Here is a 57,671-nt window from a genome sequence, read left to right on the forward strand (position 1 = left end):
AGTTGGCAAAGCAAGACAGTGATGTTGTCATTGCCACCTTTTTCGTTTGCTGCATTCACCAGCGCTTCGGTGCGTTCGCGTAGCGTAGTGTGGATGACGCAAATGTCAGCAATTTCCTGGTGATTTAGCATATCCGTTAGTCCATCCGAGCAAAGCAAAAAGCAGTCGCCAGCTTGCCACGGGGCGCTGAGGATGTCGGTCTGAAATTTGTCGCCTTGGCCTACCGCGCGATTGATGGCATTGCGCAGCCAATGGGTTTTGGCCTCCTCAGGACTGAGCAGACCTTTATCCATCTGATCCTGGATGTAGGAGTGATCTCTGGTGAGCTGCGAGAGCTGATTGTTCCGAATAAGGTAGGTACGGCTGTCACCTACGTGACCGATGAAATAGCGGTCGCCCTCAATGGTAAATAACTCTGCAGTGCAGCCCATGCCTTTGGTCTTGGGATTGGAATGGCTGTGACTGGTGATGGCCAGGTTGGCCGTCAGGTAGGCTTTGTGGACCTTGTCCGGCGCACTGAGGTGGTCATCATGCTGAAAAACATCGATGCAGGACTCGACAAACAGTGCGCTGGCTACTTCTCCAGCCGCAGCGCCACCTATACCGTCGGCAACTGCAAACAGTTTTCGCTCGTGGTCGATGATGAAGGCGTCTTCGTTGTGACGACGCCTTCTCCCGACATCGGTAATCCCAAAGGCTTGGCAATGCATCATGGATATGAATCGACCAAAAGGCGATTAGCTTGAAATCCTGGGGTCAACGAGCTGCATTTTGTCTCCATTGACCACCAGGTAGCTTGGGCGGTCAGTCCAGTCGCCAAGCACAATGCGTCGAGCGGGCTGGCCGTCCAGCTCAAAGGTGTGGGTGGCCGGCCGGTGGGTGTGTCCATGGATCACCTGGGAAACGCCGTGCTGGCGCATGGTGTCGATGACCGTCTGTTGGTTGACGTCCATGATGTACTCGGCTTTGTGACTGGTTTGTTCCTTGCTCGCCGCCCGGGCTTGTTTGGCCATTTCCATGCGATTGGGGATGGGGAGGCTGAGAAACTGTTTTTGCCACTGGGGATTGCGGACCTGTTGGCGAAAGCTTTGGTAGCCAACGTCGTCGGTACACAATTGGTCGCCATGCATTAGCAGTGTAGGCTGACCTTGCAGTTGGATGACATGGGCCTCGGGCAGCAGTGTGGCGCCGCAAAGTCGGGCGAATTCCTCGCCCATCAAAAAATCCCGGTTCCCCTGCATCAGAAATACGCGACAACCGCGCTTGCTTAACGCACTGAGTTGGGAGATCAGCGGCTTGATTGCCTCTGGCATTGCGTCATCGCCCAGCCAGGCTTCAAACATATCACCGAGGATGTAGACCTCATCGGCATCCTGCGCCTGGGTGTTCAGCAGCATGACCAGTTGTTGAGCGATCTGCATCGTTTCGGGGGAAAGATGCAGATCAGAGATAAATAGCGATTTCATGATGCGTTTTGCAGGCCCGGTTACTGAACGATTTCGGCTTTAATGATGACGACAGCTGTTTGTGGTACGTCGCGACCAAACGGACCGCCGGAGCCGGTAGCGGTATTGCGGATGCGATCAACCACATCCATGCCTTCGACGACTTTACCGAAAACGGTGTATCCCCAGCCTCGAGTGGTTTGCGAGCGGAAATCCAGAAAGGGATTGTCGACGACGTTGATAAAAAACTGCGCAGTCGCTGAGTGTGGCTCAGAGGTGCGTGCCATGGCCAGTGTGCCCCGAACATTCTGCAAGCCATTGTTGGCTTCATTACGAACAGGGGCGCGGGTGGGTTTCTGCTGATATTTTTCGGTATAGCCACCACCCTGGATCATGAAGTTGGAGATGACCCGGTGGAAAATGGTGCCGTTATAGTGGCCGCTCTTAACGTATTCAAGAAAATTTTTGACGCTGCCAGGGGCTTTTTCGCTGTTGAGTTCGACCAGAATGTCGCCCATGTTGGTTTGCAGTTTGACACGGGTTTCGGCGGCGTTGACGTTTCCAGCCAGCATCAAGGTGGCGAGCAGCGCAAAGAAAATCCGGTTATGCCAAGTTTTGATCATATGTATGACTCCTGAATTTCGTGATCTGCCAATAGTAAAGCAGTTGTATTTTATGGGAAAGCCCGCGGTTATTTTTTTACGGAAACTTTCTGTACAGCCGTTGTTACTGCGTTCTTAACTTTGCTGAATATTTCAGCTTGTTCTATCGGTGAGAGATAGAACGTGAAATCGACACGGTGCCGAATGTAGCGGGGGGGAAGGTGGTTCAGGGCGATGCAGGCAATATCCTCGATTTCATCTGCGGTGAACTCATTGAGTTTGAGGCTGCCGAGAATTTCCTGGTAAACCAGTTGTTCGTAGTAGTTATGTACTGACTCAAATCTCATGCGTTCATCCTGTTGTTGTACATTTGTTAGTGGTATTGTTTAGGGCTGGCGCTGTCTGCAATGAGGGGGTGGAACGATGAAAGTGTTGCACATATTGTTGGTCGCCAACAGTGGAATTTTGTTCTTCGTTCGCGGTTGCCTGCACTGGATTTCATCTCCGGCCCTGAATAGTCCCTGGTTGCGGCGACTTCCCCATGCTAATGATAGTTTATTGTTGTTGACGGGGTTGGCGATGGTGTTGGGCTCGGAGATTTGGAACTTTTCGTCGCCCTGGCTAATATCCAAGCTTTGCCTATTGTTAGCCTATATATTGTTGGGGATGGCTGCGTTTAAATGGGTCAAGGCCCGGCAGTGGCGAATGACTTTCTGGGGACTGGCGCTGCTGGTATTTGCCTTCATGGTTTCTGTTGCCGTGTCCAAGCATCCACTGGGATGGTTTGTAGGAAATTAAAGCAGGTGAGGTTGCAATGAAATCGATTCCGGCTATTAAAACTGTAATGACGCCATTTCCCTATTGGGTAGAGCGCGATGCCAGTCTTGGCCAGGCAATATCGCTAATGCGTGAACACGATATTCGGCATTTACCAGTAAAAGATCACGGTAAGGTGTACAGCGTAATTACGGAGCGTGATATTAACATTCAGCTTAAGTGGCATCAGGAGCAGGGGCGTGATGTGTCCGCACTGAAAGTCGACGATGTTAGCGTGCGCAAGGCTTATACCGTTTCAATCGATGAACCGTTGGATAATGTGCTAGTGCATATGGCGGAACATCATTGCGGCTCAGTAGTGGTGGTCAAAGGGGATAGGTTGGCGGGTGTGTTTACCAGTAACGATGCCTGTCGTTGTTATGGTGAGTTTTTGCGCTACCATTTCCGGCCGGGGGGTGGCGATGATGCTGCGTAAATAAAAAAGCCGCTAATGAAAGCGGCTTTTTTGGTACTTGCAAACGATGCCTAGTTTTTCTCTTCCATGGAAGAAACATCGCTTGCTGCGGGCTTGGCTGTGGCTTCGCCCGAGTCATTTGATCCCGCTTCAGTGCGTCGCATCGGGCGAATGTAATCGCTGGCTGGACGGGTGAACATGGGAGCATTATTGCTCGCTGCTGGTGCGGCCGGCTTGCTTTCCGCTGCAACAGGAGGAGTCGGCGCTGCAACAACAGGCTTGACCTCGACCGGCCGAGGTTGTGACTCCACAGCGACGGGCTTGGGCTTGTACTCTGAAGCTGACGAATCTGAACGCTGGCTTTCAGTCGGTTTCTCAACGGCAGCAGGTGCTTCCGTTTTGGCGGGTGCAACACGTTCAGTATTGTTGCGCTCAAAGCGAGGACGGTTTTCCGTTTTTGCTTCAGCAACAACTGGTGCCTCAGCAGGAGCATTGCCGATGCGTAATACCAGTTCGTCCGTAGCTGTCGCCGCTACAGCGTCGTTACCGACAGATGCGTTCGTGTTATGGCGGTTGTGACGCTGCTCACGATCACCACGATTGCCAGACGAGTCATTGTTGCGTTCACGACGACGGCGTCTTGGTGGCGATGATGGATCGCGTTCGGCAACGGCTTCGGCTGGTTGTGCAACAACTTCGATCGGTGCTTGAGCGATCTCGGTGTTTTGCTGTTCGTCAGCACCCATGTTCTTTTCGCCACGGCGACCACGGCCACCACGACGGCTGGAGCGGGTGCTGCGACGACGTGTCCGCTGTGCGCCGCCCTTGTTGCGATCACCACGCTCACCGTTGCGGTCTTCGCGCTCGCCAGAGCGTTCCGTGGCGTTACCCTTGGATTTTTCCTGGGTGTCAGCTGTGGAAGATGTAGAGTGGCGCTCGGGCTTTCTGTGAGTATTGCCAGTTGTTGCCACAGGTTTGGTCGGTTTTTCTTCAGCGCCACCAAACAAGGCAGAAAACAGTCGACGAACAATGCCACCGTTCTCTTTTCCTTTGACGGATGCGGAGTTCGCAGGTTTGGGCGTGATCGGCGGCAGTGACTTCACTGCTGGCTCTTCGCTGCTGCGCTCGGCGCGAGGTTTAGCGGCAGGGGCGGTGGCTTCCACCGGCTCTGCGATGTCAACTTGCAGGTAGCTTGGCGTATTGTTTTCTTCGCTGTTGATTTCGCTCTGACGAATACGCTGCAAATCGTAATGAGGTGTATCCAGCGCAGGCGTTGGAATGATTACCACTTGAATTTGTTGGCGTGCTTCGATGGCGCTGATCTGGCGACGTTTCTCGTTGAGCAGGAAAGTAGCGACTTCTACCGGCAGGTGAGCCAGTATTTTGCCGGTATTGTCCTTCATTCCGTCCTCTTCAATCAGACGCAGGATGGACAGACCCAATGATTCGACGCTGCGAATCGTGCCATGGCCATTACAGCGAGGGCAGGCGATCTGGCTAAATTCGCCCAGCGAAGGACGCAGGCGCTGACGTGACATTTCCAGCAAACCAAAGCGTGAAATGCGACCGACCTGAACGCGTGCTCGGTCCAACGACAGGGCTTCTTTGAGGCGATTTTCCACCTCACGCTGATGACGTGCAGGAGTCATATCGATAAAGTCGATGACAATCAGGCCACCCAAGTCGCGCAGACGCAACTGGCGGGCGATTTCATCAGCGGCTTCCAAATTGGTGTTCAGTGCGGTTTCTTCGATATCACCGCCGCGAGTGGCGCGAGCAGAGTTGATGTCGATGGAAACCAATGCTTCAGTATGGTCGATGACCAGTGCGCCACCGGAAGGCAGGCTGACTTCGCGACGGAATGCTGAATCGATCTGTGATTCCAGCTGGTAACGGGTAAATAGCGGAATGTCGTCTTTGTACAATTTCACCTTGGACAGGTTATGCGGCATGACCTGGGTCATAAAATCCAGGGCTTGCTGATAGACCTTGGGATTGTCGATCAAAATTTCAGCAATATCTTTGCGCAGGTAATCGCGGATTGCGCGGATGATAATGTTGCTTTCCTGGTAAATCAGGAAAGGAGCTGATTTTTCTTCAGAAGCGCTTTCGATGGACTTCCACAGTTGCAGCAGGTAGTTCAAATCCCATTGCAGCTCTTCGGCGTTTTTGCCCACGCCAGCTGTGCGAACGATCAGGCCCATATTCTCAGGGATGTCCAGCAGAGCCATGGCTTCGCGGATTTCACTGCGATCATCTCCCTCGATACGGCGAGATACACCGCCAGCACGGGGATTGTTGGGCATCAGTACCAGATAGCGACCAGCCAAACTGATGAATGTGGTCAGAGCCGCACCCTTGTTGCCGCGTTCTTCCTTGTCTACCTGAACGACCACTTCCTGGCCTTCACGCAGAACTTCCTTAATGTTGGGGCGAGCACCGCGATCGGGCTGATTTCTGAAATAGCTGCGAGCGATTTCCTTCAGTGGCAGGAAACCGTGGCGTTCGGCGCCGTAATCCACAAAGGCAGCATCAAGACTGGGCTCGATACGCGTAATCTTGCCTTTGTAAATATTGGACTTTTTCTGTTCTCTGGCAGTTGTTTCGATATCCAGATCGTATAGTCGCTGGCCATCGACCAACGCGACCCGCAACTCTTCTGGCTGAGTTGCATTAAATAGCATTCTTTTCATTAAAATTCGTCTCTCAACCTGCGCCCAACCTGATGCAGGCCGCGGAGATACCGTAAAAGCATGCTACGGTCTTTTCGCGTCTTTTAGCCCTGTGTGGCTCCGTTCGAGCTCGCTCAGGGTTATCTTGTGTTCTGTTGCGCACTCATTACCGGACGAAAAAGGGATGTCTACGGTTACTGGTGCGTCTTCAGTGCCCACACAAAAGGTTGAGCAATTACCTAATCAATACTCACTGTTTTACCATTCAGAAAACAGGAGGGGACCTCTGTTACTCTGCTCAGATATCTATGATTATCTGAGCATATTGCGCTTACTATCTGCTAAACTAGCGCCTTCTGGCACAAAGCTTCGACCGTTTCTACGTTCTTTATGACCGCTGTTCTCAGTCAATTTGTCTGGACGAATGTACACTCTGGCCCATTTAAGCCCTAACTATACCAAATTTACAGCCCTTCACAAGGTGTATCGCAATTATATGTCTGAAAATTCAGGTAAATCATCCAATAATCCGAAGGTTATCGAGGTTGTGATAGATTCCGAGCAGCACGGCCAGCGGATTGACAATTTCCTGTTATCGCAGTTGAAGGGCGTGCCCAAGACCCATATATACCGAATTCTGCGCACGGGCGAGGTCAGGGCCAACAAAGGGCGGATCAAACCCTCATATCGCCTGAACGAAGGCGATGTGATCAGGATTCCGCCAGTGCGCGTGAGCGAGCCCAAAGAAATTACCATCAAAGATTCGACCATCACTGCGCGTGTCAAGCAGCGAATTCTTTTTGAAGACAAAGACTTGATCGTGGTAAATAAGCCAGCCGGGTTGGCGGTTCATGGCGGTAGCGGGGTGGATTACGGTCTGATCGAGATCATGCGTGAGCTGTATCCGCTGGCGAAACGAATTGAACTGGTGCATCGTCTGGATCGAGACACTTCCGGGTGTTTGATTTTGGCCAAAAAGGCATCGGTGCTGAAGGCCATGCACGAGCAGGTTCGAGGCAGTGGCATGGAAAAAATCTACCTGGCGCTGCTAAAGGGACGGTTGGCCGGTGGCTCGAAGAAAGTGGACGCGCCACTGATGAAAAATGTGCTGAGTTCTGGTGAGCGCATTGTCCGCGTTCACCCCGAAGGCAAGGAGTCGCAGACCATTTTTACGCCACAACAGCGGTTTGCCACGGCAACACTGGTGCAGGCGAGACTGCTGACAGGTAGAACACATCAGATTCGGGTGCATGCGCAGCATATTGGCCATCCTTTGGCTGGGGATGAAAAATACGGTGATGACGAATTTAACAAGGTCATGCGCAAATCGGGATTAAAACGGTTATTTTTGCATGCCCACATCGTTAGTTTTATCCACCCTGTTTCAGGAGAACGGGTTAGAATTAGCGCCGATTTGGATGATGATCTGAGTAGGGTATTAGAACAGTTGGGCAAAGATCAGTAGTTTGAGTGATGACGTATCGTTTGGTTGTTTTTGACTGGGATGGCACGCTGATGGATTCAGCGGCGGATATTGTGTATTGTTTTCAGGCAGCTACACAGGATTTGCAGTGGCCAGTGCCGAGCAGTGAAGAAATTCACAACATTATCGGTTTGGGTATGAAGGAGGCGGTAGCCATCCTGTTTCCGCATACCCAACATAGCGCCAAGGATGTTGATGCGCTGGTTGAGCGTTATCGCTACTACTATTTCCATCCGGAAAAACGTCAGCCAGTGTTATTTGCCGGAGCAAGTGAGTTGGTGCGACAACTGGAGCACGAGGGATATTTTCTTGCCGTGGCCACAGGCAAAGGTCGGCAAGGTTTGAATGGCGTGTTGGAGCGCACAGGCTTGAAGGATGCGTTTCATATCACGCGCTGTGTCGATGAGGCGCATTCAAAACCTCATCCGCAGATGCTGGAAGACATAATGGCGTTTGTCGGTGTGGAGCCAGGCGAAACCCTAATGGTCGGTGACAGCGAATACGATTTGTTGATGGCGAATAATGCAGGAGTGGATGCGGCAGCTGTGTTGTGTGGCGCTCACTCCAAAGATCGGTTACTGACCCACAACCCGGTGATATGGTTTGAGCACACCTATCAGTTGGGCTCGTGGCTTAAAACACAAAACATAAAGCAATAGTGATACTCAATGACTGACGATAAAGACAAACCCGTAGAAAACGCGTCCGACGTTAATGCGGCGACAGAAACAAAAAGTGATCCCTGGACCCAGTCAGCGATAGCGCAGGAAGTTGCGACTGACGGGAAAGCGCCTGCTGACAAATCGAGCGATGATTCGGCGAATATCAAATGGCAGCAGGACCTGATTAACCGTTTGGCGTTTTCATCGATTAATGAGCAGCGTCGCGCACGTCGTTGGGGCATATTCTTCAAGTCTTTAACGTTTGTTTATTTGTTTGCCATACTGTTTATGTTTATGCGCTCTGCGGAGTCTCCGGATATCAATCTTGGGGCTCATACAGCATTGGTCGAGATCCATGGTCCGATTATGGATAGCTCACCCGCTAACGCCGAAGATATCATCAGTGCGTTGCGCGACGCGTTTGAAGATAAAAATGCGCACGGGATTATTTTGCGTATCAACAGTCCTGGTGGCAGTCCCGTGCAGGCGGGCTATATCAATGACGAAATCAAACGCCTTAAAACGTTGCATCCTGAGAAAAAGGTCTATGCGGTGGTGACAGATTTGGCTGCCTCAGCTGCCTACTATATTGCCGTATCGGCAGATGAAATTTATGCCGACAAAGCCAGTATGGTGGGTTCTATCGGCGTGTTGATGGATGGATATGGTTTTGTCGATGCCATGAACAAGCTTGGGGTTGAACGTCGTTTGATGACGGCAGGTGAAAATAAAGCTTTCCTTGACCCATTTTCTCCGTTGAAATCAGAACATAAAGAACACGTTCAGCACATGCTGAACACAGTTCACAAACAGTTTATAGGCGTCGTGAAAGAAGGTCGTGGTGATCGACTGAAAGACAAGCCGGAGTTGTTTTCTGGTTTGGTTTGGGCCGGCGAAGAAGCGGTTGCGCTAGGATTAGTTGATGGCTTGGGCAGCAGCGGATATGTGGCGCGCGAATTAATCGGCGCGGAAAGAATTGTTGATTACACTTATCATCCGGATTTTATGGAACAGTTTGCCGAGCGAATGGGGGCCTCAATGGCGACCGCGATGCAGGCTATGTTTAGTAGTGCGTCAATGCGCTGAAGTGGTTTTTGCGCAGCCCTAGGAAAAATGGCTTGTGCGAATTGCGTTTTAAATTGAAGAGGTATGTGAGGACCTTACATGAGCAAAGAAGGCAAATCGTTGCATAGAAATTCTAGTTTGGCCGCGATGTCAGAGATTATTTTCTGGAGTCGCTGGCTGCAGGCGCCACTGTATTTTGGTTTGATCGTAGCCCAGGGCGTGTACGTTTATTTGTTTGGTGTTGAGTTGTATCATTTGGTGCATGATGCCAAGGATATCGGCGAAACCCAGATCATGCTGATTGTGCTGGGTTTGATTGATGTGGTGATGATTGCAAATCTGCTGATAATGGTCATTATCGGTGGGTATGAAACCTTTGTTTCGCGGTTGAATTTGCGTGAACATCCGGATCAACCTGAGTGGCTGGCGCACGTCAATGCGGCAACCATGAAAATTAAATTGTCTATGGCGCTGATTGGTATTTCTTCAATTCATCTGTTGAAGACCTTCATTAATGCGGATCAGTTGACCGAACACACGATAAAGTGGCAAGTGATTATTCATATCACCTTTATTGTTTCGGCCATTGCGATTGCTTATACCGACCGGATCATGACTAGTACTTTGCTGATGAGTCATCAAGATCCTGAGCGTGACTAAGTCTCTGTAGGCGATAATTTTGTTTGGTGCCCCGCTTTTGTCGGGGCATTTTTTTGTTCGGCTAATCGTCTCTAGACTTACTGGGTATGGTTTATATTATCTTGCCGAAAAAAATATATTGCCACTGGATGATGGTGGGGTGAGAGGAATATTTACCTGCAACTGTAACAGCATATGTCCTGCTCGTATTGTTGCATGTGATCAAATCTCCGGGATGAGATCCAGCACCGAGTTTTTCAAAATGGAATTGGATGCAAGCGTATACGCTGAATGGATAGTGTGTTCGCTGCCATCCCTGTCGTAGACCACTCCACCAGCTTCTCTCACCAGTAACACACCGGCTTGTACATCCCAGGCATGATTGGATAGCACCAAACTGATATCAGTCTGGCCAGCAGCTACCCAGGCAAGTTGCAGTGCAGCAGAACCGGGCATACGTATGCGCAATACTTCGTTGGCCAATTTGCCATGCAGTGCCAGGCGTTGTTGATTTTTTGCAAAACTGTCAGGGCCGACTGAAAAGTCACCAACACCCACAATCGATTGCTGTAGTGATGAGGTGATCGATACTTGCAGACGTTGCCCGTTGAGAAATGCACCTTGGTCTTGTTGGGCGACATAGCGCTGTTGCAGTGCAGGAAAGGTAATGCCAGCCAAAATAGGAACGCTATTTTTTACCAGCGCGATGGACACGCCCCACATTGGTAATCCGCGTGCATAGTTGATGGTGCCATCAATGGGGTCGACAGCCCAAAATATATGATCATCATTCGCTGAGTCTTGATTCCAGCCATTTTCTTCGCCCAAAATGGGTAGCTGGCTGCGGCTTAAAATATCACGTATGCATTGTTCGACGGCGTGATCGGCATCCAGGGCAAAATCTTTTTCACCCTTACGAGTCTGAATGGTGGGTGATGATTGCATAGCTTGAGCAAGCCGTTCGGCTTCATCAAGTGCGCGAATTAATAAGTCATGATTATCATGCATCATCTGAATTTCCGATTATAGATTGAGGACCAGTCCAATACCGGCGGCAAAGGCGACAGCATTGGCGAAAATGATATCAGCAGTGATTTTTTCTTTTAACAGAAATATGCCCACCATTGCGGCGATGCCAATGTGAATCATGACAATGGCTTTGACGTAGGTGACGCCGCTGTTGATATCAAGGGACTGTTGCACGGCGAGTTGTTGAAAAATAAACGCCAGTACGGATACGGTGACGTAGAATCCTATGCCTTTGTAGTGTTGTCTGAGCGATTCAACAAGTAGCGTGCGGTTTTTCAGCATATAGCCAAGCAGTAAGGCTAATGTGATTAGACTCCACATGGCTGAATAAAAAATGGCGCCGTTATCGGTTGCTGCGATGGCTGTGCGATCCAATAGGGTTGATATGCCGTATAAGAAAGCCGCAGCAACGGATAGTAAGGCGGGGTAGAGCAGAGCGCGTGAGTGTTGGCCGGGTCTGTGGTTTTGTAATTTCAATAAGAGATAGGCAATGGAGGCGACAATCAATAACAAACAGACCAACCCGGCTTCATTTGGGATTTCGCCATACAGCGCGTAGGTGGTGATAACCATGAAGACGGGAATGCTGGCCTGTATTGGTGAAACAATGACCAAATCACCCAGTTGAATTGATTTGATATAAAGGACGCTGGCTACTATGGTGATAACGGCTGCGGCAAATGTTGCGCTCCAGAATGTTGTGTGTGAGTGTATTTCAACCGTAGACAGGGCCGCAGGAATGAGCAACAAACCAGCGGCAAACAACCGTGAGTGAAACATTAGTGCAGAGGGGGGAATGGATTGGCAGTGGGTTTTTACTACAATCACTTTGGTGGCACTAAATGCCATGGCGAAGAATGCCAGCCAGATCCAGTCATTGATATGCATTCGGATAAAACCGGTTACGAATAAAAATTGGTATTGTTGTGTGGAACTGAGTGAGTTCCAATCATGGCACAGATCGGTTTGATGTGTCGACGAAGATAAAGGGAAAGTATGAAACTGAAACGGTATGTTTTCGTAGTGTTGTCGCTGTTTTTATGTTCAGCCCACGCCGACGATCAGGGCGAAATTCATGTCACTTTGCTGCACTTCAATGATGTGTATGAAATTATCCCAACTGGCGATGGCAAAGAGGGAGGGCTAGCCAGGGTCGCCACCTTGCGTAAGCAATTGCTGAGTATAAATCCTAATACGATTACTTTGCTCGGTGGCGATTTTCTGAGCCCTTCTGCCATGGGTATGGCACCCGTGGACGGCGAACCGCTGCAGGGAAAGCACATGGTCGATGTTCTGAATGGGTTGGGGCTGGATTACGCAACCTTTGGCAATCACGAATTTGATCTAAAGGAACGGCCATTTTTGCAACGCGTGGGCGAAGCAAAGTTTACCTGGGTTTCCAGTAACGTCACCAATGCTCAGGGCGCATTATTTGCCGGGCAGAAAACCAATGTCGTTCTGCCCATTCGCGACGCGAACAGCGGCAAAGTATTTCGGATTGGCATATTGGGATTGACGCTGAACAGCAATCAGCCGAGCTACGTAAAAATCAGTGAGCCATATGCGGCTGCGGAAAAACAATTGGCCATTCTGGATTCGCAGTCCGACTTTGTTGTGGCGTTGACGCATCAGGCGATAGGTGATGATGAAGCATTGCTACAGCGTTTTCCGCAGATCGATTTATTGTTGGGAGGCCATGAGCACGCCAATTATCAACGCTGGCGGGGCGCAAACTGGGCACCGTTACTCAAGGCCGATGCCAATGTTCGCTCGGTATATGTGGTCGATATATATGCCAATCCTTCCAGTAAAAAAACACGGATTGAGACACGACTGGTTCAGGTTAACGATACCATCGCAGAGAATGCTGAATTGCGTGACCGTATCAATGATTGGAAGTCTCGCGCATTTGCGGCGTTTCAGCAGCAAGGCTTGAAACCTGCGGAGGTCGTTTTTCAGGCGCGGCAAAATTACGATGGCGTAAGTTCGCATGTGCGCACCGGACAAACGAATCTGACGCGTTTGATCGCTGAGAGCATGTTGCAGGCCTATGCTGGCGAGGCGGATCTGAGCGTGTACAACAGTGGCTCTATTCGTATTGATGATGTGTTACCCGTCGGCGATATCACGGTATATGACGTGATTCGGGTGTTGCCGTTTGGCGGCGACGTACGCTTGGTGAAAATGAAAGGTGCTTTGTTGTTGCGCGTATTGCAGCAAGGTGAACTGAATGTTGGCTCGGGTGGATATTTGCAATCGGCGAACACAGCCAAGTCATCGGCATCTGTATGGCAAATTGCAGGTCAGCCGATTGTGGCCGATCGGACGTATACCGTGGCCATGACTGACTTTTTGCTGAGTGGTCGTGAAGTGAATCTGGATTTTCTAACATTACAAAATCCAGAAATCACTGTGGCAGATTCTGGACAGGGAAGGGATTTGCGAAAATTACTCATCGAACAATGGAAACTGCATCCGCCGAGCGCAGCCGAAAAATAAGCCGGACTACTGTATGTAATCCGGCTTGGGGAGGGGCTGGTTAGAAGCGATAGCCAGCTTGTAATGCAACGTTGGTTTTGCTGTCTGTTGCTACACCGTCTTTGTCGGCAAAAACCTTGTTGGTGGATTGCACCATGGAAACTTCTGCGCGAACAAAAGTGTTGGCCGATGGGCTGTATGTTGGGGTGATGGTATAGGTCGTGGCGCTATCGAAGCCATAAATGCCGCTGGTGCCGTCACTCATGTATTCAATGCGCACAGGGTAGGACATTTTGCCGTAGGTTGGTTTGATGTACAGAGCTACGCCCATTGCGCTATCGTCCTGGCCTGCTACTTTCGCTTCGCTGTCCAGCATGTGATAGTCGGCATTGATAGCCAAATCAATGTTGCCTACGGTGGTGCTTACGATAACGTCAACAATGTTTTTTGCCTTGTCGTAATCGTAATAGCTGGCCATGTAGTTCAGGCTGCCTGCAGAGCCGCTGACACCAACGGCGTAGGCATTCGTAGCAGTTGAATTACCCAGCTTCAATGTGTCGTTGTTTGTTTCGGCATAAACGCTGACATCACCCAGGCTGTAGCTGGCGCGAATGCCAGGATAATAGACTGGCTGGCCGCCCCACAGCGCAGCGATGGTGGCGTGCGCGTTGGCATATGATGGTGTAACTTCATAGCCGATATTGGTGGCCAGTTTACCTGCGCTGATGGTCAAGCCTTCAATGGGAGCGAAATCAACGGAGCCATATTGCAGGCCGAACGTGCTGAAGCCCGCGCTGTTGTTAACGCCGCCGTCGAGGATGGTAATTGCAGACATGGAACCAAAGCCCGCTTTAAAACCTACGCCACCGGTTTTGGCCTCGTCAGATAATTCAATCAGCATGTCAGAAACATGAAAATTATCAGTATTGGAAGAGCCAGTGTTATCGCTGTAGAAATAGCCCGCGGTCATACCGCCTTTTAATGCGATATCGCCGGTATCGACGGTGATGGTGCCGGCAGCTGCAGCGGTGGAAATGGCGCAAAGACCCGTCATTAGTCCCAAGCGTTTTCTAAACATTATTTCTCTCCTGTGATGAATTTAACTACAACCCGAAGTTAGTGTCTTAGTTGTCGTTGTAGCATTTTGCAAGGTGAATGCCTATTTTGTTGTGTCAGAAAGAAAACATTGAAATAGTGAGGTAAGTGCGCAATTTTTCGGCACTTGTGATTTGCTTTCGTGTATTTTGGCTCAAGCGCGTAAAAAAATTCGGGAGTTGCCTGACCTGATTTGGTGCGCATCATGAAATGATGCGCTAACTCTGTGCATGAGGGTGCGATGATGGTAATTGCGTGGCGGATTGTTGTGCGAAGCTAAACGACTACAATTCCAGCAGCTTCCAGCATTTTGCGTAATCGAATCAATGGCAGGCCAATCAGTGCGGTTGGATCGTTGCCTTCGAGTCGTTCGGTGAGGGCAATGCCGTAGCCTTCGGATTTGAACGATCCCGCGCAATTGAGTGCCGGTTCTTTTTGCAGATAGCGGCGAATCATGGCTTCGTCCATGGAACGAAAATGGACGGTGAACGGAATGAGGTCAATGTCGAGAATATCTTTATCGGCTTGATACAGGCAAAGCGCGGTTTGAAATACGATGGTTTTGCCGGAGAGTTTTTTGAGCTGCTCAACAGCGCGTTCCATCGTTCCAGGTTTACCAAGAATTTCGCCTTCGCACACACTGCATTGATCACCGCCGATGATAATGCTGTCGGGGTGAGTTTCGGCAACTTTACGCGCCTTGGCTTCGGCCAGACGCAACACCATCTGTTCCGGTTTTTCGCCGGGCAGAGGCGTTTCGTCAATGTCAGGTGCAGCGGTGGTAAATGGTAGGTGCAAGCGCTCCAGCAACTCCCGGCGATAGGGAGAAGTGGAGCCCAGAATTAATTGACGCATTATTCGATCTCGATCAGGGTTTCGTCCGGATTAACCGTGTCACCTTTTTTGATGTGGACGGTTTTGATGGTGCCAGCAATGGGAGCTTGAACTTCGGTCTCCATTTTCATGGCTTCGGTGATGAACAAACCAGCACCCGCAGCGACTTTGTCACCTTCCTTGACCAATACTTCCACGATGGTGCCGGGCATGGAGGTGGTGACATCGCCGGGTCTGGTCGCTTTTGGTCGCTTGCTGCCAGTGACGGCTTTGGCGGCATTGGTCTGCGCGGCAGGAACACCGCCAGCGGGGAAGGTGGCAATTTCATCCAGGGTTTCCACCAGCACTTCTTCGGGCTGGCCGTCGACGGTCATGTAGAACGGACGATTTGCCTGGAAGCGGTGACCGGAACCAGTGACCTTGATGTGATAGGTTTCACCGTGCATGGTGATGTTGAATTCGGTGGGCGCCAAACCGCACACCGCGACGTTGTCTTCGGGCGGTGGTTCCAGTGGTTCGGGTAGCAGGGTGCCGGCACGACGCTGCTCCAGGAAACTGCGTCCCAGATCGGGGAACATGGCAAAGGTCATGACGTCTTCTTCGGTTTCCGCCAGCTCACCGATTTGGGCGCGCAGTTCATCCAGTTCTGGTTTGAGCAAATCCGCTGGGCGACAGGTGATGACTTTTTCCTTGCCGATGGCTTGTTCGCGAATCAATTCGTTGACCTGGCCCGGCGCTTTGCCGTAATGACCTTGCAGGTACAGTTTGACCTCGTTGGTGATGGTTTTGTAGCGCGTGCCGGTCAGTACGTTGAGCACGGCCTGGCTGCCGACGATTTGCGATGTCGGCGTGACCAGCGGTGGGAAGCCCATGTCTTCACGCACACGGGGAATTTCTGCCAACACGTCGTTGATGCGTTTGAGTTCGCCTTGTTCGCGCAGTTGGTTGGTCAGGTTGGAAATCATGCCGCCAGGAACCTGATTGACCTGAACGCGCGTATCCAATCCGGTAAATTCGCTTTCGAACTGGTGATATTTTTTGCGTACACCGGCGAAGTACATGCCGATTTCCTGCAACAGTTCCAGATCCAGGCCGGTGTCGTATTCCGAGTCGCGCAGGGCGGCGACCATGGACTCGGTAGCGGGATGACTGGCGCCATTGGCAAAGGCGGAGATGGCGGTGTCGATAGCGAATGCACCGGCCTCAATCGCTTTGAGCTGACACATGTCGGACAAACCGGCAGTGGCGTGCGAGTGCAGGTGGATGGGCAGCTTGATTTTTTTCTTCAGAGCCTTGACCAGCTCGTCGGTCTTGGTGGGTGTGAGCAAGCCAGCCATATCTTTGATCGCTAGACTATCGCAGCCCATTTTTTCCAGCGTCTTGGCCATTTTGACGAATTCGTCAATGGTGTGTACCGGGCTGGTGGTGTAAGAGATGCAGCCTTGGGCATGCTTGCCGGCTTCTTTGACGGCGGCGATGGAGGTTTCCAAATTGCGCAGGTCATTCAGTGCGTCAAAGATGCGGAACACGTCCATGCCGTTGTCGGCGCAGCGATGCACAAACGCGCGCACTACGTCGTCGGAGTAGTGGCGATAGCCTAGCAGGTTTTGACCGCGCAACAGCATTTGCAGACGGGTGTTGGGCATGGCTTCGCGCAGTTTGCGCAGACGTTCCCACGGATCTTCTTTTAGAAAACGGACGCAGGCGTCAAAGGTGGCGCCGCCCCAGCATTCCAGTGACCAGAAGCCCACCTGGTCGAGTTTTTTGGCGATGGGCAGCATGTCTTCGGTGCGCATGCGGGTGGCGATGAGGGACTGGTGGCCATCGCGTAATACGGTTTCGGTAACCTGAACTTTTGCCATGATGCTGATTTCCTTCTCGCTATCCTAAAGTCGCATGTGAGCGGCGATGGCCGCAGCAATAGCGCCGGCCAATTCGCGCGGCGGACGACGGGTTGAGTAGTTGGAAAGCTCCGGGTGAGCCTCAACAAAGCCGGTATTGACGATCCCGGAGCGGAATTCCTCGGTTTTGAGTATTTGTTTTTGGTACGGAATCGTGGTTTTTACGCCGTTGACTGTGATGTCATCGAGTGCGCGTTCAGCCCTGCGCAGCAATGCCTCCCACGTCAGTGCCCAAACGGTGAGTTTGACACACATGGAATCGTAGTAGGGTGGAATGACGTAACCGCTGTAAATGGCGCTGTCGGTGCGAATGCCTGGTCCGCCTGGCGCGAAGTAGCGGGTAATGCGACCAAAGCTGGGAAGAAAATCGTTTTTGGGGTCTTCGGCGTTGATGCGAAACTCCATGGCAAAACCGCGTTTTTGCACCTCAGACTGTTTGTATTGCAGCGGCAGGCCCGAGGCAATGCGAATTTGCTCCTGCACAATATCGATGCCGGTGATTTGTTCGGTGACGGTGTGTTCCACCTGCACACGCGTGTTCATTTCCATGAAGTAAAACTGGCCGGTGTGGTCGAGCAGGAATTCGACCGTGCCGGCATTCTCGTAACCAACAAAGCTGGCGGCCTTGACGCCGTATTCCCCCACCAGTTGGCGTTGAGCTTCACTCAATTGTGGTGAGGGGGCAATTTCGATCAACTTTTGATGGCGGCGTTGTACCGAGCAGTCGCGTTCAAACAGGTGAATCACGTTGCCATGGCTGTCGGCCAAAATCTGGACTTCGATGTGCTTGGGGTTGACGATGCATTTTTCCATGAACACATCGGCGACGCCGAAGGCTTTGGTGGCTTCGGAAATAACTCGGTCGTAGTTTTTGCGCAGATCGGCTTCGGTGTCGCAACGACGAATGCCGCGTCCTCCACCGCCTGAAGTGGCTTTGAGCATGACAGGGTAGCCAATCTGGCTGGCCAGTGCGACGGCGTCGTCCAGGCTGCGCAGATTATCTTCGGTGCCGGGGATGACCGGGACGCCCGCAGACTTCATGGCGCGGCGTGCTTCGGTTTTGTCGCCCATGCGGTGAATGATTTCTGCAGAGGGGCCGATGAATTTGATGCCGCGGCGTTCGCAGGCTTTGGCCAGTTCCTGGTTTTCAGAGAGGAAACCGTAGCCCGGATGGAGTGCATCGCAGCCAGTGGCGACTGCCAGGTTAACAATCCGGTGAACATTCAGATAGCCGGCGACGGAGTCAGGACCAATATTATAGGCTTCGTCGGCCTTTTTTACGTGGAGGGCATGGCGGTCAGGCTCGGCATAAATGGCGACCGATTTGATGCCCATTTCGGAGCAGGCCCGCACAATACGTACAGCGATTTCACCTCGGTTGGCAATCAGGACTTTCTTGATCAAAGGGACTCCCTTCTTTCGTTCGTGTTTCCTGTCGGATGCCTCTGCCGGGATTTCAGCAGTAGACGTATTCAACGTAATTAACGGATTCTTCTACGTAAATCCCTGGTTTTTGTCAAGTTGCACACCATTGTCGGCGGCTAGCGTTGTGAATTTTAACCATTTTTTTGACAGCGGGGCTTTGCGCAGCTATCATTGCGCCCCAATGCCCGGTCAACTGCCAGAACGCGTCGATCCCGTGCTGCTTGCCAATAGACAAGTCACAGGGTCTAAACGCTACAAACTTAGTCAAATGCACCGCCTTTCGGACAACCTGTACGGGGAGTTAGGGGAGGTTGAGGCGCGTTTTTCCTTTTTTATGGAAGGACGACGTCCGACGGTTGCAGGCGAACTGAAAGGTGGGTTGCCCTTGCAATGTCAGTGTTGCATGCAACGCTTTGTGGTTCCGGTGGATCACCAGTTCAAACTGGCGGTGGTGGCGGGGCTGCAAGAGGCAGAGGAATTGCCAGAAGACATTGACCCGCTGTTACTGAACGAGGATAGCCTCATTCTGGCAGAGCTGGTTGAAGATGAATTATTGCTGTTGCTGCCCTTCGTGCCTTTGCACCCGGAAGGCTTGTGTACAACGGATGTTGTGCCGGTTTCCGAGGAAGAAGAAGTGCACGAGGTTGAGCAGAAGCGGAACCCGTTTGCGGTGTTGGCAGACCTGAAACGCAACGGGAAAAACTGAGTTAAGAAGGTCATTTAGGAGATAATCATGGCTGTTCAAAAGAGTCGTAAAAGTCGTTCTGCGCGCGGTATGCGCCGTGCCCACGATGCACTGTCTACCCCAGCGGTTTCTGTAGATAGCAAAACTGGTGAGACTCACATTCGTCACCACATTACCCCAGATGGTTTCTACCGTGGTCGTCGCGTGATCGAGCCCAAGGAAACTTTCGTAGAAGATCAAGAGTAAAGGTTGAGGCTTGGCTTCGACAATTTCCCTGGATGCCATGGGGGGAGATCACGGTGTATCCGTGGTCGTCCCCGCCGCGCTAACGGCATTAAAGCAAAACCCGTCCCTCAAATTGATTTTGGTTGGTGATCAGGCCGCCATTACGTCCGTCTTGCGCGAGCATGGTGCGGATGTGAATGGGCGCTTGAGCATTCATCATGCCTCCCAGGTGGTTGGTATGGATGAAGCGCCTTCATCAGCCCTGCGTTCCAAAAAAGATTCTTCCATGCGCGTTGCCATCGACCTGGTAAAAGAAGGTCGGGCGGATGCGTGTGTGAGCGCCGGTAACACCGGTGCGTTGATGGCTACCGCGCGTTTTGTACTCAAAACCCTGCCGGGTATCGACCGGCCCGCGATTATTTCCGCGTTGCCGACCATGCGTGGTCAGTGTCATATGCTGGATTTGGGTGCCAATATTGATTCGTCACCGGAGCATCTGTTCCAGTTTGCGGTCATGGGTTCGGTGTTGACCTCGGCGGTGTGCAATATTGAAAAGCCGACCGTTGGCTTGCTCAATATCGGCGAAGAGGAAATCAAGGGTGGTGAGATCATCAAGCAGGCAGCCAAAATGCTGCAGGCCAGCGAGCTGAATTATTACGGCTTCGTGGAAGGTGATGATATTTACAAAGGTACCGTTGATGTTGTGGTTGCCGATGGTTTTGTGGGTAACGTCGCACTGAAAACCAGTGAAGGCGTGGCGCGCATGATCATTCAATTCCTCAAGCAGGAATTCAAAGGCAGCGTACTGGGCAAAATGGCGGGCTTGATCGCCAGACCCGTATTCAAATCCTTTGGTCGTCGCATTGATCCCGGTCGCTACAACGGCGCTAGTTTGGTTGGTTTGCGTGGTATCGTGGTTAAAAGTCACGGCAGCGCAGATACCAGTTCATTTGCCAACGCGATTAACGTTGCAGTGAAAGAAGTGGACTACAATGTTCCCGCGCGTATTGAGCGCGAGCTACAAACCATGTTGGTGGAAAGGCGGGCGGTTTGAAATATTCACGCATCATTGGTACGGGCAGTTATCTGCCAGAAAAAATTGTCACCAACCATGATCTGGAAAAGATGGTGGACACCAGTGATGAATGGATTGTCGAGCGCACGGGTATTTCTCAGCGCCACGTTGCTGCCGATGGGCAAACAACGTGTGATCTGGCATTTGCTGCTGCGCAGCGCGCCATTGTGGCTGCGGGTATCGACAAGAATGATATTGACCTGATTGTTGTTGCGACAACAACGGCAGACCGCGTATTTCCCAGTACTGCCTGTTTGCTGCAAGACAAATTGGACATCCACGGATGTCCTGCATTTGATATTCAGGCAGTCTGCTCCGGCTTTGTGTATGCCGTGAGTGTGGTTGATCAGTTTATTCGCACGGGCGCAGCCAAAACAGCGCTGGTGGTCGGCGCTGAAACCCTGTCACGCATTCTGGATTGGAATGATCGCACTACTTGCGTTTTGTTCGGTGACGGTGCGGGCGCAGTGGTGATTCAGGCTAGCGATCAACCGGGTATTTTGTCGACCCATATTCATGCCGATGGCCAGTACAAAGAACTGCTGACAACCAATGGCGGCATTTCTGAAAACGCGCAGGCGCTGATGAGTGGTGAAATTGCCATTCAGATGAAGGGCAACGAAGTTTTCAAAACTGCGGTGAACACGCTGGGCGACATCGTCGACGAGACGCTGGCTGCCAACGGCATGGAAAAATCGGACATCGATTGGTTGGTGCCGCACCAGGCCAATATTCGCATCATTGCTGCGACGGCCAAGAAATTAAAAATGCCGATGGAGCGCGTGGTAACCACGGTGGCGACGCACGGTAATACCTCGGCGGCCTCTATTCCTCTGGCGCTGGATGTCGCAGTTCGCGACGGCCGTATCCAGCGTGGTGAAACGGTCCTCATGGAAGCCTTCGGTGGAGGCTTTACCTGGGGTTCGGTGTTGATGAAATTCTAAAATTTACGGAGCAATTCTTCGTATGACGACTGCGTTTGTTTTTCCCGGTCAAGGGTCTCAATCGCTGGGCATGATGGCCGATTTGGCCGCCCAGTTTCCCGTAGTTACCGATACGTTTGCTCAGGCCTCTGAGGCACTGGGATACGATCTGTGGAATTTGGTTCAGAACGGTCCAGAAGAAAAGCTGAACGAGACCGACAAAACTCAGCCTGCCATGTTGGCAGCGGGCGTGGCGGCTTGGCGCGTGTGGCAGGAAAAGGGTGGAGCGATGCCCGCTTTCCTGGCCGGACACAGCTTGGGTGAGTACACTGCGCTGGTTGCCGGTGGCGCCATCGCGTTTGCAGATGCGGTGTCACTGGTGGCTGATCGCGGACGCTTTATGCAGGAAGCCGTGCCTGCGGGTACTGGCGCGATGGCCGCGATTCTGGGACTGGAAGATGCTCAGGTGGCTGAAGTGTGTGATGCGGCTTCGCAGGGCGAAGTGTTGCAGCCAGTGAATTTTAACAGCCCCGGTCAGGTGGTGATTGCCGGTACCGCTACGGCGGTGCAGCGTGCTGTGCCGGTGGCGACAGAAAAAGGCGCCAAGCGCGCAATTATTTTGCCTGTGAGCGTGCCTTCTCATTGCGATTTGATGCGCCCAGCCGCTGAGCGTTTGGCGGTGCGTCTGGCGGGCATTTCGATTCAGGCACCAAGCATTCCTGTGCTGCATAATGCAGACGTGGCAGCCTATAGTGATGCCGACAAAATTCGCGACGCGTTGGTGCGTCAGTTGTACAGCCCGGTGCGTTGGGTGGAAACTGTCCAGTGGTTTGAAGCCAAAGGCGTGACCACGATTGTTGAGTGTGGCCCAGGCAAGGTGTTGGCTGGCTTGAATAAACGCATTGTGCGTACAATGTCAGCCTTTCCCGTGTTGGATGTAGACAGTTTAAACAAGGCTCTGGCCGGTTAAGTGTGAGCACAGAGGGAGGAATACCGTTGAGTTTAGATAATCAAGTTGTACTGGTGACTGGCGCGACGCGCGGCATCGGTCGCGCGATTGCGCTGGCGTTGGGCGAGCAGGGGGCCGTGGTTATCGGCACTGCTACCAGCGAATCAGGGGCAGAGACCATTTCCAACACACTGAATGAAAAAGGTGTTAAAGGAAAAGGTTTGGTATTGGACGTGTCCAGCAGTGAATCGGTGGATGCGACAATGAAGGCGATTGCCAGTGAGTTCGGTACGCCGACGATTCTGGTGAACAATGCAGGTATTACGCGCGACAATTTGATGATGCGCATGTCCGATGATGAATGGGACTCGGTCATCAACACCAATTTGTCGTCTGTATTTCGCCTGTCCAAAGCCTGCTTGCGGGGCATGATGAAGGCGCGTCACGGGCGTATTATTTCGATCGCCTCGGTGGTTGGTGCAATGGGTAATCCCGGTCAGGCCAACTATGCGGCGGCCAAGGCGGGTATCATGGGCTTTAGCAAGGCGTTGGCGCGCGAAGTGGCGTCACGCAATATTACAGTCAACGTGATCGCGCCCGGTTTTATTGAAACTGATATGACCGCTGTTTTGCCTGAGGCGCAGAAAGAAACGCTGAAGGCTCAGATTCCATTGGGATGCCTGGGGACACCCGAAGACATCGCGGCAGCGGTGGTCTATTTGGCATCGCCCAGCGGACGTTACATTACCGGCCAGACACTGCATGTGAATGGCGGGATGCACATGAGCTAAGGCTAATCGACATACAAATGGCTGGGTTTTACGCCGAAATTGTTGGACATCTGATAACTTTCCAATACAATACGGCCCCAGCAAAATACTGACCCTTATTTCGGAGGAATAGAGAAAATGAGCAGCATCGAAGAACGCGTAAAGAAGATCGTTGTTGAGCAATTGGGCGTTAAAGAAGAAGAAGTTAGCAACGAAGCTTCTTTCGTAGATGACCTGGGTGCCGATTCTCTGGACACGGTTGAGCTGGTAATGGCTCTGGAAGAAGAATTCGAAACTGAAATTCCTGACGAAGAAGCTGAGAAAATCACCACTGTTCAGCAGGCGATTGACTACATCAACTCCAGCAAGGGCTAATTTGCCTCGGTGTTGAGATAGCTTGTTAGAATAAGGCCGCAACCCTTTCCGGTAGCGGCCTTTTTTATTGATTGATTGACGAGGGGGTTAACCTTGGCTGGAAGACGCGTAGTAATCACAGGTCTGGGGGCGGTATCGCCACTGGGTTTGAATGTCGCTGACACCTGGGCGGGTATTCTCGCGGGTAAGAGCGGGATTCGTCCATTGGAGCATTTCGATACCACGGATTTTTCCGTGCGCTTTGGTGGTTCCGTATGGGGCTTTGATGCATCGACCATTATGTCGCCCAAAGAGGCGCGTAAAATGGACGTGTTCATCCATTACGGCATCGCAGCGGCTCAGGAAGCAATGGCTGATTCAGGCATTGAAGTGACTGAGGAAAATGCCGAGCGCATCGGTGTGGCGATTGGTTCTGGTATCGGTGGTCTGACTGGTATTGAAGCCGGTCGCGTGGCCTTTGATAAAGGCGGTCCACGTAAGATTTCCCCGTTCTTCGTTCCAAGTAACATCATCAACATGATTTCGGGCAACTTCTCAACCATGAATGGTTTGAAAGGCCCCAATTTTGCCATCGTTACTGCCTGTACCACGGGTACGCATAACATTGGCGAAGCGGCGCGTATCATTAAGTACGGCGATGCCGATGTGATGATTGCCGGTGGTGCGGAAATGGCAACCAGTCCGACCGGTCTGGGTGGCTTTGCTGCGGCACGTGCGCTGTCTACGCGTAACGAAGATCCGCAGGCAGCCAGTCGTCCTTGGGATAAAGACCGTGATGGTTTCGTGCTGAGTGATGGTGCCGGTGTTGTTGTGCTGGAAGAATACGAACACGCCAAAGCGCGCGGTGCGAAAATCTACGCTGAAGTTATCGGTTACGGCATGAGTGCGGATGCATATCACATGACTCTGCCACCTCCCGGTGGTGAAGGCGCGATGCGCTGCATGCGCAATGCGTTGCGTGATGCCAAGATCAATCCTGATCAAATCAGCTACATCAACGCGCACGGTACTTCTACGCCTGCCGGCGACGTGGCTGAGACTCAGGCGGTGAAATCAGTGATGGGTGCAGCAGCGAAGAAAGTGGCTGTCAGCTCTACCAAGTCCATGACAGGTCACATGTTGGGTGCTGCGGGCGGTATCGAAGCCGTGTTCAGCGCGCTGGCGATTCGCGATCAGGTTGCTCCACCGACCATCAATTTGGACAATCCCGATCCTGAATGTGATCTGGACTACGTGCCGCACACGGCGCGTCAGATGAATGTGGATATCGTTGTTTCCAACTCCTTCGGTTTTGGTGGCACCAACGGTACTATCGTTCTGCGTAAAGTCTAAGGGATGCGGACCGCTCCTGACGGGGCGGTCCGGCTCTTTGTTCGGTGATTTCACGGAGATTACCGTCTGATGAACGTCAAACGTTTCACCCAGAAAATTCCCGGATCTTTCGATCTCTTATCCCTGCACGAATTTCGTCCTGAGCGTTACCCTTATCTGTTGGAAAGCGTTGCCAAGGGGACGGTCAATTCCCGTTACGATATTTTGTTTGCCTTCCCCGGCTCATCATTGGTGTTGAATGACTTTTTGGGACACCAAGGTCATATTCCGATGCGTCTGAAGGGCAATGATTTTCTAAAAAATCTCGATTTCTGGATGCAGCTGGAACCAAAGATCAAGGAAGAAGTTCCCGATCTGCCGTTTCACGGCGGCTGGTTTGTTTATCTTTCCTACGAGGTGGCTGCGCAGGTGGAGCCATCGCTGAAGCTACCGATGTTGCCGCGCAGTTTGCCGGTGGCGTTTGCAACACGCTGTCCTGCGGCAGTGATTCAGGATCATCACGAGCAGTGTCTGTATCTGGTTGCTGAAGGGGAAGAAGATTTTCGTTTGCAGGCGATGATTGACGATGTTGCGTTGTTACAGCAAACATCTGCCAAAGAAAATAGATCCGTTAAAATCAAAAATCTCGAAGAAGAAAATCCGCAGCGATATATCGATGCTGTGAAGTCGGTACACGACTATATTCTTGCGGGCGATGTTTTTCAGGCAAACGTTTCGCGTCTGTGGCAGGCGGAACTGGATGGGCGATATCGGCCCAGTGAATTGTATCGGCGACTGCGTCTTTCCAATCCTGCCCCGTTTGCCGGATTGGCCCGATGGCAACAGGCCAGCATTATCAGTTCTTCGCCTGAGCGCTTGTTGCGCGTGAAAGGACGGACGGCGCAGACCCGTCCCATTGCTGGCACACGGCCACGTACTCGCGATGAGCATGGGCAGTTTTCGTCGCAGCGGGATCAGGCAGCGATTGATGAATTAATCCATCATCCCAAAGAGCGCGCAGAGCATGTGATGTTGATCGATCTGGAGCGTAATGATCTGGGGCGCGTGTGTGTCCCGGGCACGGTGCAGGTGGATGAGTTTATGGTGCTGGAATCTTATGAGCATGTGCACCATATTGTTTCAAATGTGCGAGGCGAATTGCGGGACGATGTCAGTGCCGGTGACGCGCTTCGAGCAGTGTTTCCTGGGGGAACGATTACCGGTTGCCCCAAGGTTCGCTGCATGGAGATTATTGCAGAGCTGGAACAGAAACCGCGCGAGGCCTATACGGGCTCTATGGGATATGTGAATTTAAACGGTGATATGGATTTGAATATACTGATTCGGACGTTGATCCAGGATGGCAACCAGGTTCAGTTTCGTGCAGGTGCGGGGTTGGTGATGGATTCCATCGCTGAAAATGAAGTGGACGAGACTGTGGCAAAGGCTCGCGGTATGTTAATGGCGCTCATGGGATGACAACAAAAACACTGATCAACGGTGATTGGAGTGAGACGGTTTCTTACTCGGATCGAGGTTTGAACTACGGTGATGGCCTGTTTGAAACCATTGCCGTTCGTCATGGTAAACCGGTGCAATGGGAACAGCATTGGCGGCGGTTGCAGCAAAGCTGCGAACGGATGCGCTTTCCTGTGTTGGATGAAGCGCAATGGCTGGCGGACATTGCGCAACTGTGCGCCGGGCAGGATACGGGTGTCATTAAATTGATTGTGACGCGCGGTCCGGCGATGCGTGGTTATCGTTTGCCAGAACCGGTTAATTTGACGCGCATTGTTTCGTTTTCGGTGATGCCGGATTATCCCGAGAGCTACTGGCAGCAGGGGGTGAAATTGCATTTGTGCGAAATGCGTCTGGGCAGAAATGCGCATCTTGCCGGTATGAAGCACCTCAATCGCCTCGAGCATGTATTGGCGCGCGCCGAATGGTCTGATGACAATATTGTTGAAGGTTTGCTGCTCGATAGTGAAGGCTATGTTATCGAGGGCGTGATTAGTAATATTTTTTGGGTGAAAGATCAGCAGTTGTTCACGCCGGATTTGTCACAGTGCGGTGTGGTTGGGGTGATGCGCGAAACGGTGATTCAGTTGGCGCAGGAAATGGACATTTCACTGAACTGCGGGCAGTATATCCTCAGAGATCTGTACGCTGCTGATGAGGTTTTCTTGACCAATAGTTTGGTAGGCATCTGGCCTGTGCGGGCATTGGGTGGTTCGCGGTTTGATACCAGTGAACAAGCCATGCCAGTGACACGGAAATTACAACAAGAAATACAACGACGATTTTTTGTTTGATGAAAACGCTGTTTTATAAATTGCTGGGAGTGGGCATCGTTGCATTCAGTTTGTACGCAGGCTGGATGTGGATGAGTGTGGATAATTTTGCGACTACGCCAGTGGATACGGGCGAGGGTAATGCCGAGTTTACTGTTCCCAGTGGCGCGGGCTTGAATCGTGTTGCGCACTTGCTTGAAGAGGAAGGTATCATTTCTTCTGCCAAGTGGTTGCGCTGGCTGGCACGCATGGATGGTATGGGGGCAAAAATTCATGCTGGTGAGTATGAAATTCCCAAAGGAACCACTGCGCGCGAATTGTTGCAGTTGATTGCTAGCGGCAAAGTAAAACAGTATAGCCTGACGATTATTGAAGGCTGGACCTTTCGTCAGATGATGCAAGTGGTTAATGCGCATCCAAAGTTGCGTCACACCTTGGTCGGAAAAACGGACGCACAAATTATGGCTGACCTGGGTTATGCGGGACAGCATCCTGAAGGTCGATTCTTGCCGGACACGTATTTTTTTCCGGCAGGCATGAGCGATGTGCAATTTTTACAACGTGCCTATGGGCAGTTAGAGCAGGTGCTGCAACGGGCGTGGGCAGAGCGTGATCCGGGCTTGCCGCTCAAGAGTGCATATGACGCACTGATCCTGGCGTCGATTGTGGAAAAAGAAACTGCTGTTGCCAGTGAGCGCGGACAGATTTCCGGCGTGTTTGTGCGTCGTTTGCAAATTCGGATGCGATTGCAGACCGACCCAACGGTGATTTATGGCATGGGTGAACTGTATGATGGCAATGTGCGCCGTGCAGATTTGCTGCGTGATACGCCCTACAACACTTACACTCGCTACGGTTTACCGCCAACGCCAATCGCGTTGCCCAGTGCTGCTGCGATTATGGCTGCGGTGCATCCTGAACCCGGCCAGGAGCTTTATTTTGTGGCCAAGGGTGATGGTAGTCATCATTTCTCTGCGACGATTGCTGAACACAATCGCGCAGTGCGTCAGTATCAGCTCAAGCGCGCCAGCGGCTATCGCAGCACGCCGGACAAGGGCAAGTGATCTTGCGGGCGGTTGTTACTGCGACAACCGCTCGAAGATGGCAAAGCCTGCGATGTAGGTGCCCATCGCTGACCCCAGGGAACTGAGGAAGAACACCAGCAAAATCCGGGTGACGCGATTGCGCCACCAGCCTCGGACCTGAGTGGTGTCCTGGCGCAGTTGACTGAAATCGCCGATAGTTGGGCGACGCAGGAAGGTTTCTACCAGTGCCGTGACCATACCCGCGCCGATGGCTGGATTGAGTGAGGTGATCGGTGCAGCAACAAACGCAGCCAGTATGGTCAGGATGTGACCGCCAGCGATGAGAGTGCCGATGGCTGCCAGGCTGCCGTTGATCACAATCCAGTCCATCACCATTTGCCAGCCCATATCCGGGCTGTGTGCAAAGCCAAATGCAAAACCGGCAAGAATTACCAGGACGATTAGCCACGGGATGTACTTGAACCAGCCGTTGCCGCTGGGGATGGTGTCCAGTTGACTGATTTCGGCCTCAGGTTGGCGATGTGACTCGTTCAGATAGCGTTCGATACCCTTGAGGTGGCCGGCGCCGATGACCGCCAATGTCTTGCGCGGCGGACCCGCGGCGTGTTCCTGGCGTAGCCGGGCGGCCATGTAGCGGTCGCGCTCGTCCACGAGCGGGGTGTAGATGTCTTCCTGCGAGTCGGCGAATTGCGCGAAGGTGGATTCGAGTACATCGCCTTGTTTCAGGCGCTCAATGTCCGCTTCGGTGACCTTTTCCTGAGAGAACAGTGACGTGAACAAGCCGCCGGCCAGATTAAATCGCTTCCACCAGGGAACATTGTGGTACACCCGCCTCAGGGTGGTGCCGACCTCGCGGTCGATAAGTAGCACCGGCAAATGGAGATGCTGGGCGCAGTCGATTGCGACGCGCATTTCTTCGCCGGGGCGAATGTTGAATTCTTCGGCCATGCGCTGCTGATAGGCACTGAGCGCCAGGGAGGCCGCAACCATGGACGCCTTGCCCTCACGGATGACTTTCAAAAGGTCCATTTTTGCAAATGAATCCTGATTAATCAGTGAGTTATGCCGACTAGGGCAGAGCTCGATGGCGACGGAGTCAAACTCGCCGGACTCAATGAGTTCGCGAACCTTGTCTGCGCTGGCGCGCGATACGTGCGCAGTACCCAGCAGGGTAATCTGATGGTCGCCGAGCTGAATTTGGGTGATAGGGTGGTTGCCCGGGGCTGGGCTAAGCGGTTCTGGCGTCGTCATCAATGTTGTCTATGTGTAAAACGGGCGGCAAATCTTAGCACACGCTCTGACGGGGTGGGTGTGGATTTGAATGATTTTGCAGGCCCATTGTCGATGCGGGAATGGGAGGGGCAGCAGCAGTCCAGGGATAATGGTGGTTGGCATTTGTTTTGTAAGCAAAATTTAAAGCTGGAGAGCGGGTGGATAGTTGTGTGAAAATGCGCTATGCGGCTTGTATTGGTTAAACAATTTGTCTATTATACGCATCCATTAGATTTGCACTCTTCACCGCTGTCGTTCCCTAGTGGATAGTGGTGAACAATTCGATGATTTACGAGTGGGCCGTTGGCCCATTTTTTATTTGTGGTATCGGAATGAGACAAACCGCTGTACAAGACCTGCTTGAGCCAGTCATCACTGCGATGGGATATGAATTGTTGGGAATAGAATTTATTTCCCAAGGCCGTCATTCCCTGCTGCGGATTTACCTGGATAAGCCTGAAGGGATTGTGATTGAGGATTGTGAAAAGGTAAGTCGGCAGGTAAGTGCCGTGTTGGACGTGGAAGATCCAATCAGTGGACAGTACACTCTAGAAGTGTCCTCTCCCGGCTTGGATCGTCCGTTGTTCACGTTAGCTCAGTGTGAACGTTTTGTCGGTGAGCAGGTGAATCTGCGTCTGCATACGCCACTTGAAGGTAGAAAAAAGTTTAAAGGTCAGTTGTCCGCGGTAACCGATGGCAAGCTGGTGGTCGAGGTGGACGGCAAATCCTATGAAATTCCGTTTGACTTGATGGAAAAAGCGAATTTGGTATCGGACATAAAGTTTTAAGCCTGGTGGAGGCTTGTATGAGCAAGGAAATTTTATTGGTTGTAGATGCCGTCTCGAACGAAAAAGGTGTCGAGAAGGCCATTATTTTTGAAGCTATTGAAGCGGCACTGGCGACGGCAACGCGCAAAAAACACGGTGGCGATATCGATGTGCGTGTGACGATTGACCGCGCAACTGGTAATTACGAAACATTCCGTCGCTGGTTGGTGGTGGACGACGAAGATCCCTCATTCGAATCCCCAGTGAAACAGATCTTGTTGGCGGCTGCTCTGCAGAAACAACCTGGCATTCAGGCTGGTGACTACATTGAAGAACCTATCGAGTCTGTCGCGTTTGGCCGTATTGCTGCGCAGACGGCAAAACAGGTTATCGTGCAAAAGGTACGCGAGGCTGAGCGCGCCCAGGTGGTTGACGAGTTTCTTGAGCGCGTTGGCGAACTGATCACGGGTCAGGTTAAGCGCGTTGAAAAAGGTAATGTCTATCTGGATCTGGGCGGTAATGCGGAAGGCGTGATTCTGCGTGAGGACATGATTCCACGCGAGAATCTGCGTCCAGGTGACCGTGTACGTGGCTACCTGCGCGATGTGCGCGGCGAAGCACGCGGACCGCAAATTTTTATTAGTCGCAGCGCCCCTGAACTGTTGATTGAACTGTTTAAGCTGGAAGTGCCGGAAGTGGGCGAAGGTCTGATCGAAGTGGTCAGCGCTGCCCGTGATCCAGGTGCTCGCGCAAAAATTGCGGTGAGAGCGCACGATACGCGCATTGACCCTGTAGGGGCGTGTGTTGGTATGCGTGGCTCACGTGTGCAGGCGGTGTCTAACGAACTGTCCGGCGAGCGCGTCGACATCATCGTCTGGAATGACAATCCTGCCCAGTTCGTGATTAACGCAATGGCACCCGCAGAAGTGCTGTCCATCGTGGTTGATGAAGACGCAGGTAGCATGGATGTTGCCGTTGCTGAAGATCAGTTGTCTCAGGCGATTGGTCGCGGCGGTCAAAATGTGAAGCTGGCCAGCGAATTGACAGGCTGGACGCTCAACGTGATGACCCAGGCTCAGGCTCAGGAAAAGAGCCAGGGTGAAGCGCAGAAATTAATAGCCATGTTCGTCCAGAAACTGGATGTGGACGAGGATGTGGCAACAATTCTGGTTGACGAAGGTTTTGCCAGCGTCGACGAAGTGGCCTACGTGCCAATGAATGAAATGCTGCAAATTGCAGAGTTTGATGAAGATACGGTAGAAGAATTACGTCATCGTGCGCGCGATTATTTGTTGACCAGTGCGATTGCTGCGGAAGAAAAACTGGAATCCGCAGAGCCTTCCGAGGACCTTCTGAACATGGAAGGCATGACCGAAGAAATGGCAGTTACATTGGCAGCAAGTGGCGTGGCGACTATGGAAGACCTCGCAGATCAGGGGGTTGATGAGGTTGTATCAATACTGTCCATCAGCAAAGAACAGGCGGGGAAATTAATTATGACCGCCCGCGAACCCTGGTTCGCCAACGAGGAATAACACAGGAGTTTAGCAACACATGGCTGAAGTAACGGTAAAACAGTTTGCAGAGGTTGTTGGCATCCCGGTCGATCGCCTGTTGGCGCAATTGGGTGAGGCTGGATTGGCAAAAGATCAGGCCGATGAATTGATTACCGAAGATGAGAAGATGCAGTTGCTGGAGTATCTGCGCAGCCGTCATGGGGCGGGTGAAGCAGAATCGGCAACCGGTCCTCGCAAGATTACGCTCAAGCGTAAGTCGGTCAGTGAACTCAAGCAAGGCTCTGTTGCGCGTCCTAATGCCCGTCGTAGTGGTTCAGAACCCGCTGCGCGCACGGTGAGCGTAGAGGTACGCAAGCGTCGTACGTTTGTGAAGCGCAGCGATGTTGAACCTTCCGAACAAGATGTGGCAGCAATGGCGGCCAAGCAGGCACTGGAAGAAAAGCGCCACGCAGAACACCAGGCTGTTGTTGAGGAACAAGTGCGCAAGGCTGAAGAGCCTCGTAAGGCTGATGAACAACGTAAGCCAGACGTTTATGAGGAGGAAGAAAAAACTCCTGAGGCGGAAATTGTGTTGCCAGTAGAACTCGAGGCCCCGGGCGTTGGCCCGATCGCGGCTGTTGCTGCGTTAGTTGATGAAGACGCAAAAGGCGCCAGCAAGAAGAGCAAAAAGCGCGGTAAAGAGCGCGGTGAGAAAGGTAGTTCTCACTTCCGCGACGAAGATCGTGATGATGGTGGTTCGGTTGATCGCGGCGGTCGCCGTGGCTCGAAGCGCAAAGATGGCGGCAAACGCGCCGTTGGACGCGCTAATTCGCCTAATGGTCAACATGGTTTTGAAAAACCCACCAAGCCGGTCGTGCGCGAAGTTTCTATTCCCGAAACACTGACGGTAGCTGAACTGGCCAACAAGATGTCGGTCAAGGCTGCTGAAGTGATCAAAGAACTGATCAAGCTGGGTACGATGGCGACCATCAACCAGGTGCTGGATCAGACGACGGCAGCTCTCCTGGTTGAGGAGATGGGTCATACCGTTAAATTGATGAATGAAAATGCGATTGAGGACAATCTGTTCGTGCGCGAAAACGCCAGCGATGCAGAGCCACGTCCTCCGGTTATTACCGTAATGGGTCACGTTGACCACGGTAAAACATCGTTGCTGGATTACATCCGTGCAACGCGCGTAGCTTCAGGCGAAGCAGGTGGTATTACCCAGCACATTGGTGCGTATCACGTAGAAACCGAGAAGGGCATGATTTCCTTCCTGGATACTCCGGGTCACTCGGCGTTTACCGCCATGCGTGCCCGTGGTGCCAAGGTTACGGACATCGTTATCCTGGTGGTGGCAGCCGATGACGGTGTAATGCCACAGACCAAAGAAGCGGTGCAGCATGCTCGTGCGGCAGGTGTGCCGATCGTGGTCGCTGTCAACAAAATGGACAAGCCCGAAGCTGATCCAGAGCGCGTTAAGAGCGAGCTGGCACAGATGAATGTCATCTCCGAAGAATGGGGCGGTGACACGATGTTTGTGCATGTGTCTGCCAAAACCGGTGATGGCGTTGACGCGTTGCTAGACGCGGTACTGTTGCAGGCTGAAGTGTTGGAACTGAAGGCTGTGGCCAAAGGTCCTGCGCACGGCGTGGTGGTTGAATCCCGTTTGGACAAAGGTCGCGGTGCGGTTGCAACTGTACTGGTGCAGAGCGGTTGCCTGAAAAAAGGTGATGTGATCCTGGCCGGCCAAGAGTTTGGTCGTGTTCGCGCCATGCTGGATGAAAACGGAAAACCTGTTCTCGAAGCGGGTCCATCTATTCCGGTTGAGGTGCTGGGTTTGTCCGGTACGCCTAACGCCGGTGATGAAGTGGTTGTAGTGCCCGACGAACGCAAGGCGCGTGAAATTGCCAACTTCCGCCAGGGCAAGTACCGTGAAGTTAAACTGGCGAAGCAGCAGGCATCCAAGCTGGAGAACTTATTCTCGCAGATGGCTGAAGGTGAAGTGGCGACGGTCAATATCGTTCTTAAGACCGACGTTCAGGGCTCATTGGAAGCACTGAGTGATGCGTTGGTTGGCCTGTCTACAGACGAAGTGCGTGTTAAAATTATTGCTGGTGGTGTGGGTGGTATTACCGAATCCGATGCCAACCTGGCATTGGCGTCCAGCGCAATCATGATTGGCTTTAACGTGCGTGCAGACAGTACTGCTCGTCGTTTGATCGAAGATGGCGGCGTTGATCTGCACTACTACAGCGTTATCTACGATGTCATCGATGAAGTGAAGCTGGCCATGAGCGGCTTGCTGTCGCCAGAAACTCGCGAAGACATTATCGGTCTGGCGGAGGTGCGCGATGTGTTCCGTTCGCCCAAGATCGGTGCGATCGCTGGCTGTATGGTTACCGATGGCGTGCTCAAGCGTAACAACCCGATCCGCGTACTGCGCAACAACGTGGTTATCTATGAAGGCGAGCTGGAATCTCTGCGCCGCTTCAAGGATGACGTCAACGAAGTTAAACAGGGCTACGAGTGTGGTATCGGCGTGAAGAACTACAACGACGTGAAGGTTGGCGATCAGATCGAGGTCTATGAACGCGTAGTGGTAAAACGCGAGATCGCATAAGTGGCTGGATCAGAACGTACTCGTAAAATTGGTGAGCAGATCCAGCAGACGCTGGCTCAGGTGCTACAGCGCGAGGTCAAAGACCCGCGCGTTGCTTGGGTGACGATTTCTGCGGTGCATCTCACCCGTGATTTGCAGAATGCCAAGGTGTTTTACACCGTATTGAATGATGATGCCGATGCGCGCAAAGATGCGCACAAAACATTGGGTAACATCAGTGGGTTTTTGCGCCATGAGTTGGGGCAGCGCTTGAAACTGCGCGCGTTGCCGCAACTGGTTTTCGTCTATGACGAATCCATTGAGCGTGGTAACCGCCTTGCTCGTTTGATCGACAGTGCGGTGGCTACCGAGCGCAAAGACGATCCACAGCAGGATTAAGTCAGTATGGGACGCCGACATAAGCGTGGCCGTGCGGTCAACGGTATTTTGCTGCTCGACAAGCCGATAGGGGAGACCTCCAATCGGTCGCTGCAGCGAGCCAAGCGTCTGTTTGATGCCGCCAAGGCGGGTCATACCGGCAGCTTGGATCCCTTGGCCAGTGGTTTGTTGCCGCTGTGTTTCGGTGAGGCAACCAAGGTCTCTGCGTTTTTGTTGGATGCAGACAAGGCCTACCGCTGCGAAGCCAAGCTGGGCGTGGTGACCAACACCGGTGACGCCGATGGCGAAGTGATTCGCACACGTGAGGTGCCCAAACTGGATAGGCAGCAGGTTGAAACCCTGTTGCAAAGTTTTGTGGGTGAGCAAGATCAAGTGCCACCCATGTTTTCAGCCATTAAACAAAATGGCAAAGCTCTTTATGAATTGGCCCGCGAGGGCATTGAGGTGGAGCGCAAGCCGCGCACCATCACAATATATTCTTTAGAACTTCTGGAGTTTGCGGAGGATCGCCTGGTTTTCGACGTGCACTGTTCCAAAGGAACCTATGTGCGCACGTTGGTCGAAGATCTGGGTGAAAAGATGGGTTGTGGAGCACATGTTACGGCACTGCGTCGTACACGTGTTGCACAGTTCAGGCTTGACGATACCCTTACCCTGGATGATCTTGCATTAATCCGTGATCAGCTAGGAGTAGAGGGGCTGGACGCCAAGCTAGTTCCCATGGAAGAAGCGCTGACGGAATGGCCACAAATCACCTTGAGTGACGATGCGGCCTTCTATCTGCGTCAGGGACAACCAGTACTGGTACCCAAGGCACCGACCGAAGGTATGGTACGTCTGTTTGAGAGTAGTGGCACCTTCATTGGAATGGGGCTGGTACTCGACGACGGCAGAATTGCACCAAAGCGCCTGTTAACCCAGGCCTAACGGGGCGATTTTACTTGGATTTTAAACAGAAACTTGTTCCTGTGAGCGTGTGCGGGTAAGATACGCGCAAATTCGCAGGTTTCAGAATACTACCTAGGAGCTGTATCATGGCATTAACTGCTGTTGACAAAGAGAAAATTGTTAAAGAATACCAAGTTGTCGAAGGCGACACGGGTTCTCCCGAAGTTCAGATCGCATTGCTGTCTGCCCGCATTGGTGATTTGTCTGGTCACTTTAAGACCCACGTTCACGACCACCACTCACGTCAGGGCTTGCTGAAAATGGTAAGTTCACGTCGTAAGTTGTTGGATTACCTGAAAAATAAAGATATCGAGCGTTACCGTAGCCTGATCGGCCGTCTGGGTCTGCGTAAGTAAATTCATAATTTTTCAAAAGGACTATTAAGTGGCTCCTATTACAAAGACATTTCAATACGGTGCGCACACCGTCAAATTGGAAACGGGCGAAATCGCCCGCCAGGCTACCGGCGCTGTTATGGTTAGCATTGGTGACACCGTGGTTCTGGTCACTGCCGTTGGCAAAAAGACGCCAACCCCTGGTCAGGATTTTTTCCCGCTGACCATCAACTATCAGGAAAAAACCTACGCTGCGGGCAAAATCCCCGGCGGTTTTTTCAAGCGCGAAGGCCGTCCGAGTGAGAAGGAAACCCTGGTTTCTCGTCTGATTGACCGTCCACTGCGTCCGCTGTTCCCCAAGGGCTTCAAGAACGAAGTTCAGGTGATCGCGACTGTAGTGTCCATGGACCCAGAAATCGATGCAGACATTGCTTCCATCATTGGTTCATCTGCTGCATTAGCAATCAGTGGTATGCCATTTAATGGTCCTTTGGGAGCTGCCAAAGTTGGTTTCAAGAATGGTGAGTTCATTCTGAATCCAAACCAGAGCCAGCTGAAAGATTCCGAATTGGATCTGGTTGTTGCCGGTACTGAAACTGCCGTACTGATGGTTGAGTCTGAAGCGAAAATGCTTCCAGAAGAAGTCATGCTGGGCGCGGTGATGTTCGGTCACGAACAGATGCAGACTGTTATCCGCGAGATCAAAGATTTTGCCGCCCAGGTAGGCACACCTGCTTGGGATTGGACTCCGCCCGCAAAGAATACTGCGCTGGAAAGTGCAGTGAGCGAAAAAGCGGCCTCTGGTGTGGCAGAAGCGTACAAAATTCAAGAAAAGATGGCTCGCTTGAACCGTCTGGGTGAAATCCGCGAAGCCACTGTTGCTGCGCTGGCCAAGGCAGACGATGCCGCTGAAGGCTGGTCTGCGCAAGAAGTTAGCGACGCGTTTGCGTCGTTGGAAAAGCGCACCGTGCGCGGCCAGATCATCAAAGGTCTGCCACGTATCGATGGTCGCGACACCGACACAGTGCGTCCGATTACTGTTCGTACCGGTGTACTGCCGCGTACCCATGGTTCCGCATTGTTCACCCGTGGTGAAACTCAGGCGCTGGTGGTAACTACCCTGGGTACTGAGCGTGATGCGCAGATGATTGACGCCATCGAGGGCGAATATCGCGAGCCGTTCATGTTCCATTACAACTTCCCTCCGTTCTGCGTGGGCGAGACCGGTTTTGTTGGTTCTCCCAAGCGTCGCGAAATCGGTCACGGCCGTTTGGCAAAACGCGGTGTGGCAGGTGTGATGCCAGACATGGAAACTTTCCCGTACTCCATTCGCGTGGTTTCCGAAATTACTGAATCCAATGGTTCCAGCTCCATGGCCTCCGTGTGTGGCTCTTCGCTGGCGCTGATGGATGCAGGCGTACCGTTGAAAGCACCGGTTGCTGGTATCGCGATGGGTCTGATTCTGGAAGGTTCCGAGTTTGCGGTTCTGACTGACATCCTGGGTGACGAAGATCACCTGGGCGATATGGACTTTAAAGTTGCCGGTTCCAAAGATGGCGTTACCGCGCTGCAGATGGATATCAAGATCCAGGGCATCACGCGTGAAATCATGGAAGTGGCACTGGACAAAGCTCGCAGTGGCCGTTTGCACATTCTGTCCAAGATGAATGCTGTACTGAGCGCGCATCGTGAAGACATGTCAGACTACGCACCGCGTTACGTGACGATCAAGATCAATCCTGATCGTATCCGTGATGTTATCGGTAAGGGTGGTGCAACCATCCGTGCGATCACTGAAGAAACCGGCACCAGCATCGACATCTCTGATGACGGTACAGTGAAGATTGCTTCTGTGGATCGTGCTGCGGGCATGGCTGCCAAGCGCCGCGTTGAAGAACTGACCATGGACGTTGAAGTAGGTCAGATCTACGACGGTACTGTTTCCAAGATTATGGACTTCGGTGCATTTGTGACTATCCTGCCAGGTAAAGATGGTTTGGTGCACATTTCACAGATTTCTGAAGAGCGCGTAGAAAATGTTTCTGACAAGCTGAGCCAAGGCCAGCGTGTGCGCGTTAAAGTACTGGAAATCGACAAGCAGGGTCGCATTCGCTTGAGCATGAAAGCCGTGGATGTTGAAACTGTAGCCTAATCTCACTGAGATTGAGCAAAAATAAAAAGGGGCCGAAAGGCCCCTTTTTGTTTATTTGCTAACGCCAATTTTGTTATTTAGCATTCACGCAATAATTCGTTGGCGGTGGACATTATTTTTTTGCGACTAAACAAAAACTGCCAGCGTCGACCGCCTTTCTGCCGCCACAGCACGGCCGAACGCATCAGTGCGAGCAATAAGGTGCGGACTTTCGCCGCATTGCCAGCATCGTTCAAATAACCTTGCTCACCATTGACGATGATGCGAGGCGTTAGTGTGCTGATGGTGTTGGAATAAATGTCTGCCAGATTGGCGATGACATTTTCATGTGTTGGCGAAAACATTTCGGCTTGTGAATTGGCGCGTTCAATACCGCTGGTGAGTTTGTTGAGCAAGTCGGGATGCTGATGAAGTTTTTTCTCCAGATGCGCGATACCAAGTACATATTGAGTTACCTCCATATCACGCTGCTTGTTCATCGGCGTGTAGAGTTCAGCCAGTAGCTCTAACCCATGTTTGACCCCTTGAGGTCCACCATAGACAGCTTCGGTGGTTGGTGCATCCGTTTTTAAAATGCTGTTAACTGCAGTGACAAAATCATTAGTCACACAGTTGCCTTCGCGCGCCACTTGGCGGACAAGGTCTCCCGCTTGAAACATGCCCGCGAGGGCAAGAGTTTGATCACGATACGACATAGTTTTCACTGTTATTGATAAATAATTCCATCGACATGTTCAATGACGCCTCCGCCGAGGCAATCCTCGCCTTGGTAGAATACTACCGATTGTCCAGGAGTGACAGCGCGCTGCGGCTGATCGAATGCTACTCGAATTTGGCCGTTTGGCAAAATATCGGTAATGGTGCATGCCTGATCACTTTGGCGATAGCGCGTTTTGGCGTAGCAGTGGTAGGGAAGTGGCGGCATGGAGCCGCTGACCCAATGCAATTGTCCGGCATGCAGTGTTTGACTTTGCAGTAGCGGGTGCTCGTGTCCCTGAGCGACAACGAGAATATTCTCGCGGATTTTCTTTCCGACCACAAACCATGGCGATTCACTCGAGTCGTTTCGACCACCGATCTGCAGACCCTTGCGTTGTCCCAGGGTGTAATACATCAGTCCATTATGTTGACCAATGATTTTGCCATCAGGGTCTTGCATCGATCCCGGCTGGGCGGGCAGGTAGTTCTGCAAGAAGTCAGTAAAATTGCGCTCGCCTATAAAGCAAATCCCGGTACTGTCTTTTTTATCGTGGGTGTGCAGATGGTACTGCTCGGCGATGGCGCGAACTTCCGGTTTTTCAAGTTCACCCACGGGGAAAAGGGTGTGCTTGAGCTGTGCTTGTCCCAGCGTGTACAGAAAGTATGACTGGTCTTTGTTGGCATCCAGTCCGCGCAGCAAATGGTATTGGCCATCAATCAAACGATTGCGCGCATAGTGGCCGGTAGCAATGTATTCTGCGCCCATGTCCAATGCTGTTTTTAAAAAAACATCAAACTTGATTTCACGGTTACATAGGATGTCGGGATTGGGTGTTCGACCGGCTTTGTATTCGGCAAGAAAATGACTGAATACTCGATCCCAATATTCAGGGGCAAAGTTAACCTGGCTAAAAGGAATGCCAAGTGTGTTGCAAACGTTTTCAGCGTCGGCGAGATCTTCCGCAATGGGGCATTGTCCGTCGCCATGGATGTCAATCCAGTTTTTCATGAACACGCCCTGGATGGGGTATCCCTTGTTGCGCAACAGCAGGGCAGTGACTGACGAGTCGACTCCTCCGGAAACGCCAACAACAACCTTGGGCAGAGTTTGATTCATAGGGCAATAGCGTACTAGGTGATTAACAAAACACTGCGATTGTATCAAATTCTGCCACTGGTCGCAGCGTGCGACGCTATTGATCGTTGGAGTGAATACAAAAGACAAAACCCTGCTCTCGCAGGGTTTTGTTAAGGGGTGGTCAAGCGGTTTCCAGGCTCGGGGATTCTGCTTTTTGGGATGAGGAATTGGTGCTTGTTGCGTCTACAGGTTGGATTTTTACGGCGTGCATGCCGCGAGGACCGTCGACAACATCAAACTGAACTTGTTGGCCTTGTTTCAGGGTTTTGTAGCCATCCATCTCGATAGCGGAAAAATGCGCGAAGATATCCGCATCGCTGCCGTCAGCCGAAATGAAACCGTAACCTTTTGCATTGTTAAACCATTTTACTACGCCAATTGCCATGGTTTATGTCTCCCTATTTTTTAATACTTATTATTAAATCCACAACTGTGTTATCGCGTGGTCTGACGCCAAGTCGACGGACACTCGCTCCAGTATAGCCAACTTGCCTGCTGGGTAGAACAGCAAGTCAAGGGTTTTGTGGTGTTTTTTTAACCTTTTTTACAAGGGAAAATATGTTTTTACGACGGTGCTTTGACAGGCGGGCGCTTTCTGTGGCTATGTAGTATAATCCAAGAGTATTGCGTGACAGTTGCAACTTATTGTTTTTACGATGAATCACCTGTGACTTTAGGTGGTATTGTGGAATCCCTTTAGGAACTAATTTTAGATTAAACTTCTTAGCCATGAGTGACGATCATATTACTGAAGAGGATGTTGGGACCCGTGTACTTGAGGCCAAGCCTGAATTAAAGAGGCCGCCGCTGTACAAAGTGGTGTTGTTGAACGACGATTACACGCCGATGGAATTTGTGGTCGAAGTTTTGCAATACTTTTTCCGATTGGACGAGGAAATGGCTACTCGCATCATGCTTCAGGTACATACCCAAGGGAAGGGTGTATGTGGGGTATTCACGCGGGAGATTGCCGAAACGAAGGTAGCTCAGGTGAACGATTATTCGCGAAGCCGGGAACATCCACTGATGTGTACGATGGAACAGGCTTAGTGATCCAACCCAGAAAGTGCTGAGATTATGATAAGCAAAGAACTGGAAAACACTCTTAATCATGCGTTCAAGGAAGCACGGGAAAAACGTCACGAATTTGTGACGGTAGAGCACCTGTTGCTGGCCTTGTTGGACAACCCTGCTGCTGCCACGGTGCTGCGTGCTTGTGGTGCGGACTTGCCCCAGCTTAAAGAAGATCTTGCTGTCTTTGTTGATGAAACCACCCCCCAGTTGCTAGACGGGGAGGAACGGGAAACTCAGCCCACACTGGGTTTTCAGCGCGTGTTGCAACGCTCTGTGTTCCAGGTGCAATCGTCTGGAAAGAAAGAAGTCACTGGTGCCAATGTGCTGGTGGCCATATTCAGTGAACAGGAATCGCAAGCGGTTTACTTCCTGAATAAGCAAAACGTGACTCGCTTGGATGTGGTGAATTATATCTCCCACGGCATTTCCAAAGTTCACGGTGACGAGGAAGAGCGTGGTGTCGCACCTCCTTCCACCAGTGATGAGGAAGCTGGCGACTCCAGTAACAAGAGTCCGTTAGAGGCATATGCCACTAATTTGAATGAAATGGCCATGCAGGGTCGGATTGACCCGCTGATCGGCCGCAAAGAAGAAGTCGAACGCACTGTGCAGGTGTTGTGTCGCCGCCGCAAAAACAATCCTTTGTTTGTGGGTGAGGCCGGCGTGGGTAAAACCGCGATCGCAGAAGGTCTGGCCAAGCTGATTGTCGATGGTGAAGTGCCGGAAGTCCTGTCCGATGCAGTGATTTACTCGCTGGATTTGGGTGCGCTGCTGGCTGGAACCAAGTATCGCGGTGATTTTGAAAAGCGTCTGAAGGCGCTGCTGAATCAATTGCAACGTCAGCCCAATGCTGTGCTGTTTATCGACGAAATTCATACCATCATCGGTGCAGGTTCTGCGTCTGGTGGCGTGATGGATGCGTCCAACCTGATCAAGCCCATGTTGGCATCCGGTCAGTTGAAGTGCATGGGTTCGACCACTTATCAGGAATATCGCGGCATTTTTGAAAAAGACCGCGCCTTGGCGCGTCGCTTCCAGAAAATCGATGTGCCTGAGCCTACCGTGGAAGAGACCTTCCAGATTCTTAACGGTTTGAAGGACCGCTTCGAGAAGCACCATCAGGTTCGTTTTACTCGGCAGGCGATGCGTTCAGCGGCTGAATTGTCTGCTCGCTACATCACTGATCGTCATTTGCCCGACAAGGCAATTGACGTGATTGACGAAGCAGGCGCGAGCCAGCGTATGCTGCCTGCGTCGCGTCGCAAGAAGAGCATCGGTGTGGTGGATATCGAGAATATTGTGGCCAAGATGGCGCGCATCCCACCAAAGAGCGTGTCTCGTTCTGATAAGGAACAGTTACGTCACTTGGAGCGCGATCTGAAGATGACGGTATTTGGTCAGGATAAAGCTATCGAAACCTTGTCGACCGCCATTAAAATGGCGCGTTCAGGTTTGGGTAACGAATCTCGGCCGATTGGTTCCTTCCTGTTTACTGGCCCGACAGGGGTTGGTAAGACAGAGGTGACTCGTCAGTTGGCGATGACCCTGGGTATTGAGCTGGTGCGTTTTGACATGTCCGAGTACATGGAGCGTCACACTGTGTCACGTCTGATTGGTGCGCCTCCTGGCTATGTTGGTTTTGACCAAGGTGGCCTATTGACCGAAGCCATCAACAAGCATCCTCATGCGGTGTTGTTGCTGGATGAGATCGAAAAGGCTCACCCGGATGTCTACAACCTGCTGCTGCAGGTGATGGACCACGGTACGCTGACGGATACCAACGGTCGCAAGACGGATTTCCGCAACGTCATTATTGTGATGACGACCAATGCGGGTGCCGAACAGACCAGTCGTCCTTCCATTGGATTTAAGGAAGTGGACAACAGTACGGACGGTATGGAAGCGCTGAAACGCGTGTTTACACCTGAGTTCCGCAATCGTCTTGATGCGATTATCCAATTTGCATCGCTGGACGAGCGCACGATCGGTCACGTGGTGGACAAATTCATCATGGAACTGGAAGTGCAGTTGGAGCAGAAGGGCGTACACCTGGAAGTTTCTCCAGAAGCGCGCGACTGGCTGGCTGTGAAAGGTTACGACAAGCTGATGGGCGCGCGTCCCATGGCGCGAGTGATTCGCGAAAACGTCAAGAAGCCATTGGCCGAAGAGTTGTTGTTCGGTGAATTGGCGGAAGGCGGCGAGGTCATCATCCGCGTTGTCGACGACAAACTGGTCCACGAAATTGTGAAGGAAATTGCGACGATTTCGTAAGACCGGGAAACGATGTGAGAAAAAAGCCGACTTTAAAGTCGGCTTTTTTTATTTGGCGCGGTAAACAATACGTCCTTTGGACAGATCGTATGGTGTCAGCTGCACGGTGACTTTATCGCCGGTCAGAATGCGAATGTAATTCTTGCGCATTTTTCCAGAAATGTGCGCAGTAACCACATGGCCATTTTCTAACTCTACGCGGAACATGGTGTTGGGCAGGGTATCAACAACCGTGCCTTCCATTTCGATATTGTCTTCTTTCGCCATATTGTTCTTTAACCACCAGCTTTTTCGGGCTATTTAAAAGAGGCCGTGATTATACTCTGCCCATCCGCGCATTTCTATACTCATCACCAGTGTAATTTGGCTTAATTTCTTTTGTCAGGCATCGATTGTGCAAATGTAAGTTGTAGTGGCGGGAAGTCAACGCGCCTTATTTGGTTTTATATGTAACTGGTTGAAAAACAAGGGTTATGACCATAAAAGTTCTCCATATTGTCAATCATCCAGATACCTTGGCGCTGATAAAGGCGGCAGGGATTGAAGGCGAGGGTCTCGCCTGGCGCGATCCGCTGTACGAAGGACCCATTCTGGCGGAGTCTTTGGAAACCTTGTCGGAAATTCGCGCCAAGCATTTTGCCGACGCAAATTGGGGTACGTTTTATTCCATTTACGGAAATTTTGAACGACGTGACGAAGCGCTGCGCCAGTTTCGGCGTTTTGACAGCGTTTGCTTGTGGTTTGATCACGACCTGCTGGATCAGTTGCAGTTGTTACAACTCCTGAATTGGTTTTCCCAGCAGACAATGTCCGGGGTTCGTTTGGAGTTGGTGTATGCCGGCCACGTGCGTGGCGTGTTTCGCTTTACCGGCTTGGAAAATTTGCACCCGGATCAAATTAAAAAGCTCTACCGAGACCGGTTTGATATTTCGGTAAACCAGATGGACCTGGCGGCTCGCGTCTGGAAAGCAATCACAGCAGATACTCCCAAGCAATTAATGGCTTTGCGTGATGAAAAAATGCCATTACTGCCATTTTTGAAAGATGCCATTGTGCGTCTGTTGGAAGAATACCCGGAAAAAGAAACCGGGCTGTCGCGCTCGGAAAGGCAAATTGCGCAAGTGGTGTATTCGGGAGTCAGTTTGCCGGGAGCTATTTTTGAGATGGCCCAGCGCAAGGAACACATGCCGTTTATGAATCTGCAGGCCTGCAAACGAATTTTGCATCGAATGCTCACCTGTAAGCATCCAATACTGGCACTGAAGCGCAATACGCCGATTCCTGAAGTTCGCAGTGAAGACTTTATGCGGCAGCATTTTTATATCACGAATATCGGATTTAGTATTTTGGCGGAAACGACCGACAACATCACATTGAATGGCATTGATCGTTGGGTCGGTGGTGTCCATATTCAAGAAGGACGCGTTTGGCGACGGGACAAAAAGCAAAGTGTGCTTAAACGTACTTACGCCTAAAGCAAATTGAGTCAGAAAAGGGGGAATATTGATGAGCATGCTAGAGCGGGATCAGACGGTAATGGAACGGGAAATTGAGCAGTTTCTCAAAGTCTCGCAGGCCGAAATAAACCTATCGTTGAAAGATTCTGCAGAATCGATCAGGGAACTGACCAAAACGTTTATGGACATGGTGCGCGATGTACATGAAATCAAAGTCGGCTTGGCGGGGCTGAAGGTGGCGCAGACAGAGCAGGCCGCCAAAGCAAATTTAGAAAAAATTTGCGATACCTATCTGGATAAAGTGCAGGACAGTACGGTGGGTTTCCAGTTTTATGACAAATTAACCCAGCGCCTGCAGCACAATGTGCGCAGTATGAACAAAATGATGCAAATGCTGGAACGCCAGGGGGGCTATGACGCCGCGGCCTGGGAGCAATTCCGCAGTGACATGAAGTCGCGCTACAACACCGAAAAAGATCGTCTGATGTTCGAGGCACTGATGGAAGGCAAATCCATTCAAACGGCAATCAGTATCGCCGCCGACGCCAGAACCGGCGAGGGCAGTGTCGAGTTGTTCTAAACCCTCTCAGCCGAATTGTGAACGGCAACCGAGTTCCCTCGGTTGCCGTTTTTGATTTTGGGAAGGCGCTGCTCATGGCTGGGCGGGATGCGGTATAATACTGCGACTGCCAGCCATGAATTGCTTATGAATCCTAGAAGAATCAAACGCTTATCTGCTGTTCTCACTAACCAGATTGCCGCTGGAGAAGTGGTCGAACGCCCAGCCTCGGTGGTAAAAGAGCTGCTGGAGAACAGTATCGATGCCGGTGCAACCCAGGTGGACATCGACATTGAGCAGGGCGGAATCAAGTCCATCATCATCCGCGACGACGGTTCGGGCATCCACAAGGACGACCTGCCGCTGGCCCTGAGCCGGCACGCTACTTCCAAAATCTATTCACTGGAAGAACTCGAAACCGTGGGAAGCCTGGGGTTTCGTGGCGAGGCTTTGCCCAGTATTAGCTCGGTGTCGCGTTTGGAGTTGAAAACCCGTTTTATTGACGACGAAACCGGCTGGAAAGTGCGCGCCGATGGTCGAGACGATGTGCTGGATCTGGAGCCCGTGGCCCATCCGGTGGGAACGACTATCGCGGTTCACGATTTATTTTTTAATACCCCGGCGCGTCGCAAGTTTTTGCGCACCGAAAAAACCGAATTTACCCATCTCGAAGAGGTGGTCAAGCGCATGGCGTTGGGACGATTCGATCTGGGTTTACAGCTTAAACACAACGGCAAACAAGTGTTTCGCCTGCCTGCGGCCACTGATCAGCTCAGTATGGAAAAACGGGTGGCAACTATCTGTGGCAAAGCGTTTATCGATAGCGCGGTCCACGTGGAAATGAGTGCCGCGGGATTAACGCTGCGTGGCTGGGTGGGCTTGCCTACGTTTACTCGCAGCCAAGCGGATTTGCAGTACTTTTTCGTCAATGGTCGCATGGTCAAGGATCGCTTGGTGACCCACGCCATTCGCCAAGCCTATCAGGATGTCATTTATCACGGGCGGCATCCGGCCTACGTGTTGTACTTGTCGCTGGACCCGGCTCTGGTGGACGTAAACGTCCATCCGGCCAAAAGCGAAGTTCGTTTCCGCGAAGGTCGGCTGGTGCATGATTTTCTGTTTCGCTCACTGCACGATGCCTTGGCGCAGGTGAAGCCGGAGCAGTTGGTTGGTAAAGAATCCAGCAGCCCAGCATTGAATTTGACGTCGTCGATGTCGGGCACGATGGCCGCGTCGCGACCAGAACAGCAGCACATGAGCCTGGCGGTGCAGGAATCGCGTCCGGCCTATCAATCCGTTTTTTCCGCACCATCGCCTCGGACAGGTGGAATGGATGCCGGGTTTGCCATGGCCGCAGCGCAATCGCCTGCGGAACAGGAGCGAGTTCCACCGCTGGGATTTGCCATTGCCCAGCTCAAAGGCATCTACATCCTGGCAGAAAACGAACAGGGTATGGTGCTGGTCGATATGCATGCGGCGCACGAACGAATCACCTACGAGCGGATGAAAACTGCGCTGGAGGGCGAGGGTATTCGCGCCCAGCCGCTGCTGGTACCGATTATGGTCGCAGTCAGCGAGCGGGAAAGTCGCCTGGTTGAGGAAAACCCCGAGCTGTTCAGCCAATTTGGTTTTGAGCTGGACGTGATGGGACCTGAGACCATTGCGGTGCGCCAGGTACCTGCGCTGCTGCGCGAGGCAGAGGTTAGCGAGCTGATTCGTGATGTGTTGTCTGACCTGGTGGAGCTGGGCAGTAGCACCCGCATCCAGGAAAAGCGCAACGAAATTCTGGCCACCATGGCTTGTCATGGCTCGGTGCGCGCCAATCGCCGCCTGACCATTGCTGAAATGAATGCTTTGCTGCGGGACATGGAACGTACCGAGCGCAGCGGCCAGTGCAATCATGGCCGCCCCACCTGGGTGCAGTTGGGCTTGGGGGAATTGGACAAACTATTCCTTCGTGGACAATAATTAGCGCCCATTATTCAACGCCAAACAAGACGGTTTTCAAACATTATGTCGGTAAAAACGCGCTTTGCGCCCAGTCCCACAGGTTACATTCACTTAGGAAATGCCCGTACCGCGTTGTTCAATGCGCTGAAAGCACGCGCGGGCGGTTGTTTTTTGCTGCGCATTGAGGACACCGATGAAGAGCGCAGCCGCATGGAATTTGTGCACTCGCTGCAGGAGGATTTGACCTGGCTGGGTTTGGACTGGCAGGAAGGCCCCATTGTCGGCGGTGATCAGGAACCCTATTTTCAATCTCAGCGCGCCGAGATTTATAACGCCTACTACGACAAGCTGGTCGAGATGGATGCGGCCTATCCGTGTTTTTGTTCAGAAACTGACCTGAACCTGGAGCGTAAATTCCAGCGCAGCGCAGGCAAACCACCGCGCTACAGTGGCAAGTGCGCCCACCTGAGCGCCGAGCAACGCGAACAGGCGCTGAAGAAAAATCCCAATCCGACCTTGCGTTTCCGCGTGCCCAAAGACGTACAGATTGAGTTCGAAGATCTGGTGCGTGGCAAGCAGAGTTTTGCTGCCAACGACATCGGTGATTTCATCATTCGTCGTGGCGACAAAACGGCGGCGTTTTTCTTCAGCAATGCGATTGATGATGCGCTGATGAAAGTAACCCACGTATTGCGTGGCGAAGATCACTTGGCCAACACGCCGCGCCAGCAACTGATTCTGCAGGCGCTGGGTTTGCCACAAGCGACCTACGCGCATATTTCCATGATTGTTGGCCATGATGGTTCACCGTTGTCCAAGCGTCATGGCAGTCGCAGCATTCGCGAACTGCGTGCGCATGGCTATTTGCCTGAAGCAGTGGTGAATTATCTGGCGCGTTTGGGTCATTATTACGAAGACGACACATTCATGTCGGTGGACGATTTGGGAATCAAGTTTTCACTGGAGCGCTTGGGCAAATCTGCGGCTAAATACGATCCGCATCAATTGCTGCATTGGCAGCACCAGGCGTTGGCGGCAGCTGATGAAGCAAAAATCTGGGACTGGATGGGGCTGGAAGTTCGTGATCTGGTGGGCGAGGAGCGACGCGCCGAGTTTATCGATTTGATTCGTGCCAATGTCAGCTTCCCTGAGCACGCGTTGCATTGGGCGAAAGTAATTTATGAAGATCCGCTCAATTTGTCCGACGATATGCGCGAAGCTGTTGTGGATGCTGGTCGCCAGTTTTTTGAACAGGCTTTGGTTGCGCTGGATTTGCATCCTGCCGATTTCAAGGCCTTCTCCGATGAAATCAAAAAGCACACCGGCGCCAAGGGCAAGGCTCTGTTTACGCCGCTGCGGGCAGCCATGACTGGCGAATTGGGTGGACCGGAAATGTCCAAATTGATGGTGATTTTAGGCCCCGAGCGTATCGCCCAGCGTCTGCGCGCCTGTCTGATGTAAAGAAAAGAAGCGCCCAATCATGTTGCAAATTTATAACAGCCTGAGCAAAAAGAAAGAGAAGTTCACCCCGCTGAATCCGAACAATGTGCGGATGTACGTGTGTGGTATGACCGTATACGACTATTGCCATTTGGGGCATGCGCGCGTACTGGTCGTGTTCGACATGGTCTATCGTCATTTGCGCAAACTCTATGGCGAGAAATCGGTGACTTACATTCGCAACATCACCGACATCGATGACAAAATCATCAAACGCGCCAACGAAAATGGCGAAGATTTTAATGCACTGACTGGGCGTTTCATTGATGAGATGAACAAGGACTCTGATGCGCTGGGCGTGATTCGTCCTGATCAGGAGCCGCGCGCCACCGCGTACATTGGGCAAATCATTGAGATGGTGCAGACCTTGATTGAAAAAGGTTTGGCCTACGCAGCGAACAATGGCGACGTGTACTACGACGTGAGTAAATTCGAAGGCTATGGCAAATTGTCTGGGCGCTCGCTCAACGATATGCAGGCCGGGGCACGCGTGGAAATCGATGAAGTCAAAGATGATCCGATGGACTTCGTGCTGTGGAAAGCCGCAAAACCGGGCGAGCCTTACTGGGAATCGCCCTGGGGCAATGGTCGCCCAGGCTGGCACATTGAATGTTCGGCGATGTCTACCCATTGTTTGGGTGACAGCTTTGACATTCATGGTGGCGGCATGGATTTGAAATTTCCCCATCACGAAAATGAAATTGCCCAGTCCGAAGGTGCAACCGGCAAATGTTTTGCGCATACCTGGATGCACAATGGTCACATCATGGTGGACCAGGAAAAAATGTCCAAATCGCTGGGCAACTTTTTCACCGTGCGTGATGTGCTGAAAAAATATTCGGCAGAAACGGTGCGGGCGTTTATTTTGTCCAGCCATTACCGCAGTCCGTTGAACTACAGCCAGGACAATCTGGATCAGGCCAAAGGCTCGCTGGATCGTTTTTACACAGCATTGCGTGATTTGCCCGTGCTGGCGGGGACGGAATCTGGCGAATACGCCACGCGTTTTTACGCTGCGCTGAACGATGATTTCAATACCGCTGAAGCGTTTTCGGTGATGTTTGATGTGGTTAAGGAAATCAATCGTCTCAAAGGCGAAGGCAAAACCCAGGCTGCGGCAGAAATCGCGGGCGTGTTGCGTGGTTTTGGTGCCCAGCTTGGTTTGTTGCAGCAAGATGTGGATGGGTATTTCCGTGGTTTGGCCAGCGAAGGTGGTTTGTCCGATGCTGACATTGAAGCGTTGATTGTTCAGCGTAACCAGGCCAGGGCCGACAAAAACTGGGCAGAAGCGGATCGCATTCGCGACGTGTTCAAGGCTGAAGGAATTATTCTGGAAGATGCTGCCGGTAAAACCAGCTGGAAACGCAGCTAGAATATTCTGGCCAAGAAATCAAAAAGCGCCACTCAACGTGGCGCTTTCTTTTTGGAAAAAATTCAGCAGGCATCATCAGCGTAGATGCAGAAAGGCAAGACAATCATCGCTCAGGCTGTCGTAGGCTTTTTGCAGAATAGCCTGTTCCATCTCAGGGGTTAAGTGGGCTTTACCATCGCCACTTTGACCTTTGCGAATGAAACCGTAAGGCTTAAACGCTGGCTTTCCTTGGCGCAGCATCATGAAGCGCGACGCGTTCTGCTTCATCCAGGCGAACGAGGCGAATTCTGTGGCGCGTTGTTTCTGGGCATCGGTCAGTTCCCAGTCCAGGAAGTGCAAAATTTTCTCGATGTTGGCCGAAAAGTCAGTCAGCAAATCTTCATAACGCAGTAACAGCACATTGTCCTGGTTGCGATGTGGCCACCAGCTGGATACGTTGCGATACCAGGAACCAAATCCCAGCCATTTTTCAACGTGCTGCTCAAGAGACGAGGGGACGGGAATATTGTGCGCCTCGCGCGCTTCGTCAGTCATATCGCGAAGATGATGATAAAAACTGACGCAACAGTCGCGAGGATCGCGAAAAGTTAAAATGATTCGCGCGATGTCAGCGCCTGGAGTTTGCTCGTAAGTGCAGTGAGTTTTGAACAGGCGCGGGTTGCTCATCTGTTCCAGTTGCTGTTGGCGCTGCGCCTGGGTTAATTCTGGGCGCGGAAATTCCAGCCAGGGAACGACATCGTCAATGTTGCTGAATGTGTCATCGCCACCTGTGCGTAGTTGATGGAGTATTTGTTGCATCCAGGTGGTGCCGGCTTTGGGGCCGGTGGTGATTAACACGTCGGTTGCTCTGGGCTGAAAATTGGCCAGCGTGTAGGGATCATGGGTGGGATCGGGTTGTCCCCACTTGGGGTCGATGGTGGTGTTCATGATGGTCTCCAGCGAAAAAAGCAGCAGCCTAGTGTGCACCATTGGCATTGTTCCGTCGACTGAATAACGGGACAATGTATGTGTTCGAATGAGTATTGGGTGAGCGATGGAATATTTTCCGATTTTTTTGCAACTGACGCAGCAGCGCGTGCTGGTGGTGGGCGCTGGTGATGTGGCCGCACGCAAAGTGGGGTTGTTGCTCAAAGCCGGTGCAGATGTGTTTGTGGTTGCACCACAATGTTGCGGCGCGATTCTGTCATGGCGTGATCGTGGTGAAGTTAGCGTGGCAATGCGCACGTTTTGCGTGGATGATTTGCACGGCGTGGCTTTGGTGATTGCGGCGACCAACGATGCGAATATCAATGCGCAGGTTTCTGAGCTCGCCAAACAGCGGCATTTACCGGTGAATGTGGTGGATAGTCCGGCGCTGTGCAGTTTTGTGATGCCGGCGATTATCGATCGCTCGCCGTTAATGGTTGCGGTGTCCAGTGGTGGCAGTGCGCCGGTGCTGGCCAGAATGCTGCGCGCACGTCTGGAGGCATTGATCCCAATGCAATACGGGCGATTGGCGCAGTTGGCGGCGGTGTTTAGACAGCAGGTGAAAGATAACATTGTCAGCATGGCGGGGCGGCGGCGATTTTGGGAAAGTGTTTTTGAAGGGCGAATTGGCGGACAGGTGCTTGCTGGTGGTGATATTTCCCAGGCAGAGCAGCAAATCGCGCAACTGTTAAGTGCAACTGATCCTGCGTTGTCGGGCGGGGCGCAGTTGACGGTGATCGGTATTGGTTCCGATGATGTAGAAATGCTAAGCCTCAAGGCCAGTCGGGAAATGCAAAAAGCCGATTGGGTGTTTGTGGATGAGCAGGTTGATGAAGTTATCGTGGAGTGGTGTCGTCGCGATGCGCAGCGACAACGGGTTAGCGAGCCTAATTGGCAATACTGGGCAGACCTGGCCAAAACAGGAAAGCGAATTGTTTATTTAACCATCGCCGATGTCGCCACGCTGCAGATTGAGTTGCGCGAACCACAACTCAATCTGCTGATGATTCCAGCAACACCGACGGCGATGAGTCATGAGGCATCGAACGGCGCAGGTGATGGTTGGCAGCAGTTAATGCGATCGGATCATTAATCGAAGCGTGTTTTGTCGCGTGATTGCCAAAGTTGTCGCGCCAGCGCCAATGCCGCATCGGCCGTTTTTTCCCGCTGCAGAGTGATTAGCGCAATGGCGCAAGTGCCAATGATGGCAGCTTCGCCGTATTCGTCTGCGCGTGAGCCCTGCCAAACTTGTTTCAGTTGTGACACATCCATGCTTTCGTTTTTGACGTGGCGCTTGCTAAACATGGCTGGCCAGTGGGTGATGCTGTCGACGCCCTGATTGACGGCATAGATTTCACAGTCGGCATCGGGATTGAGTTCAGCTTCACCGCCTTCGCCTTTGAACACGCAGCTGTGTTTGTCGCCCAGCAGCAGCGAGGCTTGCTGATGAATGCGTTGGTAACCTGGGTGAAATATTCCCTGCATAGAATGCGCGGCGTTGCCCGGATTGAGCATTCTGGCGACGGTGTGCACCGGCGAACGCAGTCCGAGGATGGGTTTGTAGTCGATGATTTGTTGCAAACGCGGTGCGAAAACATCCAGTGGCAGGTAGGCGAAATTGTGCTGCTGCAGATCGTTGGCCGCCGCTGCAATGGAATGGGCTCTGGAAAGTCCGAAGTGGGGTAGCACGTCTTCGCTGTAGATTCGTCCTGGCGTGTGCGGGCTGGAACCCTGCATCAAAACGCGAATGCCGTGCCCAGCCAGCAAAAAGGCACTGAGCATGTACCAGGGAAGTTGGCGGCGCTTGCCGGCATAGCTCGACCAGTCCAGATCAACAGGGGGCAGGGCCAGCTTGCCAGTGGTGTCGCGGTTGGCCTGGACAAAACCGGCAACTTCTTCGGCGGATTCCTCTTTGACGCGTATCAGCATCAAAAAGGCACCTAGCTGCATGGGGTCGACGGCGTCATTGAGTATCATCTGCATCGATTCGCGGGCTTCATCCAGGGTCAGGCTGCGACTGCCATTTTTTCCTTTACCCAGGATGCGGATATAGGGGGCGAAGGGATGCTCGGTATCGGTCATGGGAAGGGGTCCTGCGTGTGATTAGAACCCATTGTATCGGAACTGTTTTTTGGCGAATAGTGCGTTTGTGGGATGTTGATGCCGGGGGAAATCATGGTAAAAACACCGGTCAGCGTCGGGAATATGGCGAGGGAGAGGGCAGATTTGTCGAAATTTTTTACGCAAAATACTGTCTGTACTGCACGAATCCTTTATAATCCACACGTTTTCATGGAAATGAACTGACTAACGGTTAATTTGTCTGTGGTTTCACCGATAACCGGGTGAATGCGGTCATACGGACCTAGGGAAAATATTGAGTGTATAACGAGTTTTACGGTTTTAAATCGCTGCCATTTCGTCTGAATCCTGATCCGGAATTTTTCTTCGGCAGCCAGGGGCATAAGCGAGCCCTGTCCTATTTGCGTTATGGCTTGAGTCAGCGCGAAGGGTTCATTGTGGTCACTGGTATGCCGGGTACCGGTAAAACGACGCTGGCGCGCGAACTTCTGACCGAAATTGGCCGCGACAAGGTCATTGTCGGCGAACTCAATACCACTCACCTGGAAGCTGATGATGTGCTGCGGATGGCCGCTGCGTCGTTTGGTATTTCCCACGAAAACGTTCCCAAAGCGACGTTGCTTAATCGTCTGGAAAATTTCTTCCTGACGAAATATCGCGCTGGCTACCACTGCCTGCTGCTGATTGATGAGTCACAAAATCTCCCCGTCGATTCATTGGAAGAATTGCGGATGTTGTCCAATTTCTACCACGGCAAACACGCGCTGCTGCAGATTTTTCTGCTGGGCCAGCAGCAGTTCCGTGATGTTTTGCAGCGCCCGGATATGGAGCAGTTGCGCCAGCGGGTGGTGGCAGCGACCCACCTTGAGCCCATGGACAAGGATGAAACCCACAATTACATTTTGCATCGCCTGCGGGTAGCCGGTTGGCAAGAACGTCCGGTGGTGACGTCGCGTGCACTGGATATGGTGTTCCTGCTGACGCGGGGCGTGCCTCGTCGCATCAATACCTTCTGTGATCGTCTGTTTTTATACTCGGCGCTGGAAGAACTTTACGAAATTGATACCGACGCGGTGCGTACTGTGGGCCGCGAATTGATGCTCGAAACTGAGCATCCGGATCGAGCCAGTCAGATTGATTCGTTGCAGACGGTCAGTGCCAGCCAGTTGGAATATGCGCGCAATGAGCTGACCAGCGCCATTGATAGCAGCATGCTTGAGACGACGGATGATCGCACGCCGCCGCCTGTTGGCCTGCGCTTGGTCAGCGGAGGTAACGCTTCGGCGTCGACGATGGCCATGCCTCGTCAGGATGTGGTGGTGGTTCCCTTCGACGAAACGAACCCGGATATCGCGATTGTTGCCGTGCTGCAGGCATTGCTTGATGGCCAGCAGCCCGCCCTGGAGCCCATGCCCGTCTACATGACGGTGTTGCTGGAGCTGGCGCTGGGCAAGCAGTCGTTGGCGGTGTTCACCAAAGGCTTGTTGACCAATGAGCAGCGAGAGCCGCTGGGTGATGCGTTGCGTGCCTGCTTTAAGCAGCAGTTGCTGGAAAAGAGCAGTGACTATTATCGTCGATTGGCGATAGACACCTCGGCAGACGCTGAAAAAATTAAAAATCACTATCGCTACATGTTCCGCCTGTTCCAGGTTGAACAGGAGCGTGACAAACAACATTGGGATAGCACCTATATTCGCCGGATCAATCAGGCCTACGCCACCTTGCGCAACGATGAGGGGCGAGCGAAGTATGATGCGTTCCTCGCGAGCGTAGGCAAATTGCCGGATTCCGAGATGGCAGGCAATGCCACCGCAACGCCAACGGCGGCGGATGCTGTACCTGTGGTGGAGTCTGTCTCGACGTTGCGGCCTGCGACCGTGGGATCGCCGGTGATGATGTCGCAATTGCCGCCGCCACCACAGGAAATTATTCCCGAGCCGGTCGAGCAAACGCCTCCTCCCATGGCTAGTTCCGGCAATAAGGGTGGAGACTGGAAAAAGCGGGTTTCAGCGGTGGGGTTGGTTCTGTTGTTTGCGGTGGTTGGTGGTGTGAGTTACTTTTTTGAAAGTGACTGGGCGGATAGCGTCAAAAGTGACTTGGCGCGGGAAACGTCGTTGGAAGTTGCCGGGTTGGCGCCAGCGGGTGATGCGGTTGGTGGCAGCAACGCTACCCCCATTCAGCGTTTGCCCGTGGAAGAGTTGGATGCAGCCAATGCTGCTCCGGCGGTAGCTGATAAACTACCTGAGAATCCGGATCAAAAAGCTGCAATGGTTGCGGAGCCTGCGATCCCTGCGCCAGTGGAACCCAAAGCGGAGGTTGAAAAACCTGCCAAGCCTGTGAAGGAACCCAAGCCGGCGGCAGCCAAAGAGTCAGCGGCAAAGCCAGAGAAGCCAGTTAAACCGGCCAAGCCAGAACCTCAGCCGGTAACTGTGCAAGAGGTTGAGCAGTTGGTGGATGAATTCCGTGCGGCTTACGAGAATGGTGATTTGCGCAGCTTCATCAGCTTGTTTGCCACGGAAGCCCGGACCAATGACCGGCGTGGGGTTGATCAGATCTCGGCAGATTACCGTTCACTGTTTGAGAGCACGTCTTTCCGGCGGTTTGATTTGAACGACATGCGTTGGAATCGCAGCATCGGCCAGGTTGAGGGGCGGGGACGCTTCCTTGTTCGGGTTGTGCGCGATGATAACAGCAAGCTTAAAACTTTTGAGGGCGATCTTCAGGTCAGTTTGCGTATTCAGGACGGCGAACTGAAGATAACTCGCTTCGATTACAGCTACAAATAACCTAACTTACCTTCTTTAAGTGCTTGTTTGAGCAGCATTGATTGCTGCTTCATTGATCGTTAGGGTGGTCAAAACTGGTCTCGTGTCCGTAGACACTTTAGTCTGGATTGCGTACAATCCCGGCACCGAAACGGTCGCATATAAGACAAGCGAATTTTTGACGGGGGGTTCCAGTGTTGGATACCTCCCGTTTTTGCACGTATACATGGGGGATACCTTGAGGCAGCCAGCCATTCTTGCCCTTGAAGACGGTAGCGTCTTCCACGGGGTCTCTATTGGTGCAGAAGGTCACACGGTCGGTGAAGTGGTATTCAACACCGCGCTGACTGGTTATCAGGAGATTTTGACAGACCCTTCCTATTGCCGCCAAATTGTCACGTTGACTTACCCGCATATTGGTAATGTCGGTGTCACCAGCGAGGACGCGGAAAGCCCTGGCGTATATGCCGCGGGCTTGGTCATTCGCGAATTGTCGCCTATCGTTAGTAACTGGCGCAGTGAACAGTCATTGGATGCGTATCTGAAAGAGCGCAACGTGGTGGCGATTGCAGATATCGACACTCGTCGTCTGACACGCCTGCTACGCGAAAAAGGTGCGCTCAATGGCTGTATTATGGCCGGTCCCAGGTTGAATCCTGACGGCGCACTGGCCAAAGCCAAATCATTTACCGGTCTGCAGGGCTTGGATCTTGCGCAGGTAGTGACCACCGAAGAAAAATACGAGTGGTTGGATGGCGTATGGGCGCTGGGTGAAGGTCATCCGCACATGGCGAAGAAGGATTTGCCGCACCATGTTGTCGCGTTCGACTACGGCGTGAAGCGCAATATCCTGCGTCTGCTGGTGGATCGTGGCTGCCGTGTGACGGTTGTGCCCGCTAAAACGCCCGCAGCTGAGGTGTTGAAGCTCAAGCCAGACGGCGTGTTTTTGTCCAATGGCCCAGGCGATCCTGAACCCTGCACGTACGCTATCGAAGCGATTCGCCAGATCTTGGAAACCAAAACTCCTGTGTTTGGCATTTGCTTGGGGCATCAGCTGTTGGCGTTGGCCAGTGGTGCCAAAACCGGCAAGATGAAGTTTGGTCATCATGGTGCCAACCATCCGGTGCAGGATTTGGAAACCGGGCAGGTGATGATTACCAGCCAGAACCATGGTTTTGCGGTGCTGGAAGAAAATCTGCCAGCGAATTTGGTGGCTACGCATCGTTCGCTGTTTGATCAAACCCTGCAGGGGATTCGCCGTACCGACGTGCCTGCATTCAGCTTCCAAGGACATCCCGAAGCCAGCCCGGGTCCACACGATGTGGAAATGCTGTTTGATCGCTTTGCCGACATGATTGTGGCGCACAAGGCCTAATTAAATTTACTACGAGATTATTGAGAAACCATGCCAAAACGCACCGACATTAAAAGCATTTTGATCATCGGTGCCGGTCCGATTGTTATCGGGCAGGCCTGCGAATTCGACTACTCCGGCGCTCAAGCGTGTAAGGCGCTGCGCGAAGAGGGTTTTCGTGTCATCCTGATCAATTCCAATCCGGCGACGATCATGACCGACCCCAATATGGCGGACGCGATTTATATCGAGCCCATCCATTGGAAGACTGTCGCCAAGATCATCGAAAAAGAACGTCC

At 52.2% G+C, this 57,671-nt stretch carries 54 protein-coding genes and 1 pseudogene (1 of these 55 running past the window's edge); 36 read left to right on the forward strand and 19 right to left on the reverse strand.

Annotated features, from left to right (window positions below):
* The 4 genes from OEW58_01555 to OEW58_01570 all read right to left on the reverse strand — a co-directional run.
* A partial coding sequence (locus tag OEW58_01555) for a Stp1/IreP family PP2C-type Ser/Thr phosphatase (GenBank protein MDH5300031.1) occupies positions 1-713 on the reverse strand: 713 nt, incomplete at its 3' end.
* A gap of 24 nt (positions 714-737) precedes the next feature.
* Complete coding sequence (locus OEW58_01560) at positions 738-1,466, reverse strand: UDP-2,3-diacylglucosamine diphosphatase (protein MDH5300032.1); 729 nt, start codon at positions 1,464-1,466, stop codon at positions 738-740.
* Between the two features lie 20 nt (positions 1,467-1,486).
* Positions 1,487-2,068 (reverse strand): peptidylprolyl isomerase, encoded by a 582-nt coding sequence (locus OEW58_01565; protein MDH5300033.1) that lies wholly within the window; start codon positions 2,066-2,068, stop codon positions 1,487-1,489.
* Positions 2,069-2,136: 68 nt separating this feature from the next.
* Entirely contained in the window at positions 2,137-2,394 is a 258-nt protein-coding gene (locus tag OEW58_01570; GenBank protein ID MDH5300034.1) for a late competence development ComFB family protein, read from the reverse strand.
* 76 nt (positions 2,395-2,470) lie between these two features.
* On the opposite strand from OEW58_01570, the gene OEW58_01575 reads away from it, so the two are divergent.
* Positions 2,471-2,845 (forward strand): SirB2 family protein, encoded by a 375-nt coding sequence (locus OEW58_01575; protein MDH5300035.1) that lies wholly within the window; start codon positions 2,471-2,473, stop codon positions 2,843-2,845.
* A gap of 16 nt (positions 2,846-2,861) precedes the next feature.
* A complete protein-coding gene (locus OEW58_01580; GenBank protein ID MDH5300036.1) occupies positions 2,862-3,299 on the forward strand; it encodes a CBS domain-containing protein in 438 nt (145 codons plus the stop codon).
* Between the two features lie 50 nt (positions 3,300-3,349).
* On the opposite strand, the gene rne is transcribed toward OEW58_01580, so the two are convergent.
* Positions 3,350-5,971 (reverse strand): ribonuclease E, encoded by a 2,622-nt coding sequence (gene rne, locus OEW58_01585; GenBank protein MDH5300037.1) that lies wholly within the window; start codon positions 5,969-5,971, stop codon positions 3,350-3,352.
* Between the two features lie 475 nt (positions 5,972-6,446).
* On the opposite strand from rne, the gene rluC reads away from it, so the two are divergent.
* The 4 genes from rluC to OEW58_01605 all read left to right on the forward strand — a co-directional run bounded on the left by rluC (position 6,447) and on the right by OEW58_01605 (position 9,820).
* Positions 6,447-7,415, forward strand: coding sequence for a 23S rRNA pseudouridine(955/2504/2580) synthase RluC (rluC, locus tag OEW58_01590; protein MDH5300038.1), 969 nt, complete (start codon positions 6,447-6,449; stop codon positions 7,413-7,415).
* A gap of 8 nt (positions 7,416-7,423) precedes the next feature.
* Complete coding sequence (locus OEW58_01595; GenBank protein ID MDH5300039.1) at positions 7,424-8,092, forward strand: HAD-IA family hydrolase; 669 nt, start codon at positions 7,424-7,426, stop codon at positions 8,090-8,092.
* 9 nt (positions 8,093-8,101) lie between these two features.
* Positions 8,102-9,181 (forward strand): S49 family peptidase, encoded by a 1,080-nt coding sequence (locus OEW58_01600; protein MDH5300040.1) that lies wholly within the window; start codon positions 8,102-8,104, stop codon positions 9,179-9,181.
* A gap of 78 nt (positions 9,182-9,259) precedes the next feature.
* Positions 9,260-9,820, forward strand: a complete 561-nt coding sequence (locus tag OEW58_01605) for a TIGR00645 family protein (protein ID MDH5300041.1) — start codon at positions 9,260-9,262, stop codon at positions 9,818-9,820.
* A gap of 201 nt (positions 9,821-10,021) precedes the next feature.
* Here the strand turns inward: OEW58_01605 and OEW58_01610 are convergent, their stop codons facing one another.
* Entirely contained in the window at positions 10,022-10,810 is a 789-nt protein-coding gene (locus tag OEW58_01610) for an inositol monophosphatase family protein (GenBank protein MDH5300042.1), read from the reverse strand.
* A 12-nt stretch (positions 10,811-10,822) separates the two neighbouring features.
* Positions 10,823-11,716 carry a DMT family transporter gene (locus tag OEW58_01615; protein ID MDH5300043.1) on the reverse strand — a complete coding sequence of 298 codons (894 nt, stop codon included), beginning with the start codon at positions 11,714-11,716 and terminating at the stop codon, positions 10,823-10,825.
* Between the two features lie 108 nt (positions 11,717-11,824).
* On the opposite strand from OEW58_01615, the gene OEW58_01620 reads away from it, so the two are divergent.
* A complete protein-coding gene (locus OEW58_01620; protein MDH5300044.1) occupies positions 11,825-13,327 on the forward strand; it encodes a bifunctional metallophosphatase/5'-nucleotidase in 1,503 nt (500 codons plus the stop codon).
* Positions 13,328-13,367: 40 nt separating this feature from the next.
* Here OEW58_01620 and OEW58_01625 read toward each other — a convergent pair whose 3' ends face one another.
* From OEW58_01625 to OEW58_01640, 4 genes are all read right to left on the reverse strand, one after another.
* Complete coding sequence (locus OEW58_01625; GenBank protein ID MDH5300045.1) at positions 13,368-14,384, reverse strand: porin; 1,017 nt, start codon at positions 14,382-14,384, stop codon at positions 13,368-13,370.
* A gap of 293 nt (positions 14,385-14,677) precedes the next feature.
* Positions 14,678-15,256, reverse strand: coding sequence for a Maf family nucleotide pyrophosphatase (locus tag OEW58_01630; protein ID MDH5300046.1), 579 nt, complete (start codon positions 15,254-15,256; stop codon positions 14,678-14,680).
* Positions 15,256-17,097, reverse strand: a complete 1,842-nt coding sequence (gene oadA, locus OEW58_01635; GenBank protein MDH5300047.1) for a sodium-extruding oxaloacetate decarboxylase subunit alpha — start codon at positions 17,095-17,097, stop codon at positions 15,256-15,258. Before oadA ends, OEW58_01630 begins: the two co-directional genes overlap by 1 nt.
* A 24-nt stretch (positions 17,098-17,121) precedes the next feature.
* Positions 17,122-18,540 (reverse strand): acetyl-CoA carboxylase biotin carboxylase subunit, encoded by a 1,419-nt coding sequence (locus tag OEW58_01640; GenBank protein ID MDH5300048.1) that lies wholly within the window; start codon positions 18,538-18,540, stop codon positions 17,122-17,124.
* 145 nt (positions 18,541-18,685) lie between these two features.
* Here OEW58_01640 and OEW58_01645 point away from each other — a divergent pair, with 145 nt between their 5' ends.
* The 11 genes from OEW58_01645 (at position 18,686) to mltG (ending at position 28,229) form a co-directional block, all read left to right on the forward strand.
* A complete protein-coding gene (locus tag OEW58_01645) occupies positions 18,686-19,267 on the forward strand; it encodes a YceD family protein (protein MDH5300049.1) in 582 nt (193 codons plus the stop codon).
* A 27-nt stretch (positions 19,268-19,294) separates the two neighbouring features.
* Positions 19,295-19,492 (forward strand): 50S ribosomal protein L32, encoded by a 198-nt coding sequence (gene rpmF, locus OEW58_01650; GenBank protein MDH5300050.1) that lies wholly within the window; start codon positions 19,295-19,297, stop codon positions 19,490-19,492.
* Between the two features lie 10 nt (positions 19,493-19,502).
* Positions 19,503-20,525: a phosphate acyltransferase PlsX gene (gene plsX, locus OEW58_01655; protein ID MDH5300051.1), complete on the forward strand. Its 1,023-nt coding sequence runs from the start codon at positions 19,503-19,505 to the stop codon at positions 20,523-20,525.
* Positions 20,522-21,490: a ketoacyl-ACP synthase III gene (locus OEW58_01660; protein ID MDH5300052.1), complete on the forward strand. Its 969-nt coding sequence runs from the start codon at positions 20,522-20,524 to the stop codon at positions 21,488-21,490. The genes plsX and OEW58_01660 overlap by 4 nt, the downstream gene beginning before the upstream one ends.
* 22 nt (positions 21,491-21,512) lie before the next feature.
* On the forward strand, positions 21,513-22,439 hold the full coding sequence (gene fabD, locus OEW58_01665; protein ID MDH5300053.1) for an ACP S-malonyltransferase: 927 nt from the start codon (positions 21,513-21,515) through the stop codon (positions 22,437-22,439).
* A gap of 26 nt (positions 22,440-22,465) precedes the next feature.
* Complete coding sequence (gene fabG / locus OEW58_01670; protein ID MDH5300054.1) at positions 22,466-23,209, forward strand: 3-oxoacyl-ACP reductase FabG; 744 nt, start codon at positions 22,466-22,468, stop codon at positions 23,207-23,209.
* A 117-nt stretch (positions 23,210-23,326) separates the two neighbouring features.
* On the forward strand, positions 23,327-23,563 hold the full coding sequence (gene acpP, locus OEW58_01675; protein ID MDH5300055.1) for an acyl carrier protein: 237 nt from the start codon (positions 23,327-23,329) through the stop codon (positions 23,561-23,563).
* A 93-nt stretch (positions 23,564-23,656) separates the two neighbouring features.
* Complete coding sequence (gene fabF, locus OEW58_01680) at positions 23,657-24,895, forward strand: beta-ketoacyl-ACP synthase II (protein ID MDH5300056.1); 1,239 nt, start codon at positions 23,657-23,659, stop codon at positions 24,893-24,895.
* Between the two features lie 69 nt (positions 24,896-24,964).
* Positions 24,965-26,353 (forward strand): aminodeoxychorismate synthase component I, encoded by a 1,389-nt coding sequence (locus OEW58_01685; protein MDH5300057.1) that lies wholly within the window; start codon positions 24,965-24,967, stop codon positions 26,351-26,353.
* Complete coding sequence (gene pabC, locus OEW58_01690) at positions 26,350-27,186, forward strand: aminodeoxychorismate lyase (GenBank protein MDH5300058.1); 837 nt, start codon at positions 26,350-26,352, stop codon at positions 27,184-27,186. Before OEW58_01685 ends, pabC begins: the two co-directional genes overlap by 4 nt.
* Positions 27,186-28,229 (forward strand): endolytic transglycosylase MltG, encoded by a 1,044-nt coding sequence (gene mltG / locus OEW58_01695; GenBank protein MDH5300059.1) that lies wholly within the window; start codon positions 27,186-27,188, stop codon positions 28,227-28,229. The genes pabC and mltG overlap by 1 nt, the downstream gene beginning before the upstream one ends.
* 15 nt (positions 28,230-28,244) lie before the next feature.
* Here the strand turns inward: mltG and OEW58_01700 are convergent, their stop codons facing one another.
* The gene (locus OEW58_01700) at positions 28,245-29,462 is read right to left on the reverse strand and encodes a TraB/GumN family protein (GenBank protein ID MDH5300060.1); all 1,218 of its coding nucleotides are present in this window, start codon (positions 29,460-29,462) and stop codon (positions 28,245-28,247) included.
* A 353-nt stretch (positions 29,463-29,815) separates the two neighbouring features.
* Here OEW58_01700 and rimP point away from each other — a divergent pair, with 353 nt between their 5' ends.
* The 7 genes from rimP to pnp all read left to right on the forward strand — a co-directional run bounded on the left by rimP (position 29,816) and on the right by pnp (position 38,185).
* Complete coding sequence (gene rimP / locus OEW58_01705; GenBank protein ID MDH5300061.1) at positions 29,816-30,271, forward strand: ribosome maturation factor RimP; 456 nt, start codon at positions 29,816-29,818, stop codon at positions 30,269-30,271.
* 17 nt (positions 30,272-30,288) lie between these two features.
* On the forward strand, positions 30,289-31,785 hold the full coding sequence (gene nusA, locus OEW58_01710) for a transcription termination factor NusA (GenBank protein ID MDH5300062.1): 1,497 nt from the start codon (positions 30,289-30,291) through the stop codon (positions 31,783-31,785).
* 19 nt (positions 31,786-31,804) lie between these two features.
* On the forward strand, positions 31,805-34,372 hold the full coding sequence (gene infB, locus OEW58_01715; GenBank protein ID MDH5300063.1) for a translation initiation factor IF-2: 2,568 nt from the start codon (positions 31,805-31,807) through the stop codon (positions 34,370-34,372).
* Positions 34,373-34,750: a 30S ribosome-binding factor RbfA gene (gene rbfA, locus OEW58_01720; protein ID MDH5300064.1), complete on the forward strand. Its 378-nt coding sequence runs from the start codon at positions 34,373-34,375 to the stop codon at positions 34,748-34,750.
* Positions 34,751-34,756: 6 nt separating this feature from the next.
* The gene (gene truB, locus OEW58_01725) at positions 34,757-35,677 is read left to right on the forward strand and encodes a tRNA pseudouridine(55) synthase TruB (GenBank protein MDH5300065.1); all 921 of its coding nucleotides are present in this window, start codon (positions 34,757-34,759) and stop codon (positions 35,675-35,677) included.
* A 107-nt stretch (positions 35,678-35,784) separates the two neighbouring features.
* Entirely contained in the window at positions 35,785-36,054 is a 270-nt protein-coding gene (gene rpsO / locus OEW58_01730) for a 30S ribosomal protein S15 (GenBank protein MDH5300066.1), read from the forward strand.
* 28 nt (positions 36,055-36,082) lie between these two features.
* Complete coding sequence (gene pnp, locus OEW58_01735) at positions 36,083-38,185, forward strand: polyribonucleotide nucleotidyltransferase (protein MDH5300067.1); 2,103 nt, start codon at positions 36,083-36,085, stop codon at positions 38,183-38,185.
* 77 nt (positions 38,186-38,262) lie between these two features.
* Here the strand turns inward: pnp and hflD are convergent, their stop codons facing one another.
* From hflD to OEW58_01755, 4 genes and pseudogenes are all read right to left on the reverse strand, one after another.
* Entirely contained in the window at positions 38,263-38,880 is a 618-nt protein-coding gene (gene hflD / locus OEW58_01740; protein MDH5300068.1) for a high frequency lysogenization protein HflD, read from the reverse strand.
* An 11-nt stretch (positions 38,881-38,891) separates the two neighbouring features.
* On the reverse strand, positions 38,892-40,001 hold the full coding sequence (gene mnmA / locus OEW58_01745) for a tRNA 2-thiouridine(34) synthase MnmA (GenBank protein MDH5300069.1): 1,110 nt from the start codon (positions 39,999-40,001) through the stop codon (positions 38,892-38,894).
* 205 nt (positions 40,002-40,206) lie between these two features.
* Positions 40,207-40,407, reverse strand: a pseudogene (gene cspD / locus OEW58_01750) (cold shock domain-containing protein CspD).
* 127 nt (positions 40,408-40,534) lie between these two features.
* Entirely contained in the window at positions 40,535-40,753 is a 219-nt protein-coding gene (locus OEW58_01755; GenBank protein MDH5300070.1) for a hypothetical protein, read from the reverse strand.
* On the opposite strand from OEW58_01755, the gene clpS reads away from it, so the two are divergent.
* The gene (clpS, locus tag OEW58_01760; GenBank protein MDH5300071.1) at positions 40,752-41,072 is read left to right on the forward strand and encodes an ATP-dependent Clp protease adapter ClpS; all 321 of its coding nucleotides are present in this window, start codon (positions 40,752-40,754) and stop codon (positions 41,070-41,072) included. The two genes, OEW58_01755 and clpS, sit on opposite strands and share 2 nt — an antisense overlap.
* A 27-nt stretch (positions 41,073-41,099) precedes the next feature.
* Positions 41,100-43,367 (forward strand): ATP-dependent Clp protease ATP-binding subunit ClpA, encoded by a 2,268-nt coding sequence (gene clpA, locus OEW58_01765; protein ID MDH5300072.1) that lies wholly within the window; start codon positions 41,100-41,102, stop codon positions 43,365-43,367.
* A gap of 48 nt (positions 43,368-43,415) precedes the next feature.
* Here clpA and infA read toward each other — a convergent pair whose 3' ends face one another.
* Positions 43,416-43,634, reverse strand: coding sequence for a translation initiation factor IF-1 (gene infA / locus OEW58_01770; GenBank protein ID MDH5300073.1), 219 nt, complete (start codon positions 43,632-43,634; stop codon positions 43,416-43,418).
* Between the two features lie 206 nt (positions 43,635-43,840).
* Here infA and OEW58_01775 point away from each other — a divergent pair, with 206 nt between their 5' ends.
* From OEW58_01775 to cysS, 5 genes are all read left to right on the forward strand, one after another.
* Positions 43,841-44,842 carry a hypothetical protein gene (locus OEW58_01775; protein ID MDH5300074.1) on the forward strand — a complete coding sequence of 334 codons (1,002 nt, stop codon included), beginning with the start codon at positions 43,841-43,843 and terminating at the stop codon, positions 44,840-44,842.
* 31 nt (positions 44,843-44,873) lie between these two features.
* The gene (locus tag OEW58_01780; GenBank protein ID MDH5300075.1) at positions 44,874-45,404 is read left to right on the forward strand and encodes a hypothetical protein; all 531 of its coding nucleotides are present in this window, start codon (positions 44,874-44,876) and stop codon (positions 45,402-45,404) included.
* A gap of 126 nt (positions 45,405-45,530) precedes the next feature.
* Entirely contained in the window at positions 45,531-47,351 is a 1,821-nt protein-coding gene (mutL, locus tag OEW58_01785) for a DNA mismatch repair endonuclease MutL (GenBank protein MDH5300076.1), read from the forward strand.
* Positions 47,352-47,396: 45 nt separating this feature from the next.
* Positions 47,397-48,794 carry a glutamate--tRNA ligase gene (gene gltX / locus OEW58_01790; GenBank protein MDH5300077.1) on the forward strand — a complete coding sequence of 466 codons (1,398 nt, stop codon included), beginning with the start codon at positions 47,397-47,399 and terminating at the stop codon, positions 48,792-48,794.
* A 19-nt stretch (positions 48,795-48,813) separates the two neighbouring features.
* Entirely contained in the window at positions 48,814-50,205 is a 1,392-nt protein-coding gene (cysS, locus tag OEW58_01795; protein ID MDH5300078.1) for a cysteine--tRNA ligase, read from the forward strand.
* Between the two features lie 75 nt (positions 50,206-50,280).
* Here the strand turns inward: cysS and OEW58_01800 are convergent, their stop codons facing one another.
* Positions 50,281-51,132, reverse strand: coding sequence for a sulfotransferase domain-containing protein (locus OEW58_01800; protein MDH5300079.1), 852 nt, complete (start codon positions 51,130-51,132; stop codon positions 50,281-50,283).
* Between the two features lie 106 nt (positions 51,133-51,238).
* On the opposite strand from OEW58_01800, the gene OEW58_01805 reads away from it, so the two are divergent.
* The gene (locus OEW58_01805; protein MDH5300080.1) at positions 51,239-52,264 is read left to right on the forward strand and encodes an SAM-dependent methyltransferase; all 1,026 of its coding nucleotides are present in this window, start codon (positions 51,239-51,241) and stop codon (positions 52,262-52,264) included.
* On the opposite strand, the gene OEW58_01810 is transcribed toward OEW58_01805, so the two are convergent.
* Positions 52,261-53,253: a glycosyl transferase family protein gene (locus tag OEW58_01810; protein MDH5300081.1), complete on the reverse strand. Its 993-nt coding sequence runs from the start codon at positions 53,251-53,253 to the stop codon at positions 52,261-52,263. The two genes, OEW58_01805 and OEW58_01810, sit on opposite strands and share 4 nt — an antisense overlap.
* Positions 53,254-53,552: 299 nt before the next feature.
* On the opposite strand from OEW58_01810, the gene OEW58_01815 reads away from it, so the two are divergent.
* The 3 genes from OEW58_01815 to carB all read left to right on the forward strand — a co-directional run.
* On the forward strand, positions 53,553-56,039 hold the full coding sequence (locus OEW58_01815; protein ID MDH5300082.1) for an XrtA-associated ATPase: 2,487 nt from the start codon (positions 53,553-53,555) through the stop codon (positions 56,037-56,039).
* Between the two features lie 217 nt (positions 56,040-56,256).
* On the forward strand, positions 56,257-57,393 hold the full coding sequence (gene carA, locus OEW58_01820; GenBank protein MDH5300083.1) for a glutamine-hydrolyzing carbamoyl-phosphate synthase small subunit: 1,137 nt from the start codon (positions 56,257-56,259) through the stop codon (positions 57,391-57,393).
* A gap of 30 nt (positions 57,394-57,423) precedes the next feature.
* Positions 57,424-57,671 carry the beginning of a carbamoyl-phosphate synthase large subunit gene (gene carB / locus OEW58_01825; GenBank protein MDH5300084.1) on the forward strand. 2,980 nt of this gene lie beyond the right edge of the window, so the window shows 248 of its 3,228 coding nt (coding positions 1-248); it begins with the start codon at positions 57,424-57,426; its stop codon lies off the right edge, out of view.

It is taken from the genome of Gammaproteobacteria bacterium (genome assembly GCA_029884425.1).
Taxonomy (GTDB): Bacteria; Pseudomonadota; Gammaproteobacteria; order S012-40; family S012-40; genus JAOUHV01.

Excerpts from the sequence above, each read along its gene's own strand:
- OEW58_01560 (MDH5300032.1), bottom strand. The coding sequence starts at position 1,466 with ATGAAATCGCTATTTATCTCTGATCTGCATCTTTCCCCCGAAACGATG.
- OEW58_01565 (MDH5300033.1), bottom strand. The coding sequence starts at position 2,068 with ATGATCAAAACTTGGCATAACCGGATTTTCTTTGCGCTGCTCGCCACC.
- OEW58_01570 (MDH5300034.1), bottom strand. The coding sequence starts at position 2,394 with ATGAGATTTGAGTCAGTACATAACTACTACGAACAACTGGTTTACCAG.
- OEW58_01575 (MDH5300035.1), top strand. The coding sequence starts at position 2,471 with ATGAAAGTGTTGCACATATTGTTGGTCGCCAACAGTGGAATTTTGTTC.
- OEW58_01580 (MDH5300036.1), top strand. The coding sequence starts at position 2,862 with ATGAAATCGATTCCGGCTATTAAAACTGTAATGACGCCATTTCCCTAT.
- rne (MDH5300037.1), bottom strand. The coding sequence starts at position 5,971 with ATGAAAAGAATGCTATTTAATGCAACTCAGCCAGAAGAGTTGCGGGTC.
- rluC (MDH5300038.1), top strand. The coding sequence starts at position 6,447 with ATGTCTGAAAATTCAGGTAAATCATCCAATAATCCGAAGGTTATCGAG.
- OEW58_01595 (MDH5300039.1), top strand. The coding sequence starts at position 7,424 with ATGACGTATCGTTTGGTTGTTTTTGACTGGGATGGCACGCTGATGGAT.
- OEW58_01600 (MDH5300040.1), top strand. The coding sequence starts at position 8,102 with ATGACTGACGATAAAGACAAACCCGTAGAAAACGCGTCCGACGTTAAT.
- OEW58_01605 (MDH5300041.1), top strand. The coding sequence starts at position 9,260 with ATGAGCAAAGAAGGCAAATCGTTGCATAGAAATTCTAGTTTGGCCGCG.
- OEW58_01610 (MDH5300042.1), bottom strand. The coding sequence starts at position 10,810 with ATGATGCATGATAATCATGACTTATTAATTCGCGCACTTGATGAAGCC.
- OEW58_01615 (MDH5300043.1), bottom strand. The coding sequence starts at position 11,716 with ATGCATATCAATGACTGGATCTGGCTGGCATTCTTCGCCATGGCATTT.
- OEW58_01620 (MDH5300044.1), top strand. The coding sequence starts at position 11,825 with ATGAAACTGAAACGGTATGTTTTCGTAGTGTTGTCGCTGTTTTTATGT.
- OEW58_01625 (MDH5300045.1), bottom strand. The coding sequence starts at position 14,384 with ATGTTTAGAAAACGCTTGGGACTAATGACGGGTCTTTGCGCCATTTCC.
- OEW58_01630 (MDH5300046.1), bottom strand. The coding sequence starts at position 15,256 with ATGCGTCAATTAATTCTGGGCTCCACTTCTCCCTATCGCCGGGAGTTG.
- oadA (MDH5300047.1), bottom strand. The coding sequence starts at position 17,097 with ATGGCAAAAGTTCAGGTTACCGAAACCGTATTACGCGATGGCCACCAG.
- rpmF (MDH5300050.1), top strand. The coding sequence starts at position 19,295 with ATGGCTGTTCAAAAGAGTCGTAAAAGTCGTTCTGCGCGCGGTATGCGC.
- fabD (MDH5300053.1), top strand. The coding sequence starts at position 21,513 with ATGACGACTGCGTTTGTTTTTCCCGGTCAAGGGTCTCAATCGCTGGGC.
- acpP (MDH5300055.1), top strand. The coding sequence starts at position 23,327 with ATGAGCAGCATCGAAGAACGCGTAAAGAAGATCGTTGTTGAGCAATTG.
- OEW58_01685 (MDH5300057.1), top strand. The coding sequence starts at position 24,965 with ATGAACGTCAAACGTTTCACCCAGAAAATTCCCGGATCTTTCGATCTC.
- pabC (MDH5300058.1), top strand. The coding sequence starts at position 26,350 with ATGACAACAAAAACACTGATCAACGGTGATTGGAGTGAGACGGTTTCT.
- mltG (MDH5300059.1), top strand. The coding sequence starts at position 27,186 with ATGAAAACGCTGTTTTATAAATTGCTGGGAGTGGGCATCGTTGCATTC.
- OEW58_01700 (MDH5300060.1), bottom strand. The coding sequence starts at position 29,462 with ATGACGACGCCAGAACCGCTTAGCCCAGCCCCGGGCAACCACCCTATC.
- rimP (MDH5300061.1), top strand. The coding sequence starts at position 29,816 with ATGAGACAAACCGCTGTACAAGACCTGCTTGAGCCAGTCATCACTGCG.
- nusA (MDH5300062.1), top strand. The coding sequence starts at position 30,289 with ATGAGCAAGGAAATTTTATTGGTTGTAGATGCCGTCTCGAACGAAAAA.
- infB (MDH5300063.1), top strand. The coding sequence starts at position 31,805 with ATGGCTGAAGTAACGGTAAAACAGTTTGCAGAGGTTGTTGGCATCCCG.
- truB (MDH5300065.1), top strand. The coding sequence starts at position 34,757 with ATGGGACGCCGACATAAGCGTGGCCGTGCGGTCAACGGTATTTTGCTG.
- rpsO (MDH5300066.1), top strand. The coding sequence starts at position 35,785 with ATGGCATTAACTGCTGTTGACAAAGAGAAAATTGTTAAAGAATACCAA.
- hflD (MDH5300068.1), bottom strand. The coding sequence starts at position 38,880 with ATGTCGTATCGTGATCAAACTCTTGCCCTCGCGGGCATGTTTCAAGCG.
- mnmA (MDH5300069.1), bottom strand. The coding sequence starts at position 40,001 with ATGAATCAAACTCTGCCCAAGGTTGTTGTTGGCGTTTCCGGAGGAGTC.
- clpS (MDH5300071.1), top strand. The coding sequence starts at position 40,752 with ATGAGTGACGATCATATTACTGAAGAGGATGTTGGGACCCGTGTACTT.
- OEW58_01755 (MDH5300070.1), bottom strand. The coding sequence starts at position 40,753 with ATGGCTAAGAAGTTTAATCTAAAATTAGTTCCTAAAGGGATTCCACAA.
- clpA (MDH5300072.1), top strand. The coding sequence starts at position 41,100 with ATGATAAGCAAAGAACTGGAAAACACTCTTAATCATGCGTTCAAGGAA.
- infA (MDH5300073.1), bottom strand. The coding sequence starts at position 43,634 with ATGGCGAAAGAAGACAATATCGAAATGGAAGGCACGGTTGTTGATACC.
- OEW58_01775 (MDH5300074.1), top strand. The coding sequence starts at position 43,841 with ATGACCATAAAAGTTCTCCATATTGTCAATCATCCAGATACCTTGGCG.
- OEW58_01780 (MDH5300075.1), top strand. The coding sequence starts at position 44,874 with ATGAGCATGCTAGAGCGGGATCAGACGGTAATGGAACGGGAAATTGAG.
- mutL (MDH5300076.1), top strand. The coding sequence starts at position 45,531 with ATGAATCCTAGAAGAATCAAACGCTTATCTGCTGTTCTCACTAACCAG.
- gltX (MDH5300077.1), top strand. The coding sequence starts at position 47,397 with ATGTCGGTAAAAACGCGCTTTGCGCCCAGTCCCACAGGTTACATTCAC.
- cysS (MDH5300078.1), top strand. The coding sequence starts at position 48,814 with ATGTTGCAAATTTATAACAGCCTGAGCAAAAAGAAAGAGAAGTTCACC.
- OEW58_01800 (MDH5300079.1), bottom strand. The coding sequence starts at position 51,132 with ATGAACACCACCATCGACCCCAAGTGGGGACAACCCGATCCCACCCAT.
- OEW58_01805 (MDH5300080.1), top strand. The coding sequence starts at position 51,239 with ATGGAATATTTTCCGATTTTTTTGCAACTGACGCAGCAGCGCGTGCTG.
- OEW58_01810 (MDH5300081.1), bottom strand. The coding sequence starts at position 53,253 with ATGACCGATACCGAGCATCCCTTCGCCCCCTATATCCGCATCCTGGGT.